The organism is Pseudomonas sp. c313 (assembly GCF_055407145.1).
In genome coordinates this window covers 513,612-571,282 of sequence record NZ_JBUZRD010000003.1, presented here as the reverse complement: position 1 = coordinate 571,282, position 57,671 = coordinate 513,612, and the positions used below count along the sequence as shown (strand labels likewise).

General features: G+C 58.6%; 49 protein-coding genes, 1 tRNA gene and 1 pseudogene (2 of these 51 cut by a window edge). 21 read left to right on the top strand and 30 right to left on the bottom strand.

Annotation, left to right across the window (positions count from 1 at the left end; all coding sequences use genetic code 11):
- On the bottom strand, positions 1-1,108 hold the 5' portion of the coding sequence (gene arcD, locus ACZRKZ_RS12110; protein ID WP_463981694.1) for an arginine-ornithine antiporter. 320 nt of this gene lie to the left of the window's left edge; 1,108 of the gene's 1,428 nt are visible here — the first part of the coding sequence; its start codon is at positions 1,106-1,108; the stop codon falls past the left edge of the window.
- A 450-nt stretch (positions 1,109-1,558) separates the two neighbouring features.
- On the opposite strand from arcD (ACZRKZ_RS12110), the gene arcD (ACZRKZ_RS12105) reads away from it, so the two are divergent.
- The 12 genes from arcD (ACZRKZ_RS12105) (at position 1,559) to ACZRKZ_RS12050 (ending at position 16,445) form a co-directional block, all read left to right on the top strand.
- On the top strand, positions 1,559-2,986 hold the full coding sequence (gene arcD / locus ACZRKZ_RS12105; protein ID WP_463981693.1) for an arginine-ornithine antiporter: 1,428 nt from the start codon (positions 1,559-1,561) through the stop codon (positions 2,984-2,986).
- 34 nt (positions 2,987-3,020) lie between these two features.
- Positions 3,021-4,277, top strand: coding sequence for an arginine deiminase (arcA, locus tag ACZRKZ_RS12100; protein ID WP_463981692.1), 1,257 nt, complete (start codon positions 3,021-3,023; stop codon positions 4,275-4,277).
- Positions 4,278-4,345: 68 nt separating this feature from the next.
- Positions 4,346-5,356, top strand: coding sequence for an ornithine carbamoyltransferase (locus tag ACZRKZ_RS12095; RefSeq protein WP_463981691.1), 1,011 nt, complete (start codon positions 4,346-4,348; stop codon positions 5,354-5,356).
- Positions 5,357-5,549: 193 nt separating this feature from the next.
- On the top strand, positions 5,550-6,479 hold the full coding sequence (gene arcC / locus ACZRKZ_RS12090; RefSeq protein WP_463966900.1) for a carbamate kinase: 930 nt from the start codon (positions 5,550-5,552) through the stop codon (positions 6,477-6,479).
- A 62-nt stretch (positions 6,480-6,541) separates the two neighbouring features.
- Positions 6,542-6,904, top strand: a complete 363-nt coding sequence (locus tag ACZRKZ_RS12085; RefSeq protein WP_133099550.1) for a DUF5064 family protein — start codon at positions 6,542-6,544, stop codon at positions 6,902-6,904.
- Positions 6,905-7,156: 252 nt separating this feature from the next.
- The gene (locus ACZRKZ_RS12080; RefSeq protein WP_133099551.1) at positions 7,157-8,665 is read left to right on the top strand and encodes a sigma-54-dependent transcriptional regulator; all 1,509 of its coding nucleotides are present in this window, start codon (positions 7,157-7,159) and stop codon (positions 8,663-8,665) included.
- A 659-nt stretch (positions 8,666-9,324) separates the two neighbouring features.
- Entirely contained in the window at positions 9,325-9,708 is a 384-nt protein-coding gene (gcvH, locus tag ACZRKZ_RS12075; RefSeq protein WP_463966901.1) for a glycine cleavage system protein GcvH, read from the top strand.
- A gap of 10 nt (positions 9,709-9,718) precedes the next feature.
- Positions 9,719-12,568: an aminomethyl-transferring glycine dehydrogenase gene (gene gcvP / locus ACZRKZ_RS12070; protein ID WP_463981690.1), complete on the top strand. Its 2,850-nt coding sequence runs from the start codon at positions 9,719-9,721 to the stop codon at positions 12,566-12,568.
- A gap of 147 nt (positions 12,569-12,715) precedes the next feature.
- Positions 12,716-14,092, top strand: coding sequence for an L-serine ammonia-lyase (locus ACZRKZ_RS12065; protein ID WP_463966903.1), 1,377 nt, complete (start codon positions 12,716-12,718; stop codon positions 14,090-14,092).
- A gap of 39 nt (positions 14,093-14,131) precedes the next feature.
- Positions 14,132-15,256, top strand: coding sequence for a glycine cleavage system aminomethyltransferase GcvT (gcvT, locus tag ACZRKZ_RS12060; protein WP_463981689.1), 1,125 nt, complete (start codon positions 14,132-14,134; stop codon positions 15,254-15,256).
- Positions 15,257-15,644: 388 nt separating this feature from the next.
- Positions 15,645-15,860, top strand: a complete 216-nt coding sequence (locus ACZRKZ_RS12055; protein ID WP_463981688.1) for a cold-shock protein — start codon at positions 15,645-15,647, stop codon at positions 15,858-15,860.
- A gap of 96 nt (positions 15,861-15,956) precedes the next feature.
- The gene (locus ACZRKZ_RS12050) at positions 15,957-16,445 is read left to right on the top strand and encodes an RDD family protein (RefSeq protein WP_463981687.1); all 489 of its coding nucleotides are present in this window, start codon (positions 15,957-15,959) and stop codon (positions 16,443-16,445) included.
- 7 nt (positions 16,446-16,452) lie between these two features.
- Here ACZRKZ_RS12050 and nadA read toward each other — a convergent pair whose 3' ends face one another.
- The 3 genes from nadA to ACZRKZ_RS12035 all read right to left on the bottom strand — a co-directional run bounded on the left by nadA (position 16,453) and on the right by ACZRKZ_RS12035 (position 18,856).
- Positions 16,453-17,511: a quinolinate synthase NadA gene (nadA, locus tag ACZRKZ_RS12045; RefSeq protein WP_149411987.1), complete on the bottom strand. Its 1,059-nt coding sequence runs from the start codon at positions 17,509-17,511 to the stop codon at positions 16,453-16,455.
- Positions 17,512-17,765: 254 nt separating this feature from the next.
- Positions 17,766-18,458 carry an RES family NAD+ phosphorylase gene (locus ACZRKZ_RS12040; protein WP_463981686.1) on the bottom strand — a complete coding sequence of 231 codons (693 nt, stop codon included), beginning with the start codon at positions 18,456-18,458 and terminating at the stop codon, positions 17,766-17,768.
- Entirely contained in the window at positions 18,452-18,856 is a 405-nt protein-coding gene (locus ACZRKZ_RS12035) for an antitoxin Xre-like helix-turn-helix domain-containing protein (RefSeq protein WP_463981685.1), read from the bottom strand. The genes ACZRKZ_RS12040 and ACZRKZ_RS12035 overlap by 7 nt, the downstream gene beginning before the upstream one ends.
- Positions 18,857-19,506: 650 nt before the next feature.
- Between ACZRKZ_RS12035 and ACZRKZ_RS12030 the strand changes: the two genes are divergently transcribed.
- Complete coding sequence (locus ACZRKZ_RS12030; protein WP_463981684.1) at positions 19,507-21,222, top strand: ShlB/FhaC/HecB family hemolysin secretion/activation protein; 1,716 nt, start codon at positions 19,507-19,509, stop codon at positions 21,220-21,222.
- A 118-nt stretch (positions 21,223-21,340) separates the two neighbouring features.
- Positions 21,341-26,296, top strand: coding sequence for a hemagglutinin repeat-containing protein (locus ACZRKZ_RS12025; protein WP_463981683.1), 4,956 nt, complete (start codon positions 21,341-21,343; stop codon positions 26,294-26,296).
- A 435-nt stretch (positions 26,297-26,731) separates the two neighbouring features.
- On the opposite strand, the gene ACZRKZ_RS12020 is transcribed toward ACZRKZ_RS12025, so the two are convergent.
- The 17 genes from ACZRKZ_RS12020 to ACZRKZ_RS11940 all read right to left on the bottom strand — a co-directional run bounded on the left by ACZRKZ_RS12020 (position 26,732) and on the right by ACZRKZ_RS11940 (position 40,105).
- A tRNA-Lys gene (locus ACZRKZ_RS12020) sits at positions 26,732-26,807 on the bottom strand.
- A gap of 63 nt (positions 26,808-26,870) precedes the next feature.
- A complete protein-coding gene (gene queC, locus ACZRKZ_RS12015) occupies positions 26,871-27,560 on the bottom strand; it encodes a 7-cyano-7-deazaguanine synthase QueC (protein WP_149411984.1) in 690 nt (229 codons plus the stop codon).
- 1 nt (position 27,561) lies between these two features.
- On the bottom strand, positions 27,562-28,209 hold the full coding sequence (gene queE / locus ACZRKZ_RS12010) for a 7-carboxy-7-deazaguanine synthase QueE (RefSeq protein WP_149411983.1): 648 nt from the start codon (positions 28,207-28,209) through the stop codon (positions 27,562-27,564).
- Positions 28,210-28,374: 165 nt separating this feature from the next.
- Positions 28,375-29,208: a tol-pal system protein YbgF gene (gene ybgF, locus ACZRKZ_RS12005; RefSeq protein ID WP_463966912.1), complete on the bottom strand. Its 834-nt coding sequence runs from the start codon at positions 29,206-29,208 to the stop codon at positions 28,375-28,377.
- 6 nt (positions 29,209-29,214) lie between these two features.
- Positions 29,215-29,715 carry a peptidoglycan-associated lipoprotein Pal gene (pal, locus tag ACZRKZ_RS12000; protein ID WP_133099567.1) on the bottom strand — a complete coding sequence of 167 codons (501 nt, stop codon included), beginning with the start codon at positions 29,713-29,715 and terminating at the stop codon, positions 29,215-29,217.
- A gap of 52 nt (positions 29,716-29,767) precedes the next feature.
- Entirely contained in the window at positions 29,768-31,048 is a 1,281-nt protein-coding gene (tolB, locus tag ACZRKZ_RS11995; RefSeq protein ID WP_178114441.1) for a Tol-Pal system beta propeller repeat protein TolB, read from the bottom strand.
- 17 nt (positions 31,049-31,065) lie between these two features.
- Positions 31,066-32,136, bottom strand: coding sequence for a cell envelope integrity protein TolA (gene tolA, locus ACZRKZ_RS11990; RefSeq protein ID WP_463966913.1), 1,071 nt, complete (start codon positions 32,134-32,136; stop codon positions 31,066-31,068).
- The gene (gene tolR / locus ACZRKZ_RS11985) at positions 32,136-32,588 is read right to left on the bottom strand and encodes a protein TolR (RefSeq protein ID WP_178114448.1); all 453 of its coding nucleotides are present in this window, start codon (positions 32,586-32,588) and stop codon (positions 32,136-32,138) included. Before tolR ends, tolA begins: the two co-directional genes overlap by 1 nt.
- A 23-nt stretch (positions 32,589-32,611) precedes the next feature.
- Positions 32,612-33,307 carry a protein TolQ gene (tolQ, locus tag ACZRKZ_RS11980; protein ID WP_133099571.1) on the bottom strand — a complete coding sequence of 232 codons (696 nt, stop codon included), beginning with the start codon at positions 33,305-33,307 and terminating at the stop codon, positions 32,612-32,614.
- On the bottom strand, positions 33,297-33,764 hold the full coding sequence (gene ybgC / locus ACZRKZ_RS11975) for a tol-pal system-associated acyl-CoA thioesterase (protein WP_149411979.1): 468 nt from the start codon (positions 33,762-33,764) through the stop codon (positions 33,297-33,299). Before ybgC ends, tolQ begins: the two co-directional genes overlap by 11 nt.
- 139 nt (positions 33,765-33,903) lie before the next feature.
- Positions 33,904-34,962 carry a Holliday junction branch migration DNA helicase RuvB gene (gene ruvB / locus ACZRKZ_RS11970; protein ID WP_463966914.1) on the bottom strand — a complete coding sequence of 353 codons (1,059 nt, stop codon included), beginning with the start codon at positions 34,960-34,962 and terminating at the stop codon, positions 33,904-33,906.
- A complete protein-coding gene (gene ruvA, locus ACZRKZ_RS11965; protein WP_149411977.1) occupies positions 34,963-35,574 on the bottom strand; it encodes a Holliday junction branch migration protein RuvA in 612 nt (203 codons plus the stop codon).
- A 117-nt stretch (positions 35,575-35,691) separates the two neighbouring features.
- Positions 35,692-36,216 carry a crossover junction endodeoxyribonuclease RuvC gene (gene ruvC / locus ACZRKZ_RS11960; protein ID WP_133099575.1) on the bottom strand — a complete coding sequence of 175 codons (525 nt, stop codon included), beginning with the start codon at positions 36,214-36,216 and terminating at the stop codon, positions 35,692-35,694.
- A 157-nt stretch (positions 36,217-36,373) separates the two neighbouring features.
- Positions 36,374-37,120, bottom strand: a complete 747-nt coding sequence (locus ACZRKZ_RS11955; protein ID WP_463981682.1) for a YebC/PmpR family DNA-binding transcriptional regulator — start codon at positions 37,118-37,120, stop codon at positions 36,374-36,376.
- 149 nt (positions 37,121-37,269) lie between these two features.
- Entirely contained in the window at positions 37,270-39,045 is a 1,776-nt protein-coding gene (gene aspS, locus ACZRKZ_RS11950; protein WP_463966916.1) for an aspartate--tRNA ligase, read from the bottom strand.
- 107 nt (positions 39,046-39,152) lie between these two features.
- Positions 39,153-39,374, bottom strand: a complete 222-nt coding sequence (locus ACZRKZ_RS11945; protein ID WP_010208103.1) for an FmdB family zinc ribbon protein — start codon at positions 39,372-39,374, stop codon at positions 39,153-39,155.
- Between the two features lie 257 nt (positions 39,375-39,631).
- Positions 39,632-40,105, bottom strand: coding sequence for a Dps family protein (locus tag ACZRKZ_RS11940; protein WP_463966917.1), 474 nt, complete (start codon positions 40,103-40,105; stop codon positions 39,632-39,634).
- A 426-nt stretch (positions 40,106-40,531) separates the two neighbouring features.
- Between ACZRKZ_RS11940 and ACZRKZ_RS11935 the strand changes: the two genes are divergently transcribed.
- Positions 40,532-41,134, top strand: coding sequence for a cold-shock protein (locus tag ACZRKZ_RS11935; protein ID WP_463966918.1), 603 nt, complete (start codon positions 40,532-40,534; stop codon positions 41,132-41,134).
- Between the two features lie 81 nt (positions 41,135-41,215).
- Here ACZRKZ_RS11935 and ACZRKZ_RS11930 read toward each other — a convergent pair whose 3' ends face one another.
- Both ACZRKZ_RS11930 and ACZRKZ_RS11925 read right to left on the bottom strand, forming a co-directional pair.
- Positions 41,216-41,422: a SlyX family protein gene (locus ACZRKZ_RS11930; RefSeq protein WP_133099580.1), complete on the bottom strand. Its 207-nt coding sequence runs from the start codon at positions 41,420-41,422 to the stop codon at positions 41,216-41,218.
- A gap of 3 nt (positions 41,423-41,425) precedes the next feature.
- A complete protein-coding gene (locus ACZRKZ_RS11925) occupies positions 41,426-41,851 on the bottom strand; it encodes an HIT domain-containing protein (protein WP_463966919.1) in 426 nt (141 codons plus the stop codon).
- Between the two features lie 729 nt (positions 41,852-42,580).
- Between ACZRKZ_RS11925 and ACZRKZ_RS11920 the strand changes: the two genes are divergently transcribed.
- Positions 42,581-43,861: an OprD family porin gene (locus ACZRKZ_RS11920; RefSeq protein ID WP_350615446.1), complete on the top strand. Its 1,281-nt coding sequence runs from the start codon at positions 42,581-42,583 to the stop codon at positions 43,859-43,861.
- 189 nt (positions 43,862-44,050) lie between these two features.
- Here ACZRKZ_RS11920 and ACZRKZ_RS11915 read toward each other — a convergent pair whose 3' ends face one another.
- Together ACZRKZ_RS11915 and ACZRKZ_RS11910 are read right to left on the bottom strand one after the other, a co-directional pair.
- A complete protein-coding gene (locus ACZRKZ_RS11915; protein WP_463981681.1) occupies positions 44,051-44,893 on the bottom strand; it encodes a mechanosensitive ion channel family protein in 843 nt (280 codons plus the stop codon).
- 132 nt (positions 44,894-45,025) lie between these two features.
- Positions 45,026-45,511 carry a YajQ family cyclic di-GMP-binding protein gene (locus ACZRKZ_RS11910; protein WP_133099584.1) on the bottom strand — a complete coding sequence of 162 codons (486 nt, stop codon included), beginning with the start codon at positions 45,509-45,511 and terminating at the stop codon, positions 45,026-45,028.
- Between the two features lie 131 nt (positions 45,512-45,642).
- Here ACZRKZ_RS11910 and ACZRKZ_RS11905 point away from each other — a divergent pair, with 131 nt between their 5' ends.
- The 3 genes from ACZRKZ_RS11905 to ACZRKZ_RS11895 are packed head-to-tail and all read left to right on the top strand — an operon-like array spanning position 45,643 to position 49,224.
- Entirely contained in the window at positions 45,643-46,560 is a 918-nt protein-coding gene (locus tag ACZRKZ_RS11905; RefSeq protein WP_463981680.1) for a putative 2-dehydropantoate 2-reductase, read from the top strand.
- A 46-nt stretch (positions 46,561-46,606) separates the two neighbouring features.
- Positions 46,607-48,643 carry a sensor histidine kinase gene (locus tag ACZRKZ_RS11900; protein ID WP_463981679.1) on the top strand — a complete coding sequence of 679 codons (2,037 nt, stop codon included), beginning with the start codon at positions 46,607-46,609 and terminating at the stop codon, positions 48,641-48,643.
- 2 nt (positions 48,644-48,645) lie between these two features.
- Positions 48,646-49,224, top strand: a complete 579-nt coding sequence (locus tag ACZRKZ_RS11895; RefSeq protein WP_149411968.1) for a cob(I)yrinic acid a,c-diamide adenosyltransferase — start codon at positions 48,646-48,648, stop codon at positions 49,222-49,224.
- A 129-nt stretch (positions 49,225-49,353) separates the two neighbouring features.
- On the opposite strand, the gene ACZRKZ_RS11890 is transcribed toward ACZRKZ_RS11895, so the two are convergent.
- The 4 genes from ACZRKZ_RS11890 to secA form a co-directional block, all read right to left on the bottom strand.
- The gene (locus ACZRKZ_RS11890) at positions 49,354-50,298 is read right to left on the bottom strand and encodes a Nudix family hydrolase (protein ID WP_463966925.1); all 945 of its coding nucleotides are present in this window, start codon (positions 50,296-50,298) and stop codon (positions 49,354-49,356) included.
- Entirely contained in the window at positions 50,295-50,927 is a 633-nt protein-coding gene (locus ACZRKZ_RS11885; RefSeq protein ID WP_463966926.1) for a glutathione S-transferase family protein, read from the bottom strand. Before ACZRKZ_RS11885 ends, ACZRKZ_RS11890 begins: the two co-directional genes overlap by 4 nt.
- A 67-nt stretch (positions 50,928-50,994) precedes the next feature.
- Positions 50,995-52,212, bottom strand: coding sequence for a bifunctional glutamate N-acetyltransferase/amino-acid acetyltransferase ArgJ (gene argJ / locus ACZRKZ_RS11880; protein WP_149411966.1), 1,218 nt, complete (start codon positions 52,210-52,212; stop codon positions 50,995-50,997).
- A 120-nt stretch (positions 52,213-52,332) separates the two neighbouring features.
- Positions 52,333-55,068, bottom strand: coding sequence for a preprotein translocase subunit SecA (gene secA, locus ACZRKZ_RS11875; protein WP_463981678.1), 2,736 nt, complete (start codon positions 55,066-55,068; stop codon positions 52,333-52,335).
- 305 nt (positions 55,069-55,373) lie between these two features.
- On the opposite strand from secA, the gene ACZRKZ_RS11870 reads away from it, so the two are divergent.
- Complete coding sequence (locus tag ACZRKZ_RS11870; RefSeq protein WP_133099592.1) at positions 55,374-55,829, top strand: DUF721 domain-containing protein; 456 nt, start codon at positions 55,374-55,376, stop codon at positions 55,827-55,829.
- A gap of 63 nt (positions 55,830-55,892) precedes the next feature.
- Here ACZRKZ_RS11870 and ACZRKZ_RS11865 read toward each other — a convergent pair whose 3' ends face one another.
- Entirely contained in the window at positions 55,893-57,371 is a 1,479-nt protein-coding gene (locus ACZRKZ_RS11865) for a helicase HerA-like domain-containing protein (RefSeq protein ID WP_463966928.1), read from the bottom strand.
- Between the two features lie 197 nt (positions 57,372-57,568).
- On the opposite strand from ACZRKZ_RS11865, the pseudogene ACZRKZ_RS11860 reads away from it, so the two are divergent.
- Positions 57,569-57,671: pseudogene (locus ACZRKZ_RS11860) on the top strand (HAMP domain-containing protein); its annotated part runs 929 nt beyond the window's last position; the annotation flags it as partial.

The window sequence follows — 57,671 nt, the reverse complement described above, 5'->3', positions numbered from 1 at the left end:
ACGGTACCAAGATCATCGACGAAGCCAGGTAAATCAGGGTGGTGTAGGTGCTTTCGGAAAACAGGGTGATCACCAGGAAGATCTGGATCATCACATTAGTCAGCCATAGTGCATTGACCGGCACATGGTTGGCGTTTTCCTTTTTCAGGAACGCCGGCATCGTCTTGTCATGGGCGGTGGCATAAAGAATTTCTGCGCAGAGCAAGGCCCAGGAAAGCAACGCTCCAAGCAGGGAAACCGCCAGGCCGATGCTGATCAATAGCGCACCCCACGGGCCGACGATATGCTCCAGCACACCGGCCAGGGACGGGTTCTGCAAACTGGCCAGTTCCGGCTGGTTCATGATCCCCAGGGACAACAGGTTGACCAATACCAGCAGCACCAACACCCCGAAAAAGCCGATCACCGTGGCCCGACCGACGTCCGAACGTTTCTCGGCCCGCGCCGAGTAGACACTGGCACCCTCAATACCGATAAACACAAACACGGTGACCAGCATCATGTTACGCACTTGGTCGACGACGCTGCCTAGACTCGGGTTGCTCAGGCCCCAGATATCGCGGGTGAATATATCGGCCTTGAACCCCACGGCGGCGATGACGATAAACATCAGCAGCGGCACGATCTTCGCCACGGTGGTGATCAGGTTGATGAACGCGGCCTCCTTGATGCCACGCAGTACCAGGAAATGCACGGCCCACAGCAACAGCGAGGCGCAGCCGATGGCCACTGGCGTATTGCCCTGGCCGAACACCGGAAAAAAGTAGCCCAGGGTGCTGAACAGCAGCACGAAGTAACCAACGTTGCCCATCCACGCACTGATCCAGTAACCCCAGGCGGACGAGAAACCTATGTAATCGCCAAAGCCGGCCTTGGCGTAGGCATAGACCCCGGAATCCAGATGGGGCTGACGGTTGGCGAGGGTCTGGAAGACAAAGGCCAGGGTCAGCATGCCCACGGCGGTGATTGCCCAGCCGATCAGTACCGCACCGACTTCCGCCCGTGCCGCCATGTTCTGCGGCAAGGAGAAAATCCCGCCGCCGATCATCGAACCCACCACTAAGGCAATCAACGCGCCTAGTCGTAGTTTTTGTGCCGGTTGCGACATGGATGCTCCTGAGAAAAAAATAATGATCGAGCCAACAACTGTGCATTCAGTAAATTTATTGAGCGAGATCAACGTTTATTAGATATAGCCAATAAAGCCGAACGCTTAATAACTTAAATGCATGTCAATAAATAGTGGTTAGGCAAATTTAGATTTTCAATAAAGGTTGAACTTTTTCGACTGAAGGCTATTTGGCAAACCTCACTGAAATAGTTTGCACATCTTGAAAAAAGGGCTAGTTTCAAACCTCCACGCCCTTGGTAATCCGCCCCTTGCAGCGGAGAAAGGCTCTGAAGAGCACCTCCCCGAGGCATTCTAGCGCCCGTACTATTTTTCATCATAAGTCATTAATCCACAATGGAATGTGTCAATTAAGTGATCTGAGTCAGCTGCTTGCCTAGCGCACGGACTTATTCTGTGGTCTCTCTTCTCCTGCATTGGAGTTATGCAATGTCTGAATCTCCCGGAAAACTACGATTAGGTGCACTGGTTGCTCTTGTTGTGGGTTCAATGATTGGTGGCGGAATCTTTTCACTACCGCAAAATATGGCCGCCAGTGCCGATGTTGGCGCTGTGTTGATTGGCTGGCTTATTACCGCCATCGGAATGCTGACCCTGGCCTTCGTTTTTCAAACGTTGGCCAATCGCAAGCCGGACCTGGACGGCGGCGTCTACGCCTACGCCAAGGCTGGCTTTGGCGACTACTTGGGTTTCTCGTCCGCCTGGGGTTACTGGATCAGCGCTTGGCTGGGTAACGTCGGCTACTTCGTACTGCTGTTCAGCACCCTCGGTTACTTCTTTCCAATCTTCGGTGAAGGCAATACCCCGGCGGCGGTGATCGGCGCTTCGGTGCTGCTGTGGGCCGTGCATTTCCTGGTACTGCGTGGCATCAAGGAAGCGGCGTTCATTAACCTTGTGACCACCGTTGCCAAGATCGTGCCGCTGGTACTGTTCGTACTGATCGCGATATTTGCCTTCAAACTGGACATCTTCACCGCCGACATCTGGGGCATCAAGAACCCGGACCTGGGCAGCGTGATGAACCAGGTGCGTAACATGATGCTGGTCACCGTCTGGGTATTTATCGGTATCGAAGGCGCGAGCATCTTCTCGTCCCGTGCCGAGAAACGCTCCGATGTGGGCAAGGCTACCGTAATCGGCTTTATCACCGTGCTGCTGTTCCTGATGCTGGTGAACGTGCTGTCCCTGGGGATCATGACCCAACCGGAATTGGCCAAGCTGCAAAACCCATCGATGGCCGCTGTGCTGGAGCACGTGGTCGGGCATTGGGGCGCGGTTCTGATCAGCGTCGGCTTGATCATCTCGCTGTTGGGAGCGTTGCTGTCGTGGGTGCTGCTGTGTGCGGAGATCATGTTCGCCGCCGCCAAGGACCACACCATGCCGGAGTTCCTGCGTAAGGAAAACGCCAACCATGTACCGGTCAACGCCCTGTGGCTGACCAACGCCATGGTGCAGATTTTCCTGATAATCACGCTGTTCTCCGCCAGCACTTACCTGTCGCTGATCTACCTCGCCACCTCGATGATCCTGGTGCCTTACCTGTGGTCGGCGGCCTATGCGGTGCTGCTGGCAGTGCGCGGCGAGACCTACGAGAACGCCCTGGCCCAACGCAAGAAGGACCTGTTTATCGGCGCTGTCGCACTGATCTACGCGATCTGGCTGCTGTACGCCGGCGGCACCAAGTACCTGCTGCTGTCCGCCCTGCTCTACGCCCCTGGCGCGATCCTGTTCGCCAAGGCCAAGCGTGAACTGGGCAAACAAGTTTTCACCACTATTGAAAAGTTGATTTTCGTCATAGTCGTCATCGGCGCCCTGGTGGCAGCTTATGGGCTCTACGACGGTTTCCTGACTCTGTAACCCAAGTTAGATTTCTTTTACTGGAGGATCTGTAATGACCACTGAAAAAGTTAAGTTCGGCGTACATTCCGAAGCCGGCAAACTGCGTAAAGTTATGGTGTGTTCCCCAGGTTTGGCCCACCAGCGGCTAACCCCAAATAACTGCGATGATCTGCTGTTCGATGACGTGCTCTGGGTTGCCCAGGCCAAGCGTGACCATTTCGATTTCGTCAACAAGATGCGCGAACGCGATGTACATGTGCTGGAAATGCACAACATGCTGACCGACATCGTCGCCATTCCCGAAGCCCTGGACTGGATTCTGGAACGCAAGGTCACCTCCAACATGGTCGGCGTCGGCCTGGTCAATGAAGTCAGTTCGTGGCTGCGCAGCCTGGAGCCGCGCAAGATCGCCGAGTTCCTCATCGGTGGCGTCTCGGCCGATGATCTGCCCGACAGCTTCGGTGGCAAAACCATCGAGATGTTCCGTGAATTCCTCGGCCACTCGAGCTTCATCCTGCCACCGCTGCCGAACACCCAGTTTACCCGCGACAATACCTGCTGGATCTACGGCGGCGTGACGCTCAACCCAATGTACTGGCCGGCGCGACGCCAAGAAACCTTGCTGACCAGCGCTATCTACAAATTCCACCCTGAGTTCACCAACGCCGACTTCCAAATCTGGTACGGCGACCCGGACCTGGAACACGGCAACGCAACGCTTGAAGGCGGCGACGTGATGCCAATCGGCAACGGTGTGGTGTTGATCGGCATGGGCGAACGTACGTCCCGCCAGGCCATCGGCCAACTGGCGCTGAACCTGTTCAAGAACAAGGTAGTGGAACGCGTGATCGTCGCCGGCCTGCCAAAATCTCGCGCCGCCATGCACCTGGACACCGTGTTCAGCTTCTGCGACCGCGACTTGGTCACCATCTTCCCGGAAGTGGTCAGCCAGATCGTCGCCTTCACCCTGCGCCCTGATGAAAGCAAGCAAGGCGGCATCGACATTCGCCGTGAAGACGCAAGCTTCCTCGACACCGTGGCCGACGCACTGAACCTGAAAGCCCTGCGCATCGTTGAAACCGGCGGCAACAGCTTCGCCGCCGAACGCGAGCAGTGGGATGACGGCAACAACGTGGTAGCCCTGGAGCCAGGCGTGGTGATCGGTTACGACCGCAACACCTACACCAACACCCTGCTGCGCAAGGCTGGCGTGGAAGTCATCACCATCAGCGCCGGTGAACTGGGTCGGGGTCGCGGCGGCGGCCACTGCATGACCTGCCCAATCGTTCGTGACCCAATCGACTATTAATTTTTAAGCCTTGGCCGCCGCTCACAAAGCGTCGGTCAGGGGATAACCTAAACAGAAGGAGATCCACCATGGCTTTCAATATGCGCAATCGCAGCCTGCTCTCGCTGATGCACCACACTACTCGCGAGCTGAACTACCTGCTGGACCTGTCACGCGACCTCAAACGCGCCAAGTACACCGGCACTGAGCGTCCGCACCTGCAAGGCAAAAACATCGCACTGATCTTCGAAAAAACCTCGACTCGCACCCGTTGCGCCTTCGAAGTTGCGGCCCACGACCAGGGTGCTCACGTCACCTACATCGACCCGATGTCGTCGCAGATCGGCCACAAAGAAAGCATGAAAGACACCGCCCGCGTACTCGGCCGCATGTTCGACGCCATCGAGTACCGTGGTTTTGAGCAGGAAATCGTCGAAGAGCTGGCCAAGTTCGCTGGCGTACCGGTGTTCAACGGCCTGACCGCTGAATTCCACCCTACGCAAATGATCGCCGACACCCTGACCATGCGCGAGCACAGCGACAAGCCGCTGCATGAAATCAGCTACGCCTACCTGGGCGACGCACGCTACAACATGGGCAACTCGTTGCTGATGATCGGCGCCAAACTGGGCATGGACGTGCGCATCGGCGCGCCAAAAGCGCTGTGGCCGACCCAAGAGTTTATCGACCAGTGTAAAGCGTTCGCTAAAGACAGCGGCGCCCGCATCACCATCACTGAAGACCCTGTAGAAGCCGTCAAAGGCGTGGACTTCATCCACACCGATATCTGGGTTTCCATGGGCGAACCAGTGGAAGCGTGGGACGAGCGCATCGAGCAACTGCTGCCGTACCAAGTCAACGCCAAGATGATGAAAGCCTCGGGCAACCCACGCGTGAAGTTCATGCACTGCCTGCCAGCCTTCCATAACAACGAAACCAAGGTCGGCAAGGACATCGCCGCCCGTTATCCGAACCTGGCCGGTGGCGTGGAAGTGACCGAAGAAGTGTTTGAGTCGCCCGCCAACATTGCCTTTGAGCAAGCGGAAAACCGCATGCATACCATCAAGGCGATTCTGGTGTCCGCGTTGGCGGATATCTAAACCCCGATACGGCTCTTACTGACTGATCGTTCCCACGCAGAGCGTGGGAATACCGCTCCGGACGCTCCGCGTCCAACTGACCACGCCGGGCTCAAGCCTTGCGCGATGGTGACGCGGAGCGGCACAGGATGCATCCCCACGCAGAGCGTGGGAACGATCAAATACCCCACTGAATTTTAGAAGGACAGCCTCTATGCGCATCGTCGTTGCACTGGGCGGTAACGCTCTCCTGCGTCGTGGTGAACCCATGACCGCAGACAATCAACGTGCCAATATCCGCATCGCCACCGAACAGATCGCCCGCATCGCACCGGGCAACGAACTGGTGGTGGCCCACGGCAATGGCCCACAAGTCGGCCTGTTGTCGCTGCAAGCGGCAGCCTATACCTCCGTCAGCCCTTACCCGCTGGATGTGCTTGGTGCCGAAACTGAAGGCATGATCGGTTACATGATCGAACAGGAACTGGGCAATTTGCTGCACGCCGACGTACCCTTCGCCACCCTGCTCACCCAGGTCGAAGTCGATCCTAAAGACCCTGCGTTCCAGAACCCTACCAAGCCTATCGGCCCGGTCTACTCCAAGGCCGAAGCGGAAAAACTCGCAGCTGAAAAGGGCTGGGCTATTGCTCCAGATGGCGACAAGTTCCGCCGTGTGGTGGCCAGTCCAAAACCAAAGCGTATCTTTGAGATCCGCCCGATCAAGTGGCTGCTGGAAAAAGGCAGCATCGTGATTTGCGCTGGCGGCGGCGGGATTCCGACCATGTACGGCGAAGACGGCAAGCTCAAGGGTGTGGAAGCTGTAATCGACAAGGACCTGTGTTCCTCCTTGCTGGCTGAGCAACTGAACGCCGACTTGCTGGTGATCGCCACCGACGTCAGTGCAACATTTATCGACTTCGGCAAACCGACTCAGAAAGCCATCAGCCACGTCCATCCCGACGAATTGGAAAAACTCGGCTTCGCCTCCGGCTCCATGGGCCCTAAGGTTCAGGCTGCCTGCGAGTTCGCCCGCAACACTGGCAAAACCGCAGTGATCGGCTCACTCTCGGACATCGAATCCATCGTCCAGGGCACCGCCGGCACCCGTATCAGCACGGCAAAACCTGGCATCACTTACCTATAAATGCACCTAGGGCGGGTTTCAGACCCGCCCTTCTCCAATGCCTTGTAAAGGAGAGACGCCTCATGGCCACGTTTGAACCCGGTCACTTGCATATCGAACGCCACGCGCTGAACAAAGACGACTACAGCTACAACCTGTGCATCGACTATGAAGTCAGCCAGGACCCCAAGGAAGGCAAGGGGATGTTGTTCAAGATGCATGGTTCGGTGCAAGGCAAGGACCTCAAGGAGGAATTCTTCCTGCCCAAGGACCAGGCCTTCGACTTTGCCCGGCAGGCGATGAATATTACGCAGAAGTACGGCATGCCGAAGATTGCAGTGTTGAACGGCTCCATGCACAAGCAGTACGACCAGATGTTTGAAGACGTACGCCACCAACTGGATGTGAAGCCGGGAGATCCGGTGAAGCTCGAACACCTCGAATAACTCACCGAACACCTGACCTGGTTGATCGTCCCCACGTTCATTCCACGTGGGAACGCATCCCGTGACGCTCTCCGCGTCGCCAGTGCACAAGACTTGAACCCTGCATTGATCCCAGGACGCAGAGCGTCCGAAGCGGCATTCCCACGCAGAGCGTAGGAACCATCAGCCCCCTCGCCACAGACGGCAAATTTCACCTCGGCCCCGCGCCAAGGCATACTGGCCATCCTCCGCAGTCCAGAACCGTTAGCCCCCATGCGTATCCACGTCAGCTTCATCGACCGCGTCGGCATTACCCAGGAAGTCCTGGCCTTGCTCGGTGGGCGCAATCTCAACCTGGACGCAGTGGAAATGGTTCCGCCCAACGTCTATATCGACGCCCCGACCCTGAGCGCCGAGGTATTGGAAGAGTTGCGTGATGCCTTGTTCAGCGTCCACGGCGTGCAAGCCGTCACCGTGGTGGACATCCTCCCTGGCCAACGCCGGCACCTGCAACTCGACGCCCTGCTGGCGGCCATGACCGATCCGGTGCTGGCCCTGGACAGTGCCGGCAAGGTGTTGCTGGCCAACCCGGCGCTGATCGCCCTCTACGGCCGCGAGCCCGCCGGGGAAAGCATCGCCGAGCTGTTTGACGACACGGCGCTGCTGGACACCCTGCTGGAGCAGGGCTTTCGCCTGCCCTTGCGGGAAATCAGCGTCAACGGCCAGACCCTGTTGCTGGACGCCACGCCAATCACCGACGCCGGTGCCCTGCTGACCCTGTACCAACCCAACCGCATCGGCGAACGCTTGTCGGCGCTGCATCACGATCACGCCGAAGGCTTCGATGCGCTGCTGGGCGAATCCCCGGCGATCCGCACCCTCAAGGCGCGGGCACAGCGGGTAGCGGCTCTGGATGCACCGTTGTTGATCCAGGGCGAAACCGGCACCGGCAAGGAGTTGGTAGCCCGAGCCTGTCACGCGATCAGCGCCCGTCACAGCGCGCCGTTCCTGGCGCTGAACTGCGCGGCGCTGCCGGAAAACCTGGCCGAGAGCGAACTATTCGGCTACGCCCCCGGTGCCTTTACCGGCGCCCAACGCGGCGGCAAGCCGGGGCTGATGGAGTTGGCCAACCAGGGCACGGTATTTCTCGATGAGATCGGCGAGATGTCGCCGTATTTGCAGGCCAAGCTGCTGCGTTTTCTCAATGACGGCAGCTTTCGCCGGGTGGGCGGCGACCGTGAAGTAAAGGTCAATGTGCGCATCCTCAGCGCCACCCACCGCGACCTGGAAAAGATGGTCAGCGAGGGGACTTTCCGTGAGGACTTGTTCTACCGGCTGAATGTGCTCAACGTCGAAGTGCCGCCCCTGCGCGAACGTGGCCAGGATATTTTGCTGCTGGCGCGCTATTTCATGCAGCAGGCTTGTGCGCAGATCCAGCGTCCGGTCTGTCGTCTGGCGCCGGGCACTTATCCGGCGTTGCTGGGGAATCGTTGGCCTGGGAATGTGCGGCAACTGCAGAATGTGATTTTTCGGGCTGCGGCTATTTGTGAAAGCAGCTTGGTGGATATTGGTGATCTGGATATCGCCGGGACTTCGGTGGCGCGTCAGAGTGATGGTGAAGTCGACAGCCTGGAGCAGGCGGTGGAGGACTTTGAGCGTTCGCTGCTGGAGAAGCTGTATGCCAGTTATCCGTCGACGCGGCAGTTGGCGAGTCGGTTGCAGACTTCGCATACGGCCATCGCTCATCGCTTGCGCAAGTACGGGATTCCTACGAAGGTCTGAAAGTTGGGTGTATATCCGTTGCTGCGGTTATGGCGGCTTGGGGTTACGCCCTTACGGCGTGTCACTTTTGGAAAAGAGCCCCAAAAGTAACCAAAAGGGCTCTTGCCCCACCACTTGGTGCCTCGCTTAGGCTCGGCATGCCTTCACTCCGGCATTGCTCCGTGGTTAACGGGGCGCCTAAGATCAAAAGCAAAAGCACGGCGGCCTGGTAGCCGACCTGAGTGGTGAGAAGCAAGAGCGGATCTACTGCCCACTGTAGGAGCGAGCTTGCTCGCGATGGTCGTTAACGATGACGCTGGTTTCCTGAATCACCGCGGCGCTCTCTGGTTCTTCGCGAGTAAGCTCACTCAGACCCGTCAACCACCTCACATCCAGCCAAGTGCCTAAAACCGACCTCAGTCCGTACTGAAAACGCTACAGCGTAACGATATCACTACACACATCCTCAGCCGTCTCCATGCAAGGCTTTGATCCTCATAGCCTTTTTTTCACCCTCTCAACCGTAGCGATATCGCTACACCCACAAATCAACCATTCCCACAGAAATCAAATAACCAATTGATTTATAACAACTAAAAAACATTGGCCGCGATTTTGCTAAGTAACTCGTCATTATTACAATCCCGTCCACCAGACGAATCTGGCCCTGAGGAGTTTCCATGAGCGAGTTGCGCTTTACTGAAGATCACGAATGGCTGCGCGCCGAAGCCGACGGCAGCGTTACCGTAGGTATTACCGCTTTCGCGCAGAACGCGCTGGGTGATGTGGTTTTCGTGCAACTACCTGAATTGCAGGCCTACGACAAAGGTGCAGAAGCCTCCACCGTGGAGTCGGTCAAGGCGGCCAGCGGTGTGTACATGCCCCTGGACGGAGAAGTCCTCGAAGTGAACGACAAGCTGGACGCCAGCCCCGAGTTAGTCAACGAAGACCCGATGGGCGAAGGCTGGTTCTTCCGCTTTAAACCGACCGATGCCGATGCGGTGGCTAAACTGTTGGATCAAGATACATACGACCGCCTGATCAAAGCCAACGCAGAAGCCTGAGGAGCGCGTCATGACCATTCAATTGAGCACCGCCAACGAATTCATCGCGCGCCACATCGGCCCGCGCCAGGAAGACGAGCAACAGATGCTCGCCAGCCTGGGCTTTGATTCCCTGGAAGCCCTGAGCGCCAGTGTGATCCCGCAAAGCATCAAGGGCACCAGCGTGCTGGGCCTGGAAGACGGACTGAGCGAAGCCGATGCCCTGGCTTCGATCAAGGCCATCGCCAGCAAAAACCAACTGTTCAAGACCTACATCGGTCAGGGCTACTACAACTGCCACACGCCGTCGCCGATCCTGCGCAACCTGCTGGAAAACCCGGCCTGGTACACCGCCTACACCCCGTACCAGCCGGAGATTTCCCAGGGCCGCCTGGAAGCGCTGCTGAATTTCCAGACCCTGATCAGCGACCTCACTGGCCTGCCGATCGCCAACGCGTCCCTGCTCGATGAAGCCACCGCCGCTGCCGAAGCCATGACCTTCTGCAAACGCCTGAGCAAGAACAAGGGCAGCCACGCCTTCTTTGCGTCCATCCATAGCCACCCGCAAACCCTCGACGTGTTGCGCACCCGTGCCGAGCCGTTGGGCATTGACGTGGTGGTGGGCGACGAGCGCGAACTGACCGACGTCAGCGCCTTCTTCGGTGCGCTGCTGCAATACCCAGCCAGCAACGGTGACGTGTTCGACTACCGCGAACTGACCGAACGCTTCCACGCCGCCAATGCGCTGGTGGCCGTGGCCGCTGACCTGCTGGCCCTGACCCTGCTGACCCCGCCGGGCGAGTTCGATGCCGACGTGGCCATCGGCAGCGCGCAACGTTTCGGCGTACCGCTGGGCTTTGGTGGCCCGCACGCGGCGTATTTCTCCACCAAGGATGCGTTCAAACGCGACATGCCGGGCCGCCTGGTGGGCGTCTCCGTCGACCGTTTCGGCAAGCCGGCCCTGCGCCTGGCCATGCAGACCCGCGAGCAACATATCCGTCGAGAGAAAGCCACCAGCAACATCTGCACCGCCCAGGTGCTGTTGGCCAACATCGCCAGCATGTACGCGGTGTATCACGGCCCTAAAGGCCTGACCCAAATCGCCAACCGCATTCATCACCTGACCGCGATCCTCGCCAAAGGCTTGACCGCGTTGGGCCTCAAGGTTGAGCAAGCCAACTTCTTCGACACCCTGACCCTGGCCACCGGCGCCAACACCGCCGCCCTGCACGACAAGGCCCGTGCCCAGCGCATCAACCTGCGCGTGGTCGATGCCGAACGCTTGGGCCTGTCGGTGGACGAAACCACCCATCAGGCTGATATCGAAACCCTGTGGAGTGTGTTCGCAAACGGTAAAACACTGCCGGACTTCGCCGCATTGGCCGCCAGCGTTGACAGCACCCTGCCGGCCGCGCTGCTGCGCCAGTCGCCAATCCTCAGCCACCCGGTGTTCAACCGTTATCACTCGGAAACCGAGCTGATGCGCTACCTGCGCAAACTCGCCGACAAGGACCTGGCACTGGATCGCACCATGATCCCGCTGGGCTCCTGCACCATGAAACTCAACGCCGCCAGCGAAATGATCCCGGTGACCTGGGCCGAATTCGGTGCCCTGCACCCGTTCGCTCCGGCCTCGCAAAGCGCCGGCTACCAACAGCTGACTGACGAACTGGAAGCCATGCTTTGCGCGGCCACCGGTTACGACGCCATTTCCCTGCAACCGAACGCCGGCTCCCAGGGCGAGTACGCAGGCCTGCTGGCCATTCGTGCCTATCACCAGAGCCGTGGCGAAGAACGCCGCGATATCTGCCTGATCCCTTCGTCAGCCCACGGCACCAACCCGGCCACCGCCAACATGGCGGGCATGCGTGTTGTGGTCACCGCTTGCGATGCACGCGGTAACGTCGACATCGAAGACCTGCGGGCCAAGGCCATCGAGCACCGCGAACACCTCGCTGCGCTGATGATCACCTACCCGTCGACCCACGGCGTGTTTGAAGAAGGCATCCGCGAAATCTGCGAGATCATTCATGACAACGGCGGCCAGGTGTACATCGATGGCGCCAACATGAACGCCATGGTCGGCCTCTGCGCACCAGGCAAGTTCGGCGGCGACGTGTCCCACCTGAACCTGCACAAGACCTTCTGCATCCCTCACGGCGGTGGCGGCCCAGGCGTTGGCCCGATTGGCGTGAAGTCGCACCTGACACCGTTCCTGCCGGGGCACGGCGCCCTGGAACGCAAGGAAGGCGCGGTCTGCGCGGCACCGTTCGGCAGCGCAAGCATCCTGCCGATCACCTGGATGTACATCAGCATGATGGGCGGCGCCGGCCTCAAGCGCGCGTCGCAGTTGGCGATCCTCAATGCCAACTACATTTCCCGTCGCCTGGAAGAGCACTACCCCGTGCTCTACACCGGCAGCAACGGCCTGGTGGCCCACGAATGCATCCTGGATCTGCGCCCGTTGAAAGACAGCAGCGGCATCAGCGTCGATGACGTGGCCAAGCGTTTGATCGACTTTGGTTTCCACGCCCCGACCATGTCGTTCCCGGTGGCCGGCACCTTGATGATCGAACCGACCGAAAGCGAATCCAAGGAAGAACTGGACCGCTTCTGCGACGCCATGATCCGCATCCGCGAAGAAATCCGCGCAGTGGAAAATGGCTCGCTGGACAAGGACGATAACCCGCTGAAAAACGCCCCGCACACCGCCGCCGAACTGGTGGGCGAATGGACGCACCCCTACAGCCGCGAACAAGCGGTGTACCCGGTAGCGTCGTTGATCGAAGGCAAGTACTGGCCGCCGGTTGGCCGGGTCGACAACGTGTTTGGCGATCGCAACTTGGTGTGTGCGTGCCCGTCAATCGAAAGCTACGCCTGACCGTGAACCTGTAGGAGCGAGCTTGCTCGCGAAAAACCTGAGAGCGCCGCGATCATCCTGAATGAACGCGGTGCCTATCAGTTCTTCGCGAGCAAGCTCGCTCCTACAGAAAAGCGGTACCCAATAACAAGAAACCGGAGAACAACCATGTCTTTAAGCGTGTTCGACCTGTTCAAAATTGGCATCGGCCCCTCCAGTTCCCACACCGTCGGCCCGATGCGTGCTGCAGCGCGCTTCGTCGAGGGCTTGCGACGTGACAACCTGTTGAGTGCGACCACCCGCGTCAAGGTCGAACTCTACGGCTCGCTTGGCGCCACCGGTAAAGGCCACGGCAGCGACAAAGCCGTGTTGCTGGGCCTGGAAGGCGAACACCCGGACACCGTGGACACTGAAACCGTTGCTGCACGCTTGCAGGAAATTCGCAGCAACGGGCGCTTGAACCTGCTCGGCGAACACAGCATTGCGTTCAACGAGAAAGAACACCTGGCGATGATTCGCAAACCCCTGGCCTATCACCCCAACGGCATGATCTTTCGTGCCTTCGATGAGGCGGGCCTGCAAGTTCGCAGCCGCGAGTACTACTCGGTCGGCGGCGGGTTTGTGGTGGATGAAGACGCGGCCGGCGCCGACCGGATTGTCGAGGACGCCACCCCCCTGACCTTTCCCTTCAAAAGTGCCAAGGACTTGCTTGGCCATTGCGCCACCTATGGGCTGTCCATCAGCCAGGTGATGCTGACCAACGAAAGTGCCTGGCGCCCGGAAGCGGAGACCCGCAGCGGCTTGCTGAAGATCTGGCAGGTAATGCAGGACTGTGTGGACGCGGGCTGTCGCAACGAAGGGATTCTGCCCGGTGGCCTCAAGGTCAAGCGGCGGGCGGCGGCGCTGCATCGCCAGTTGTGCAAGCACCCGGAGTCGGCGCTGCGTGATCCGCTGTCGGTGCTGGACTGGGTCAACCTCTACGCCCTGGCGGTCAACGAAGAAAACGCCAACGGCGGGCGCGTAGTAACCGCGCCCACCAACGGTGCGGCCGGGATTGTGCCCGCGGTGTTGCACTACTACATGCGCTTTATCCCCGGTGCCAGCGAAGACGGCGTGGTGCGCTTTCTGCTCACCGCCGCCGCCATTGGCATCCTCTATAAAGAAAACGCCTCGATCTCCGGCGCTGAAGTCGGTTGCCAGGGTGAAGTGGGCGTCGCCTGTTCCATGGCCGCCGGCGCCTTGTGCGAGGTGTTGGGCGGTACGGTTTCCCAGGTGGAAAACGCTGCCGAAATCGGCATGGAACACAACCTCGGCCTGACCTGCGACCCCATCGGCGGGCTGGTGCAGGTGCCCTGTATCGAGCGCAACGCCATGGGTTCGGTCAAGGCCATCAATGCGGTGCGCATGGCCCTGCGCGGCGATGGGCAACACTTCGTCTCGCTGGACAAGGTCATCCGTACCATGCGCCAGACCGGCGCCGACATGAAAAGCAAATACAAGGAAACCGCACGTGGCGGTTTGGCAGTCAACATTATCGAGTGCTGACGTTCTCAAGCACGTCCGTACGTTTTTCAGGAGCTGAATATGTCCACCGAAACCCTGTTGAAAACCCCGCTGCACACCCTGCACATTGAACTGGGCGCGCGCATGGTGCCGTTCGCCGGCTACGACATGCCGGTGCAATACCCGTTGGGCGTGATGAAGGAACACCTGCACACCCGTGAACAGGCCGGGTTGTTCGATGTATCGCACATGGGCCAGATTCGCCTGACCGGCGCCAACGCCGCCAAGGCCCTGGAAACCCTGGTGCCGGTGGACATCATCGACCTGCCGGTGGGCATGCAGCGCTACGCCATGTTCACCAACGAGCAGGGCGGTATCCTCGACGACCTGATGGTCGCCAACCTGGGTAACGACGAACTGTTCCTGGTGGTCAACGCCGCCTGCAAGGATCAGGACCTGGCCCACTTGCGCCAGCATATCGGTGACCAGTGCACCATTGAGCCGCTGTTCGAAGAGCGCGCCCTGCTCGCCCTGCAAGGTCCGGCGGCGGTCAGCGTATTGGCGCGACTGGCGCCTGAGGTCAAGCACATGACCTTTATGCAATTCGCTCCTACGCGCCTGCTGGGCGTGGACTGCTACGTCAGCCGCTCCGGCTACACCGGCGAAGACGGTTTCGAAATCTCCGTGCCGGCCGCCAGTGCCGAAGCCCTGGCCCGCAGCCTGCTGGCAGAAACCGAAGTACAGGCCATTGGCCTTGGCGCCCGCGACTCCCTGCGCCTGGAAGCCGGCCTGTGCCTCTACGGCCATGACATGAACACCGAAACCACACCGATTGAAGCCAGCCTGTTGTGGGCCATCTCCAAGGCCCGCCGCGCCGATGGTGCACGCGCTGGTGGCTTTCCGGGTGCCGACAAGATCTTCACCCAGCAGCAAGCGGGTGTCAGCCGCAAGCGCGTTGGCCTGCTGCCGCAGGAGCGTACCCCGGTCCGTGAAGGCGCAGAAATCGTCGATGAACACGGCACAGTGATCGGTAGCGTGTGCAGCGGCGGTTTTGGTCCGAGCCTTGGCGGCCCGCTAGCCATGGGGTACCTCGACAGTGCATTCGTTGCGCTGGATACCGAGGTCTGGGCGTTGGTGCGTGGGAAAAAGGTGCCACTTCGTGTAAGTAAAATGCCATTCGTGCCACAACGTTACTACCGTGGTTGATTGGCTGTTCCTATAAGTAACGCGAATGCGGTTGTGTGCACTAATCTGTAACGCAACCGCCACAAAAAAGTGCACTGACGATAGTCAGCGTTATGTGCCTTAACCTATAACAAGTGATCAAGCCTATCGAATAAGCCTTATGCCAAACGTTGACCGAAGTGTCATAAAACTGAGGAAAACCGTGGCTTGCAGAGGGCTTGTTTTTTCCATATTAGTTGGCGTAGAGTTTGCCTACTGTGTTTGCATGGGTCGCTTGGAACCTGGACCTGGGCAGTAGCCAAAGTTTGCTACAACCCGTTCGACGTCTCTTACTTTCCTGCAATCCAGCCCAGTACTCTTTCATGTGAAAGGGGCTGTCATTAACTTTTAGCGTCAAGGAAATAAGAAAATGGCTGATCGTCAGAGCGGTACCGTCAAGTGGTTCAACGACGAGAAAGGGTTTGGTTTTATCACTCCAGAAAGCGGTCCGGATCTGTTCGTGCATTTCCGCGCGATTCAGGGCAATGGCTTCAAGAGCCTTAAAGAAGGCCAGAAAGTGACCTTCATTGCCGTGCAAGGCCAGAAAGGCATGCAGGCTGACGAAGTACAAGCAGCAGAAGGCTGATCCTTGCTGCGACAAAAAAGCCTCTGATGGTGACATCAGAGGCTTTTTTATATGTTTTATCCGTAAAATGGCTTTTTTCCTTCCGAGAGCCCTGCCATGTCGAAACACCTGCTAAGCCCTCAAGGCGATTTTCCCGCCGCTGGCCTGGGCCGTCGTCTGGCAGCGATGTTCTATGACTTCCTGTTGTGCACCGCCCTGCTGATCGTCACAGCCCTCATCTACAAGCTGGTGTGGATGGCCTTTGTCGGTGAAACCAAAATGCGTGCGCTCTCTGAGTCCGGTGCCCTGGACGGTGATCCATTGCTGTCGACGATTTTGTTTTTTGTGTTGTTTGGTTTCTTCGCCAAGTTCTGGACCCATTCCGGGCAGACGCTGGGCATGCAGGTATGGGGCGTGCGGGTGCAGAACGCGGATGGCTCGCGGATCAGCCTGTGGCAGGCTTTACTGCGTTTTGTGGTGTCGATTGCGTCGTGGTTGTGCGCTGGGCTGGGGTTTATCTGGTCGCTGGTCGACAAGAAGAAGCGCAGCTGGCATGACATCTATTCCGACAGCCAGCTGGTTCGTATTCCAAAGAAGAAAAAATAAGCGCTTATCAGGCGTTGCCCGCCAGTTTCAGGCGCGCGGCCTGGGTAAAGTCCAGCATGCGCTTGAGCGGGCGCACCGCGTGGGGGATCACCGACGGCTCGACGAAGATCTCGTTACTGCCCTCGCGCAAACACTGCAGAGTCCGCTCCAGCGTATTCATCGCCATCCACGGGCAGTGCGCACAACTGCGGCACGCCGCGCCGTTCCCAGCGGTCGGCGCTTCGACAAACACCTTGTCCGGGCACAACTGCTGCATCTTGTAGAAGATGCCGCGGTCGGTGGCGACGATAAAAGTCTTGTTCGGCAGGCGCTGCGCGGCGGCGATCAACTGACTGGTGGAACCCACGGCATCGGCCAGTTCGATCACCGAAGTCGGTGATTCCGGATGCACCAGAATCGCCGCGTCCGGGTACAGCGCCTTCATGTCTTCCAGTTGCTTGGACTTGAACTCTTCGTGGACGATGCAGGCACCGTCCCACAGCAGCATGTCGGCACCGGTCTGGCGCTGGATATAAGTGCCCAGGTGTTTGTCCGGGCCCCAGATGATGGTCTCGCCGTTGTCCATCAGGCTTTCGACGATCTCCAGGGCGCAACTGGAGGTCACCACCCAATCGGCACGGGCTTTGACCGCCGCCGAAGTATTGGCATAGACCACCACGGTGCGCTCGGGATGCTGGTCGCAGAACGCGGAAAACTCATCCACCGGGCAACCCAGGTCCAGGGAGCAGGTAGCTTCCAGGGTGGGCATCAGGATGCGTTTTTCGGGGGTGAGGATTTTGGCTGTCTCGCCCATGAAGCGCACACCGGCGACCAGTACGGTCTTGGCCGGGTGAGCGGCGCCAAAACGGGCCATCTCCAGAGAGTCGGAGACACAGCCGCCGGTTTCTTCGGCCAGGGCCTGGATTACCGGGTCGCAGTAAAAGTGAGCCACCAGCACCGCGTCCTGAGCCTTCAGCTCGGCGGCGATAGCGGCACGTAAAACCGCTTCCTCGGCAGCACTGAGCACCTTGGGCTGTTTGGCATCAAGGTGGGCTTGAACCAGAAGACGTTCGGAAATTTGCGTCATGTTCGCAAGACCTGCAGGCGCAGTTGCGCGAAAGTCGAGTGTACCACCGGCTCTGGGCCCCTTGCGGGTACCGCCGGACGAAGTGATTGTGTTCATCAGCACGGACAACGGTGAAGCTGCGCAAGGCTACAGAATATCGATTGGATTCAAAAGCCTAATCTGGGGTGCGGGCGCTTTGTCCGTTGTAGCTGGTGGTGCTTACCACCGGCTACAACTACAAATACGCTCGCATCGCCCAGGAAGAAGCCAGGCCGTCAGGCTTCGCTGATTTTGTTGACACTGGTGATCTCACCGTTCCAGATCATCTCGTAATGCGCCGTTTGAACGATGGATGAGACAGGCATGGGCGTCATCAACGCCCAACAGTGGCTCTCTTGTGAACGCACCGACCTGTACCGCAGGCCGGGAAAGCCTGCTTCCTTGATAGCCCTCCCCAAACGATGGGAGTGCGTGTAATCGTCGGGATCGTAAATGGGATCAGTCATAGGAATGGATGTCGCATCCTTCATCGAATTATCCACGAAGGAACAGGACAGCCCCCTGAACATAAAGCGCTCGTAGTTGAGGCCGCGAACGTTCGACCAATACTGACTCTGATGATGACGCACCTCTGCCAGTGCAGTCTCCATCGTGGCGGCCAGGTACAGCACACCGAAGCTGCCATCGCTGAAACGCGACCCGGCTGGATTTACATGAGTGAACGGTGCCGTTGCATATGAACACCCAGGAATGCCGAAGGGGATTTCCTTGCGAGGTATCAACTCAATAAGACCGACCTCGTTATGCAGCCTGGGATTGGTCAGAGCCTGAATCTGATAGAGCGCATCAAATTCGTCTGCGCTCGCCACGTCGTCAAACAGGGCAATGGGCGGAAACTTTGAGTTGACCAGTCGATAGGCCTGCAATTGCTCTGCGGCCATATCTGACAACTGACTCAGCATCACCACTGCGCTCCACGTAGAACATCAATCCGGCGAAACGTCTCGTACAGGGAAATCATATCGCCTTGGGCCATGATTTCGAGGGGCGTACGACCGTTGAAAAAGCTGTTGTCATTCGCCATCGCCGGGAAGCCATATACGTTCTCGGGATTATCAAAGACCAGGCGAAGCGCTGCGTGGATGTTCAGTACAAAGCTGATTCGCTGCATCTGGTCAGAATCCAGGCCCACCGACCAATCAACATCACGCTGCTTGGCACGCGTATAGGTGCTGCGGGAAATACGCAAGATACGGCAAGCCTGGTCACTGGTTGCCTGCCATTTTTCGAGAATGCCTACGGCAGCGCGCAGACCGGTCACGCATTGGTCCTTGGAAAATGCTTGCGCTTGGAGGGGTAGTGTCATGGTCACAACCTCACACTTAATCTACAGACTCAAATATAAGAACTTTGAACCTATAGATCAACCCAAAGCAACTACCCTACCTTTTTACACGCCAAAAAAAACCCGGAAATCCTCACTATCGTGGGCCTTCCGGATTTTCTAAACTGCAATATCAGCTAGTTAGCTGCTAAAGCCTTCGCCAGCAGATCCTGAGAAACGTCGAGAGCCTGAGCCTTGAGACGACGCGGTGAAGTCCAGGCCGCCAGGGCTGCGGCGATTGCGCAGATCAATGAGTCGATTCTGGTTCGAGGGCAAAACTGAGCTGAAACATGACAGCCCCGCTCTCTTGCCGAGGCAGGGGCTGTACTTGCCGACCACTGATAAACAAACCGATTAACAGGCTCCGCTGCAACAATCTAAAAGCACCCTTCGCGACATCTTTCACTATGCCAGCCAGCAAAGCCGATCTATTCCAAGCGTATGCTTGCCCTCCCCGCACCTTCTTTGTGCACTTTTTTACTGAATAACGCGGCACTCCTCACGTTTTATGTAATAAATCCGACACCGATGTAACAATCCGCTTAATGATGGCTCAACTATGGCAAGTCCCTGAGTTCACCATCTGGCTCCAGGGGCATGGATCGTCCGTATTTTCACGTTAAGGATGTCGAGTGCCGAATCAGCCCTCAACCGAGCGTCTCCTTCTTACCCGGAGCCTGATCGTTTCCCTGCTCTGCCTGGGCTCATTACCGGTGGTTGCTGCCGATGGGCCGCAGGCCGGCCAAGAAGCCCTGCGCTTGCAGCAACAACAACAGCGCGACCTGCAACAGCTGCAATTGGAACAACGCCAGCGCCAGATGCAGCGAGGCAGTTTCGGCACCCAACCAGAAGCGCCAGCACTGCCTGCAGACACCGTGAAAGATGAGCGCTGCTGGCCCCTGAGCGGTACGCGCCTGGCCGGGGTCACGCTGTTCAGCAAGACCGAGTTCAACACGCACATCGAACCCTATGTGGCCTCCTGCATGGGCGTCACCCAGATCAACCGACTGCTGGCCGAGATCACCCGCCTGTACGTCGAGGCTGGCTATATCGCCAGCCGTCCTTACCTGATCAGCACCCCGGCCGCTGGGCAGCCCCTGGATATCCACGTCGAAGAAGGCTATATCGAAGCCATCGAGCTGGCCGACCAGAGCCTGCCAGTGTCTTTGCACGGGGCGTTCCCTGGAATGCTCGGCAAACCATTGAACCTGCGAGACCTGGAGCAGGGCCTGGACCAGCTCAATCGCCTGCGTTCGGTGGACCTCACCGCCGACATTGCGCCCGGCAGCGAGCCAGGCGCTTCGCGGCTCATCCTGCGCTCACGCAGCAGTGCCTCGCGCTGGGGCCTGGGCCTTGGAGTGGATAACCTCGGCAGCGCCGGCACCGGGCGTGATCGCAACTCCATCAGCCTGAACCTGGACAGCCCGTTGCAGCTCAACGACTCGCTCAACTTAAGCTTCAGCGACACCCTCAACCACGGCCCGCGCTACAGCCGCAGCAACAGCCTGTTTTATTCCATCCCCTACGGTTACTGGACCTACAGCCTGTTCGCCAGCCATGCCGAATACCGCTCGCCATTCAAGCTCAGCAGTACCACGTTCTATAACAGTGGCCGCACCGATCAGGTCAGCCTGCGTACCGACCGTGTGCTGTGGCGCGATCAGGGCCATCAACTGAGCGCCAACTTGCAATTGGCCTACAAGGACGTCGACAGCTACCTGCAAAAGGTTCGCCTGGGGATCCAGAGCCCGACGCTGACCGTGGCCGAGGCGGGATTGAACCTGTTCTGGCTCAACAGCGCGGTGTGGAACCTGGACGTCAATTACGCCCAGGGCCTGACCTGGTTCGGCGCCGATCGGGATGCCGACCAAGTGCAAAAGAACCTGCCCCAGGCGCAGTTCCACAAGTACCGCGCCAACCTCACCCAATGGCGCAATGGCCAGCTCAACGGCCAACCGTGGCAGTGGCAAAGCCAGTTATCGGCGCAGTACAGCCCCGACGCCTTGCCCGCCATCGAACAACTGCTGGGCACCGACGATTCGGCGGTGCGAGGCTATCGCGAGAACAGCGCTTCCGGTGCCATCGGCGCGGTCTGGCGTAACACCCTGCGCTTACCGCTCAACAGCGACCTGCCGATCAAGATCACCCCACGCCTGGGCCTGGACAACGGCTTGGTCAAGCGTGAGCACGGCTCCCAGAGCCAACGTCTGAGCGGTGCCAGCGCCGGACTCAACCTGAGCTGGAAGAACGTGCAGCTCGACTTCGACTACCAACGCAACCTGAACACCCCTGCAGGTTTTGGCCAGGAGCCGGAAGTTTGGCTGACGCGCCTGAGCTTGCAGATATGAGCTTGCACAGATGAGCCGATGCCCGATTAGCCTGACATAACCGCTGTACCTGACCCCACAGCAGCCTCGCACCGAACGACGCACTGCGCGGATCAGCCAACATAGAGCGAGACTTTTTATGCCCAATGACATACACAGCTTTCACCTCTCCCCCAGCGGCAAACTGCGCTGGGCCATCGCCAGCCTGTTCCTGTTACCTCAACTGGTATTGGCCGGTGGTTTGACGGTAGTCGAGGGCCCTGGCGGCACCCCGCAACTGCAAAATCAGGGGGGGGTGCCAATCGTCAATATCGTCGCGCCCAATGCCGGCGGCCTGTCGCATAACCAGTTCCTGGACTACAACGTCGATCGCCAGGGCGTGGTGCTGAACAACGCCCTGCAGGCCGGGCAATCCCAGCTCGCCGGGCATCTGGCGGCCAACCCGCAATTCCAGGGCCAGGCGGCCAGCGTGATCCTCAACGAAGTGATCAGTCGCAACGCCTCGACCCTCAACGGCGCACAGGAGATTTTCGGGCGGGCGGCCGATTATGTTCTGGCCAACCCTAACGGGATCTCGGTCAACGGTGGCAGCTTCATCAACACCCCCAACGCCAACCTGGTGGTAGGCCGTCCCGAGCTCAATGACGGCAAACTGCAAGCCTTGAGCACCCGCGATGCTCGCGGCCAACTGACGGTGCAAGGCCAAGGCCTGCAAAACCGTGGTGGCTCGATCAACCTGATTGCCCCGCGCATCGACAGCCAGGGCCGTCTCGACGCCCGTGACCAATTGAACCTCACCGTCGGCCGCAACCAGGTCGACTTCGCCAGCGGCGAAGTGCGCAAGGTCGACCCGGCCAGCAAGACCCAGGACCAGCGCATCGACGCCAGCCTGTTCGGCGCGATGCAGGCCGGACGCATCAACATCATCAGCACCGCCGAAGGCGCAGGTGTGCGGGTCGGCGCGGTGCAAGTAAGCGGCCGCGACGGCGTAAACGTCAGCTCTGCCGGCGACCTCGATATCAGTGGCCAAGTGCACGCCAATAGCCTGGAGGCCAATCGCGCCGGGGTGCAGAGCCACCAAGGCGATGTCAACCTGCACAGCGGCAAGGACTTGAACCTGGCCGCTACTGATGTCAGCGGGCGTAACGTCAAGCTCGACGCCAGCCGCAATCTGACCCTGAGCAGCCTGGAAAGCCGCAAGCTTCAGGAAGATCGTCACAAGTGGGAAAACAGCAACTTTCTGTTCACCTACGAAACCTATGACGCCACCACCACCGACAAGGACTCGCGCCAGCACGGCAACAAGGTCGTGGCCCAGCAGAATGCCACGCTGTCTTCCGGCGCCAAGACCGAAATCAAGGCCAGCAGCGTTGAAGCAGGCGACACCCTGAACATCAAGAGCGGCGACGATCTGCGCCTAAGCGCCGCCACGGAGACCCACGAAACCCGCGACCAGGGCAAGCACCGCAAGCACCTGTGGAAAGCCAACTGGGACAAATCCAGCAGCGAGCAACGCAGCGTCACCAGTAGCCTCAAGGCCGGCAAGAACCTTGAGCTGACCAGCCAACAAAAACTACAACTGCAAGGCGCTGAACTGAAGACCCCGGGCGACATTCAACTGGCCGCCCGACAAGTTGAAATCACCAGCGTCAGCCGCACCCAGAGCAACAGCGACAACGCCTACTCTGGCGACTTGGTAGGCGGCAGCTTCTTCGGAAAAAACGGCGACGGCGACAAGGGCAAGACCTTGAACACCGGCAGTAAGGTCAACGCTGACGGCAAACTGATCGTCAAGGCTGACGAAGTGCGCATCAGCGGCAGTCAGGCCCGTGGCGGCAAGCAAGCCAGTGTGATCAGTGAGAAAGGTTCGCTGGTGATCGACGGCGTGCGCGATCTATCCCACGACAACAGCTACAGCAAGGACAGCAAGTTTTTCGGTATCTCCAAGGACGAAAGCCGCAAGAACCTCAAGGACAGCACCGTCGTCGCCAGCAACCTGCGCTCGGACAGTAACCTCAAGCTGCAAAGCGCCAAGGACATCGAAGTCAGTGGTTCCCAGGTCTCGGCGGCAGGCGAGTTGAAGGCTGACGCCAAGGGCGACATCAAGATCGCCTCAGTTGAAAACACCTCCCACGACACCACCAGCACCCACATCCGTGGTTTTGACGGCTACGCTAAGGAAACCGCCGACGGCACCCGCCAGTACCGTGCGGGCGTGCGTTATGAAGACCAGCAGCAAACCAGCAAGACCGACACCACCCGCCAGCAGGCCTCCAGCCTCAGCGGCGGCACCCTGGCCGTCACGGCGAATGGTGATTTAAGCGTCAAGGGTTCCGACCTCAAGGCCACCCAGGGCGATGCAACCTTGAGCGGCAAAAACGTCGACCTGCTGGCGGCTCACGACAGCACCACCAACACCACCGACAAGACCACCGCCGGTGGCGGCGTCTACTACACCGGCGGTCTGGACAAGGCCGGCAGTGGCGCAGAGTTCAGCCATCAGAGCAGCCACGACACCCGCAGCAAAACCACCGCGCAAACCAGCAACGTGGCAGCGACAGGCAAGCTGACCATCAATGCCGGCAACACCCTCACCAGCCAGGGCGCACAGGTCAAGGCCGGTTCCGAGTTGCAGGTCAATGCCGCCCAAGTCGATAACCAGGCGGCCCATAACAGCGAAACCAGCACCCACAAAGAGAACGGCTGGACCGCCGATGTCGGCGCGAATGTCGAATACAAAGGCATCACCCGCCCGATCGAAAAAGCCGTCGAAGGCTTGGCCCAGACCAAGTTCCATCAGCCTGGGCTGCTGGACGCGTTCGAGCAGCCCAATGTCGGGCTCGATGTGGAAGTGGGTCACACCAACAAGACCCGGACCCAGCAGGACAGCACGGCGGTGGTCAGCCAGTTCAGCGGCGCCACGGTGCAGGTCAATGTGGCAGGCCAGTTGAAGGATGAAGGCACCCAATACCGTGCCACTGATGGTGAGTTGAAGATCGATGCCGGCAGCCACGTTGCCACGGCGGCGGCCAATACCCACAGTAGCAGCGAGCAAGGCGTGGACGCCAAGGTGGGCGTGCGGGTCTACACCACCACCGGTGAAGACCTGAACGTACGCGGCAGCGGTACCGGCGGCAGCAGCGACGTGCGGAAAACCTCCAGCACGGCAGTGGTCGGCAGCTACGCCGGGACCCAGGGCGTCAACCTCGACGTCAAGGGCGATGCCCGTTATGAAGGCAGCCAGTTCAATGGCGGCCAGGCGGGGGTCAACCTCAAGGCTGGCGGTGAGCTGGCGCTGAACCAGGCCAACGACACCCAGAGCAAAAACAGCAACACCCTGCGCGGCAATGGTTCGTTGACCGTGGGCACCGCACCGGGCGCCAGCGGCACTAACGTCAACCTCGGGGCCGGCGTGCAACTGGACCACAAACGCCTGGACACCCAGGACAGCCAGGCCCACGTCGCGACGATCCAGGGCAACGGCCCGATCCTGCTCACCAGCGGCGGCGACCTGACCCTGCAAGGCACCCAGATCGGCAGCAGCACCGCCAAGACGGGTGACATCAGCCTCAATGCCGGTGGCAAGCTGAACCTGCAGGCGGCAACCGACACCCACGTCAGCAGTGGCAGCAACCTGGGCGGCGGTCTGACCGTCGGTGCGGGCAAGACCAGCAGCGCCGAAAGCAGCAGCAAGACCGCAAGCCTCAGCGCCAACTTCAACATCGGCAAAGTCGCGGAAAACGACCAGGGCGTCACCGTTGGGCAGTTGCACAGCAACGGCAAGGTCACTCTCGCCAGCGCTGCTGACACAGCCGATGCCATCTACCTGCAAGGCACTCAGGTCAAGGCCGGCAGCGTCAGCCTCGATGCGCAAAAAGGCGGCATCCTGCAAGAGTCGGCGCAATCGACCCAGGCTCACAACAGATGGGGCGTGGGCCTTGGCGCAGGCGGTAGTGGCGGAAAAACCACCCTCGCCGATGCCGGTGAACACGACACGCCAAAGACCCAGCACGGCATCAATGCCCGAGCGAAAGTCGATGTCGATCATCTGCAAGGCACCACCCAGCACGACAGCCTGATCAAGGCCGACAACGTGGTTATCAACAGCGCTGGGGATACTCACCTGGCTGGAGCGCGGATCGAAGCGGATCAGGTCAGTGGCAAGATTGGTGGAGATCTCGTGGTAGAGAGCCGCAAGGACCAGATCAGCAGCACTCAGGTCAATGTCGATGCCAAACTGGATGTCGAGAAAAACCAGCCCGGCGTAGTCGACAAACTGGCCAAGACCACCGGCCCGCTCAAGGACAAGGTACAAGCCAAGGCCGAGGGCGCATTCGACAAACACCGCGAGAAACTGGAGAACGTCGTCGACAAAGGCACCGAGCATTTGGTCTCAGCCAAAGACAGCGTGGTCAACACCGTCGGTAATGCCAAGGAGCGTCTGGGGGAGAAACTCACCCGCAGCGGCAGCTACGACGTCAACCCAGAACCACGCGGCGCCTTCGGCACCAGCGTGGACAAAGCCAAGACCTACCTGGCGGACAAGAAGGATGCCTTGGGCACTCGCCTGTCCGGCGTCAAAGATAAGCTCTGGCCGAAAACCAGTGACAGCTACTCCGTCAGCGACAAGAACACCACTGGCAGCTCAGTGGCCAATACCACAGAAAACGTGCTGTTCGGCGACAAGAGCGGTAACACCGCCTACACCCCGACCTTGAACCTGGACGTCAGTCATATCGTCAAAGACAGCGTCACCCAAGCATCGGGCATCAGTGGCAACCAGAGCGTCAATCTGCAGGTAGGTGGGGACACTCGACTGACCGGCGCACGGATCAGCGCCAGCGACGGTAAGGTCAACCTCGGCGGCTCCAGCGTCACGACCACTACCTTGGCAGGTAGCGACTACCGCGCTGATGTTGGGCTGAACGTCTCGAAGTCGCCGGTTAACCTGACTCTTGGTGCGAAGGATGAACTGACCCAGAAACAGGACGAGGCCACCCGCAAGGATCAAGCCTTCAACCTTGGACCGCTACGGGTTGGCGGGCACAGTGACAGCCAGGAGTTGCAGGCTGGGATTGATCAGAAGATCAACTAAGTAGGAGTGGCCCTCAGTGGGAGCGAGAATACCCGTTCTCACTGGGGCCATCGTTGCGTCAGCCTTTTGCTAACGCGATGCAGCTATCACGCAGAGTGATCGTTGAACCAGGTGACCGCATTACCCACCGTACGATCCACTACATCCGGCTGATCATAGTATTGAAAATGATTGGTACCGTTCTCCCAGATGAGTTTCTTGCCTGAGGTGGGGATCGATTCAAAAATGCCGGCGAGCCGCAGCCGGGTTCAGACAGCTATCAGAATGCACGAATGCATTCGATTTCGCTTCGACAGCGCAGCGATATACCGGTGGGAGTTTGCCAGCCAGCGAAACAACACTTCCCGATCCCGTACATTCACCAAATCGCAGGCAAAAAAAAACCCGGAAATCCTCACTTTCGTGGGCCTTCCGGATTTTCTAAACTGCAATATATGGTGGGTCGTGTGGGATTCGAACCTACGACCAATTGGTTAAAAGCCAACTGCTCTACCAACTGAGCTAACGACCCGCTTCGTGGTGGTGCGTATAATACTGATTTCTAACGGAAATTCAACACCTAATACGAAATAAATCAGAAATAACGTGTTGGGTCACTGATTCCGGCTGCCGAGAAGCCTTCTGCACGCAGGCGGCAGCTGTCGCACTTGCCACAGGCACGGCCCTGATCGTCTGCCTGATAGCAGGAAACGGTGAGTGCGTAATCAACCCCAAGACGCACGCCTGCCTTAACGATATCGGCTTTGCTCAGGTTCTGCAGGGGAGCCTGAATGCGGAAGCCCTGCCCCTCTACACCGGCCTTGGTAGCCAGGTTGGCCATGCGTTCGAAAGACTCGATGAACTCGGGACGGCAGTCTGGGTAGCCTGAGTAATCCACGGCATTGACGCCGATAAAGATGTCTCGTGCATTGAGCACTTCTGCCCAGCCCAGGGCCAGGGACAGGAACACGGTGTTGCGCGCCGGCACGTAGGTCACTGGAATGCCTTCGCTGGGTGCTTCGGGGACGTCAATGGAGCTGTCGGTCAGGGCCGAGCCGCCAATGCCGTTGAGGTTCAGGCTGATTACCTTGTGTTCAACCACACCCAGGTCGCGAGCAACGCGGGCGGCAGCATCCAGTTCGGCGCGGTGACGCTGGCCGTAGTCAAAGCTCATGGTGTAGCAGCTGTAGCCGTCAGCACGAGCCATGGCCACTACGGTGGCGGAATCGAGGCCGCCGGACAGCAGGATCACAGCACGTTTTTGATCTAGCGTTTGTTCAGTCATTTCAGCGCCCCGGCTCGTCATTCCAAAGATATTTATGCAGTTGCAGTTGCAGGCGTACCGGCAAATTGTCCGCGACCACCCAGTCGGCCAGTTCGCGAGCGTTCAAGTCGTGGTGGCTTGGAGAAAACAGCACCTCGCCTGCGCGCCGGTCGAGACCATACTGGATCAGCTTGGAACTGGCCCAGTCGTAGTCGTCACGGGAACAGATGACGAACTTGACCTGATCGTTGGCCGTCAGCAGCTCGATGTTCTCGTAGCGGTTGCGATTCACTTCCTTGGAGCCAGGCGTCTTGAGATCGACCACTCGGCTTACCCGAGGGTCTACCGCGGAAATATCCAAGGCACCACTGGTTTCCAGGGACACCTCGTAACCGGCATCACATAGTTGCTTGAGCAAAGGAATGGCATTGGGCTGGGCCAACGGCTCGCCGCCCGTCACACAGACGTAGCGGGGCCGGTAGCTGGCAACCTGCTGGAGGATGTCTTCGAGGGTACGCACGGTACCGCCACTGAAGGCGTAGGCGCTGTCACAGTATTGGCAGCGTAGCGGGCAGCCGGTGAGGCGCACAAATACTGTGGGCAAGCCGGCGGTGCGCGTTTCACCCTGTAACGAGTAAAAAACTTCGGTAATACGTAATGTATCTTGCATAGTCGCCACGGGCGTAACAGCTAAACAGGCTGTCCGCCTCCGTCAGGCACTTCAAGGAGCTCCGCTAACGCGCAAACCCCAAAAAGCGTGTTTCATAAAAGGGCGTGGATTCTAACGAAAAAACCCGCGACAAGCGCGGGTTTCTTCCAAGCGGAGCAGCACCGCTTACATACGCTGCAGATCACGCTGGGCCAACTGAGCGGCGGATGTACCCGGATATTGGGCCACCACTTGCTGCAGAATGCCTTTGACCTTGTCGGCATGACCCAAGCGGCGCTCTACGTCAGCAAGCTTGTACAGCGAGTCAGGCACCTTGGCGTGCTTTGGGTAGAGCTGGCTGACCTTGGCAAAAGCCTGGCCTGCACCTTGCAGATCACCCTTGGCCAGGTTCACCTCACCCAACCAGTATTGGGCATTGCCCGCATACTGACTGTTCGGGTATTTGCGCAGGAAAGCGGCGAAAGCCAGGCTGGCCTTGTCGAAATCCTTTGCCTTGATCAGGTCGAAGGCTGCGTCGTAGTACAGCTTTTCCTTCGCTGGATCACCCGGTTCACTGCTGGCGGCAGGGGCCTGACTGGCAGCCCCAGCCCCCGCAGCTGCACCACCGGCGGCGCTTGCGGCGCCACCGGCAGAAGAATTATCAGGAGTGGCGGCTGGTGTAACGCCGGTTCCTATGCGCCTATCAAGATCCTGGTATCGCTCCAGGCCTTCTTGTTTCAGGCGATTTACTTCATTTTGCAGAACTTCAATGGTGCCTTGTTGCTGCGCCAATTGATCCTGCATACGTTGCAGCTGGTTGAACAGCTCGCCCTGTGCCGAAGGAGGGGCCGTAACCCCACCTCCGGCATAGGCGCCGTTCGTGCCATAACCTGCTGGCGGATAGCTGCTCCCGCTATTGTTATAGCCAGAGTTGCTATCTTCCACAGGAACCGCAGCCCACACCGCAAGCGGTGCGAGGCTGAGAGCCAATACAGTTACAACACGACGGCACGTTCGCATGACGAATTACTTACGCAGTTCGACGCGACGGTTTTGAGCCCAGGATTGCTCGTCGTTGCCGGTAGCAACTGGACGCTCTTCACCGTAGGAAACCAGTTCCAGCTGAGCTGGGGAAACGCCTTGCAGTACCATGTAGCGCTGAACGGCTTTCGCACGACGCTCGCCCAGAGCCATGTTGTACTCACGAGTACCACGTTCGTCGGTGTTACCTTCCAGAACAACGCGAGCGCCGTTAGCTTTCAGGTCTTTGGCGTGAACGTCCAGAGCGCGCATGGCTTCTGGCTTCAGGTCCGAACTGTCGTATTCGAAGTAGAAAGTGGTGATAGCGCGCAGAGCAGCTTCTTCGCTCAGGGAGCCGTCAACTGCACCAGTGTTAGCGCCGTAACCAGCGTTTGGATCAACAGCTGCGCCTTCACCGGCATTGTCGCCGCCTTTAGACGAGCAACCAACGGCTACGGACAAAGCCAGAGCCAGAGCAGCAAACTTACCAAACTTCAGCATTTCCATCGTGAAACTCCTAATGAACCCCAGTGTGTTAAGCAAATCTTGTAGCGCCGCGTCAGTTCAGGTAAGGGGACCAGGACGGTTCTCTGACTTCGCCTTGTGCGGTAGGAAGCGGGAGCCTTACGCGTCCATTAATGGACACGAGCATCAAGACTCCCCGGCCCTGCTGGCGGGTGGCGTAGATTACCATGGTGCCGTTGGGCGCAACAGTAGGCGACTCATCAAGAGTGCTCTCTGTAAGGATTTTTACGCTTCCGCGCTGCAAATCCTGGGCCGCAACCTTGAAATTAGTGAAGCCTTCCTGACGATGGATCATCACCAGGGTCTTTTCATCGGCCGAAAGCTTCGGATTGGCGTTGTAGTTACCAATAAAAGTCACACGTTCGGCACCACCACCGCTGACGCTGCTTTTATAGATTTGCGGCTTGCCGCCACGATCGGAGGTGAAGTAGATGGTTGAACCATCCTTGCCCCAGAACGGTTCGGTGTTGATGCCAGGACCATTGGTGACACGGCTGATCTGGCGCGAACCAAGGTTCATCACGTAGATATCCGGGTTACCGTCCTTGGACAGTACGAATGCCAGGCGATTGCCATCCGGCGACCACGCAGGCGCGCCGTTCAGGCCTTCAAAATTGGTGATTTGCTCGCGGCGACCGGTGTCGATGTGCTGAACGAAGATGCGCGGACGCTTCTGTTCAAACGACACGTAGGCAATACGCTTGCCATCCGGCGCGAAGCGCGGCGACAGGATTGGCTCACGGGACTGCAACAGGGTCACCGCACGGGCACCGTCGTAGTCCGAACGCTGCAGGGTGTAGCGAGTGTTGTTCACCGAAAAACGCTCGGCTGTCACGTACAGTATGCGAGTGGAGAACGCACCTTTGATACCGACCAGCTTTTCAAACGACTGGTCGGCAATGTAGTGCGCCATGTCCCGCAGTTGATCGACACTTCCCGAAACGCTACCGGTCAGCACTTGTTGCTCGGTGGCAACGTTGAACAGGGCGTATTGCACCTGCAGGCGACCACCGGCCGGAACGATGCTACCCACCATCAGGTACTGGGCACCCAAGGCCTTCCAGTCACGGTAGATGACTTCGCTGGCCTGGGTCGGCTGGCTGATCATGTTCTGTTTTGGAATTGGCGAGTAGTAACCCGAGTTACGCAGGTCATTACCAATGATTTCCGCCATGTCGTCCGGCAGTACGCTACCGCCCTGCCAGCCAAACGGTACAACAGCAATCGGAGTGGCCCGATCGCTACCGCTGGTGACCAGGATGTTCTTTTCATCCGCCGCCGCTATCCCTGCCATGCAGCAAATAACGACAAGCATTCCTCGAAGAAGGTTTCTCACAAGGCTAGATCCTCAGGTGTGAATGTCATCTTGAATGAACGATAGGGAGCGAAGTCGCTTGGTTTCATTCCCTGCATCTCGGTCAACCGGCCAATATTCTTGACCGCTGCAACCGCGGAACTGTCGAACGAACCATCACCACTGGACTTGGCCACACTGACCGAAGTCACCGTACCGTCCGGCAACATGCCGATCTGCAGCACTACTGTCATGCCTTTGCGCGCCGACGGTGGGCGTGCCCAACCTTCCGCTGCCCGTGCTCGAATCAGGTCGTCGAAACTGCCCGCGACTTCATCACCAAGTTCATCGGCCAAGGCCTGCTGACGCTGAGGCGTGTCGGAAAGCAAATCGGCCAAGGCCTGGGCCTTTTTGTCTTCGGTCGATTTACGCGCTGCGTCCTGCGCCTTTTTCTTGGCCGCATCAGCAGAGGCTTTCTTCTTCGCATCGTCGGCGACTTTTTTCTTCGCCTCGTCTGCTTCAGTTTTCTTCTTGGCGTCGTCCGCGGCTTTTTTCTTCGCGTCTTCGACTATCTTTTTCTTAGCCTCTTCAGCGGCCTTTTTCTTGGCCTCTTCTTCGGCAGCTTTCTTGGCTTCTTCTTCAGATTTTTTCTTGGCTACATCAGCCAACTGTTTCTCTTCAGCCTTTTTGGCTTCGGCAGCTTTATCGGCTTTTTTGGCTTCATCAGCCTTTTTAGCCTCGTCGGCTTTCTTCGCTTCGTCAGACTTTTTAGCTTCCTCGGCCTTTTGAGCAGACTCTTCTTTCTTTTGTTCCGCAGCCTTCACCGCTTCCTGCTCGACCTTCTTCTGTTCCATCTGTTCGACTTCAGTCTGGCGCGCAGCCGACTTCTGGGCCTCACCCGCAATCTTCTGATTGGTCTGGGTGGTGGCCTGACTTTTCGATTTCAGTTGATACAGGGTCGCCTGCACGATCGGCTTGGCTGGAGGCAGGTCCGGCGTCATGGCAAAGCTGACGAACAGCATGCCAAACGCCAGGACGTGCAGGGCAATTGCCCAAACGCTAGGCCAAAAGAAGCTTTCCGAAGCGGACGGCTCTCGCTGTTGGTGCATCAGGGCGCCTCGGTAATCAAGCCAACATTACCGACCCCAGCCTTCTGCAGGCCGCCCATGGCACCCATCACGGACCCGTAGTCAACGACCTTGTCGCCACGAATGAACACTTGGGTGTGCTTGCCGCCTTCGTTGCCGGCGCGAATGATCTTGGTCACTGCCTCGGTCATCTGCGGCAAGGTCATGGCCTTGTCTTGCTGTTTCTGGGTATCGACTTCGCTGCCAAGGTTCCAGTAATAGGTCTTGTCAGCCTTGATCGAAATGGTCAGGACCTGGGTGTTGTTGTCTTGCGGCAAGGCTTCACTGGAAACCTTGGGCAGATCAACCTTCACGCCCTGATTGAGCATCGGCGCGGTCACCATGAAGATAACCAGCAGCACCAGCATCACGTCGATGTAAGGCACTACGTTCATCTCGGCGACCGGCTTGCGCTTTTTCCGAGCTCGAGCGATTAAAGCCATTGGGAATTACCTGCTTATTCTTCGCTGGTGTGCACTTTACGGTGCAGGATCGCCTGGAATTCATCGGCGAAGGTGTAGTAACGGCTGATCAAGGTTTCGCCGCGAGCAGCAAAACGGTTGTAGGCGATTACTGCGGGAATGGCAGCGAACAGACCGATGGCCGTGGCGATCAGGGCTTCGGCGATACCGGGGGCCACAGTGGCCAGGGTCGCTTGTTGGGCCGTAGCCAAGCCGCGGAAGGAGTTCATGATCCCCCACACGGTACCAAACAGACCGATGTACGGGCTGACGGAACCGACGGTGGCGAGAAACGGCAGGCTCTGCTCCAGCTTCTCTTCTTCACGGGAAATAGCAACGCGCATGGCACGGGCCACGCCTTCCATGACCGCTTCCGGATCAACACCCGGCTGCTGGCGCAGACGGGAGAATTCCTTGAACCCGGCGCGGAAGATTTGCTCCACGCCCGAATCCGGGTCCGGGTTGCTGCCGGCCTGACGGTACAGTTTGGACAGGTCGATACCCGACCAGAAGCGCTCCTCGAAGCTCTCCAGGGCACGTCGAGCGGCGCGCAGCAGGTTGCTGCGCTGAAAAATCATGACCCATGAGGTAACCGATGCGGCTACCAGGATCAGCATCACCAGTTGAACCACGACACTGGCATTGCTGACCAAGCTCCACATGGAGGAATGGTCGACGACGTTAGCTTCCACGCTTTATCTCCTGCTCTGAATGTTTACCCGCGCCGCTCACGGCGGCAAAGGCCGCACGTAGAGCTTCGGGAATGGCCCGGGGTTTCAAACTATTGGTGCGCACACAGGCCACCAGGAACTGCCCCTCACAGAGCAGCGTTGCATCCGTAGCCCGCCTGACCTGCTGTTTAAAGCGCAGGCTGGCACGGTTCAATTCGGTTATTTGCGCACTGACCAGCAGTTCATCGTCCAGTCGCGCCGGCGCGTAGTAACGGGCCTCGCTGGAATGCACGACGAACAACAGGTCCTCCCCTGCAAGCGTGGATTGGGCAAAGCCCATCTCCCGTAGCCGCTCGGTTCGAGCCCGCTCCATGAACTTGAGATAATTGACGTAATACACGATGCCGCCAGCATCGGTGTCCTCGTAATAAACGCGACAACGATGTGTGAACGACTGATCCCCGTTTTGCGCGCGCATACTCTAGTGCTTACTCCTCAGGTTGCCAATCCGGCCAGGCAACTGTTTTTGCATTCTCTGACACATTTCTAACGAAAGAATGACGACACCAGCCACTAGGACAGCACAAACGTCGAATAAATCGACTCGCCACGCCTTTTTAATCGTCTACCGCATCAAGGAATTCGTCTACCACGGGCATCTCCCCCAATCGTGACGGAATGTTTAACCCGAAGTGCAAGTACGCATGCCGGGTCACTACGCGGCCCCTCGGCGTACGCATGATATAGCCCTGCTGGATCAGGTAAGGCTCCAGCACGTCCTCGATGGTATGTCGCTCTTCACTGATGGCCGCCGCGAGGCTGTCCACACCCACAGGGCCACCGTCGAACTTCTCGATCATGGTCAACAGCAAGCGCCGGTCTTGATGGTCGAAACCATGCTCATCGATATCCAGCAGGTTGAGCGCTCGGTCGGCGACGGCCTTGGTGATATGGCCATTGGCGCGCACTTCAGCAAAGTCCCTTACCCGACGCAACAAACGGTTGGCAATACGCGGCGTCCCACGGGCGCGACGGGCGATTTCGTAGCCGCCATCAGGGTCCAGCGGCAAACCGAGAATCCCCGCGGAACGACCGACAATAGTCGCCAGGTCGGCAGTGCTATAGAACTCTAGACGTTGAACAATGCCGAAACGGTCTCGCAGCGGATTGGTCAGCATCCCGGCACGAGTGGTCGCACCTACCAGGGTAAAGGGAGGCAAGTCGAGCTTGATCGAGCGCGCCGCCGGCCCTTCGCCGATCATGATATCCAGCTGAAAGTCTTCCATGGCCGGGTACAACACTTCTTCGACGATAGGCGAGAGCCGGTGGATCTCGTCGATAAACAGCACATCATGAGGCTCAAGGTTGGTCAGCAGCGCCGCCAGGTCGCCCGGACGTTCCAGTACCGGCCCAGAGGTGCTCTTGATCGACACACCCATTTCCTGGGCAATGATGTTGGCCAGGGTAGTCTTGCCCAGGCCCGGCGGGCCGAAGATCAACGTGTGGTCCAGGGACTCGTTACGCCCGCGCGCCGCCTGGATGAACAGCTCCATCTGCTCGCGCACGGTGGGCTGGCCAATGTATTCGGCAAGGCTCAGGGGGCGAATGGCCCGATCCTGTACTTCTTCACGGTCGCGAGGGCCGGTGGCCGCAATCAGACGATCAGCTTCAATCACTTAAATCATTCCCTTCAGGGCGCGGCGGATCATGTCTTCACTGCTCAGGTTCTTGTCCTTGATCGCCGACACCGCCTTACTGGCCTCCTGAGGCTTGTAGCCCAGGGAAATCAGCGCGCTGACTGCATCACTCTCGGCGCTGGCCACCGGCACACCCGGAGCATCCGGTTGATTGGGTACCAGGGCAAACATGCTCGGCACGACCTCCCAACCCTTGAAGCGGTCCTTGAGTTCCACCAGCAGTCGCTCGGCGGTTTTCTTGCCGACACCCGGCACCTTGGTCAACGCCGACGTGTCCTGGGCCGAGACGCAGCGCACCAGCTCATCGACTTCCAGGCTCGACATCAAGGCCAGGGCCAGTTTTGGCCCGACGCCGTTGAGACGAATCAGCTCGCGGAAAAAATCACGATCGCGCTTGCCAATAAAACCATAGAGCAATTGCGCGTCTTCGCGCACCACCAGGTGCGTGTGCAAGGTCAGCGGCTCGCCGACCGACGGTAGGCGATAGAGAGTGGTCATGGGCACTTCCAACTCATACCCCAGCCCGTTTACATCCAGAATCAGGTGCGGCGGCTGTTTTTCAGCCAAGGTGCCGCGCAAGCGTCCAATCACGTTTCAGATCCTTAAAGCTTCAGTCAGATCAGGGCCTGACCTGGAATAACGTAGCCATGTCGGCCGACAACACAGGCCGTCTCATGCGCTACATGCAAAATGATTGCGCTGATGCTATCAGAGACGCAGCCGCCCGCCACGACTGCGTGCCGCGCCCAATCCATGAGGCAGCAGGCTGGAACGGGTATGGGCGTGACAAATGGCAATGGCCAGGGCATCGGAGGCGTCGATCTGCGGTTTGGCAGTGAGCTTAAGCATGTGCATGACCATCATCTGCACCTGATCTTTATTGGCGGCCCCAGTGCCGACGACCGCTTGCTTGACCTGGGTCGCAGTGTATTCGGCGATCTCCATGCCTTCCTCGGCACCGGCAACAATGGCGGCGCCACGGGCCTGGCCCAGCTTCAAGGCAGAATCGGCGTTTTTAGCCATAAAGACCTTTTCAATGCCCATGGTCACCGGGCCGTAGGTCTGGATCACTTCACGCACGCCGCGATAGACAATCTGCAAACGCTCGGCCAACTCGCCAGAGCCCGTGCGGATGCAACCGGAGGCGACGTAGACACAGCCTCGCGGGGTATCTTGGACCACGCCAAAGCCGGTAATTCGCGAACCGGGGTCGATACCTAGGATAAGAGTCATAACGCCTGCAAATTTATAGAAATGAGGCGCCAGCAACGACACCATTCTCTTGTAGGAGCGAGCTTGCTCGCGAAAGAACCGAGAGCGCCGTTGGCTTTCAGGTTCCCAGCGTTATCGTTAACAATCTTCGCGAGCAAGCTCGCTCCTACAGGGGCATTCAGCCGAGCTGTTCGGCCACGGACTCCGGAATATCGGCGTTGGAGTAGACGTTCTGCACGTCATCCAGGTCTTCCAGCATGTCGAGCAACTTCAGCACCTTCTCGGCGCCTTCCAGATCCAGCTCCGCGCTGGTGGTCGGCAGCATGACGATTTCCGCATCGGTACCCTTGAAGCTGGCTGTTTCCAGGGCATTGCGCACGGAATAGAAGCCGGCGAACGAGGTAAACACGTCGATGGAACCGTCTTCGTTAGTCACCACGTCGTCGGCGTCGGCCTCCATGGCCGCTTCCATCAGCGCATCTTCGTCAACGCCTGGCGCAAAGGAAATCTGCCCCTTGCGCTCGAACAAATAAGCCACCGAACCATCAGTGCCCAGGTTGCCGCCGCACTTGCTGAACGCATGGCGCACTGCCGCCGCAGTACGGTTGCGGTTATCGGTCATGCATTCGACCATCACCGCCACGCCACCGGGGCCATAGCCTTCGTAGCTCAGTTCGACCATATCGTCGGTTTCGGCCGCACCGGCACCACGGGCCACGGCGCGATCAATAATATCGCGGCTCATGTTGGCGCCCAGGGCCTTGTCCAGCGCCAGGCGCAGACGCGGATTGGAGCCCGGATCAGCGCCACCCTGGCGGGCAGCGACGGTCAGCTCGCGAATCCACTTGGTAAAGATCTTGCCCTTCTTGGCATCCTGACGCTCTTTGCGGTGCTTGATGTTCGCCCACTTGGAATGGCCAGCCATAACACAACTCCGAAATTCTCTAGAAACCTTAACGATCCCGCCCCAGGCAGGACTTCTTTCTTTAACGCAAAGACCTTGTAACGCAAAGGCGCATCCGAAGATGCGCCTTTTTGACTGCGTAAACCTTATCGCGCTTTCACGCAGCAGCCTTACTCAGCCTTCGGCGCTTCACGCAGACGGATGTGCAGCTCGCGCAAAGCCTTGGCGTCCACCACACTCGGTGCTTGCGTCATCACGCAGGCAGCACTCTGAGTTTTCGGGAAGGCGATCACTTCACGGATCGACTGCGCACCGGTCATCAGCATCACCAGGCGGTCAAGGCCGAAGGCCAGGCCGCCGTGGGGTGGCGCGCCATATTTCAGGGCGTCGAGCAGGAAGCCGAATTTCTCTTCCTGTTCCGCTTCGCTGATACCCAGCAGGCGGAAGACCGATTGCTGCATATCCTTGCGGTGGATACGGATCGAGCCGCCACCCAGTTCAGTACCGTTCAGCACCATGTCGTAGGCACGGGACAGCGCTGTGGCCGGGCTGGCCTCCAACTCTTGCGGGGTGCACTTGGGCGCAGTGAACGGGTGGTGCAAGGCGCTGAAGCTGCCGTCGTCGTTCTCTTCGAACATCGGGAAGTCGACGACCCACATTGGCGCCCATTCGCAGGTCAGCAGGTTCAGGTCGTTGCCGACCTTGATCCGCAGTGCGCCCAGGGCTTCGCTGACAATCTTCGACTTGTCGGCGCCGAAGAACACGATGTCGCCGTCGACCGCGCCAACGCGGTCAAGGATCACATTGAGGTTGGCTTCAGGGATGTTCTTGACGATTGGCGACTGCAGGCCTTCAACACCCTTGGCGCGCTCGTTGACCTTGATGTACGCCAGGCCCCTCGCACCGTAGATGCCGACGAACTTGGTGTAGTCGTCGATCTGCTTGCGCGCAATGCTCGCCCCACCAGGAACGCGCAAGGCAGCGATGCGGCATTTCGGGTCGTTGGCCGGGCCGCTGAACACCTTGAAGTCGACGTCTTTGAGTTGATCGGCAACGTCCACCAGTTCCAGCGGGTTACGCAGGTCCGGTTTATCGGAACCGTAACGGCGCATGGCCTCGTCCCAGGTCATGTGCGGGAACTCACCGAATTCCAGACCCAGCACTTCCTTGAACAGGTTGCGGATCATGCCTTCGGTCAGGCCCATGATGTCTTTTTCATCGAGGAAGCTGGTCTCGATGTCGATCTGGGTGAATTCCGGCTGGCGGTCGGCCCGCAGGTCTTCGTCACGGAAGCACTTGGCGATCTGGTAGTAACGGTCAAAACCGGCAACCATCAGCAGTTGCTTGAACAGTTGCGGCGATTGCGGCAAGGCGAAGAAGGAACCGGCGTGGGTACGGCTCGGCACCAGGTAGTCACGAGCGCCTTCCGGAGTCGCACGGGTGAGGATCGGCGTCTCGACGTCGAGGAAGCCGTTCTCGTCCAGGTAGCGACGGATGCTGGTGGTCATGCGCGAACGCAGGCGCAGTTTCTCCAGCATTTCCGGACGACGCAGGTCGATGAAGCGATAGCGCAGGCGGGTTTCTTCGCCAACGTCGGAGAACTCGTTGAGCGGGAACGGCGGGGTTTCCGCTTCGTTCAGCACTTCCAGTTCGTAACCCAAAACCTCGATCATGCCCGACGCCATGTTGACGTTGCCGGCACCGGCTGGACGCAGGCGTACCTTGCCGGTGATCTTGACCACGTACTCGCTGCGCACGCGGTCGGCGGCGGCGAAGGTTTCGGCGCGGTCCGGGTCGAACACCACTTGGGCCAGACCGTCACGATCACGGATATCGAGGAAGATCACCCCGCCGTGGTCGCGGCGACGGTGAACCCATCCGCACAGGGTGATTTCCTGACCTTCCAGGGTCTCGTTCAGTTGGCCGCAATAGTGGCTGCGCATCATGATAGTGGTTTCACTTCTCGTAATTCGAAATTCGGTGGAGGTCTTGCTTAACTCAGCACCTTAAGTCAGGCACCGGATAATGCAAGCGCTCGCGCGTAGAGTTCAACTCAGTCTGCTTTGTCGCCGCCGGCCAAATTCTTCTTCGAGCCGGTCTTGAAGTCGGTCTCGTACCAGCCAGAACCGCTCAAGCGAAAGCCCGGCATGGACAACATCTTTTTAAGCTCTGGCGCCTGACAAGCAGGGCAATCGACCAACGGCGCGGCGCTGATCTTTTGAATGGCTTCCAACTGATGACCACAGGAAGCGCATTGATAGTCGTACATGGGCATGGAGATGTCTCGGCGATCAGGTCACTGCTGCGCTGCGCTCTGACCCGTGTCTTGGAAAAAGCCCGGCATGCGCAGCAAAGGGCGGGATTATATCTGGTAAATCGAGGCTGTGCAGCCGTAGTAGTGCCCAGCTCTTTATAGAGAACCTGTCAGCCCGGTTTCTGCCCGATACCCAACCCTGCCGTCAGCAGGAAGCCTGCGTGGCAGGAAAGGTAGACAGGCGAGTGACGACCAAAAACGCCACTCGCCAGCGTGACTTACTGACTATCGAGCAGCGAACGCAACATCCATGCAGTTTTCTCGTGAACCTGCATGCGCTGGGTCAACAAATCCGCAGTGGGCTCGTCACTGACTTTATCGAGCAACGGGAAGATTCCGCGCGCAGTCCGGGTAACAGCTTCCTGACCCTGGACAAGTTGCTTGATCATGTCTTCAGCACTGGGCACACCCTCTTCTTCCTTGATGGATGAAAGACGGGCATAGACAGAGTACGCGCCAGGCGCTGGAAAACCCAAGGCACGAATACGTTCGGCAATTAAATCAACTGCCAGCGCCAGCTCGTTATATTGCTCTTCAAACATCAAGTGCAACGTACGAAACATCGGGCCAGTCACGTTCCAATGGAAGTTATGGGTTTTCAGGTAAAGTACATAGGTATCTGAAAGCAGCCGTGAAAGTCCGTCAACGATGGATTTACGATCTTCTTCACTGATACCAATATCGATTGCCATGTTTATCCCCTTCAATTAATGGAAATTCATTGATCAGGTGCAGGACCACTCTAGCAAGAGTATCGGCCTTGTGCAGCCCGGCACCTATGCGCGAGGTGCGGCAAATCGCCTTTTGCAGCGCGCGCAGCAGCAGCAGGCAAGTCTTCTCCCATGGCAAAAAAACGTACTGTGGGCGAAAAAAGCACTGCACCCGTCTAGGACGCGCGTTTGCAGGAGAAATGCCGTGGCCGTCGTAATGGCCTGAAACGCTTGATTTGAGAAGGCACAGGCTTTGCTGTTAAATAGGCAGCGTGTCGCTGCCGCTATTTTCCCGCGTTCAGCGCATAGGCTGATACCCGCGCACGTGCCCAACGCCTCCCATTGTTCAGAAGCGAACCGTGCCAGTCAGCTCTTCCTTGTGATCCGTCTTAACGTGAGTTAATCAAAATGTTGAAAATCGTCCACCTGCTAACGGGCGCTGCAGCTTTGCTGCTGTCCTTTACCCCTAGTCTGCGAACCGAAACCCTACCCTACCTGCAACAACCCGATGCTCTGTACCTGGCCTTTTTCGGCCTTATTAACCTGACACTGGCTCCAGTCATTCCTTACTGGAACAAAGGCCCGCGTCATCAACTGCAAAATCTGGTCAGCGCCCTGCTGGTGCTGGCTGTCGTCGTGCAAACCCTTACCCTGCTGGCGCCAATGCCTGAAGTCGGTGGTCATCCGGCCGTCCTGCTCAGCCTGGTGATCGCACTGATTGCTATCGTTCTTCATCTGGCCATCAGCTTCTACCGTTCGTCCCCGGCCGCCGCATCGCAAAGCTACGACATGACCAACCGGGATACCGGGACCGTCAAGTGGTTCAACACTTCCAAAGGCTTCGGCTTTATTTCTCGGGATTCGGGCGACGATATCTTCGTCCACTTCCGGGCCATCCGTGGCGAAGGCCATCGCGTCCTGGTCGAAGGCCAACGCGTGGAGTTCTCCGTGATGAACCGTGACAAGGGCCTGCAAGCTGAAGACGTGATCGCCGCCTTGCCGCGTCGCTGATTTCAGCCTGCCAAAAAAGAAACCGCGATGCAGCCAACGCTGGATCGCGGTTTTTTATTGTCTGGGGTTTAACCCGGCCAATCAGTAATGGGGCGGCGGCGCCTCTTCTTCGGACGACTCGAATTGGCCGCCCATCTCTTCCTGGCGCTTAAGCAACGCGGACATCTGCAACTGCAGGCGTTCGACCGCCCGCTGCTGGGTGACCAGAATATCGTTCAAGGTCTCAATGGTGTCGTCCTGAAAAGCCAGTCGGCTCTCAAGCTCCGTCACGCGATCTTGCAGTTCCATGGTTCAGTCCTGCGCAAAAATAAAATCGGGAGGCAGTAGCTCGCGCAAACGCGCACGAATCACCGCCACCTGTTCTTCAGTATAAGGCTGCGCCGGATGCTTGCCCCAGACGGGAGCAGGCCAGGCGGCATCATCACGCTTGCGCACGATCACGTGCACATGCAGTTGGCTGACAACATTGCCCAAGGCACCGATGTTCATTTTGTCGGCAGCAAACCCGTCATTAAGCAATTGCGCCAAAGCAGTGCTTTCCTGCCACACCTGTTGCTGGTCAGCGACATCCAACTCAAACACTTCGCTGATACCGTTGATGCGTGGCACCAGGATGAGCCAAAGGTAATTCGAGTCATTGGACAGCAGTAGGCGGCACAGGGGGAAATCCCCGATGGGCAGCGTGTCATTTTGCAGACGTGGATCTAAGGCGAACACCGCAGTCACTCCGTTCGGCTGGTCAGGTTTCAGGTGCCCAGCATACCTGCGAATGAGCCGTGCTTCACCGCCAATGCTGCGGTAACTATCGAGCCAACCAGGCGGCCGAGCACCTCGCACCAAAATGAGTCGTTTATGCCCCGTATCGTGCAAGGTTCATCCGCCGATTACTCACTGCACGGGGTGGATGGGTAACGTTTTTCGTTGGCGCCTGATTTATGCCCCTGCAAAAAGGAGCAACACCCGACCGTCAAGGCCAAACTAAACGGCGCAAAAAGCCCGTGTTTATGCGGTTTTTACAGTGCCACGGAGCTTTTCACGAAAAAATGACATTCAGTTACCGGTTTGTGCACGCTTGTTGCATTCCCACCCATATCGTCGGCAACGGCACCCAGCAGGAAGCAGGTGCTTCACGGCAGAAAACAACAGTGAGTCAATGCGCAGCAGGGAAGTTTTGTAACTTCGAACACGGTATTTTTTATCGAGGTTCGGGGTATTAAAAACCGCATTGGAGTTGTCAGTTTGGTTACACACAGACTGTAAATTTGCGACATGGACCTAGCATTTTACGACAGCCTCGTAAAGAAGCTGCAAGGATAGATAGGCAAGTATCGCCAATATTGTCAGCGTGCTATAAGTTTGCGCTGATACAAAAAAGAAAGAGCCGCCCAGACAAAAATACAGGTGGGACGGCAGTACTCTTCCTAAAAACCAAAGGAGCAAATCACGATGCGCGTGATGAAGTGGAGCATGATCGCCCTGGCTGTTTCAGCAGGTACCTCACAGTTCGCAATGGCGTCCTCCCAGGACGACTCCAAAGGCTTTGTTGAAGACAGTACGTTCGGTATCAACACCCGCGCGCTGTACTTTAGCCGCGACTTCCGTAACAACCCGTCGGGCCCAGGCTCGCAAAGCCGCGCCGAAGAGTCTGGTCTTGGCTTCAACGCCCTTTACCAGTCGGGCTTTACCCAAGGCACCATCGGTGTCGGTGTTGACGCCATTGGCCTGCTGGGCATCAAGCTCGACAGCGGCAAGGGTCGTGCTGGCACCGGCCTGTTCCCTACCGGCTCCGACGGTCGTTCGCAAGATGACTACTCGAGTGGCGGCGCAGCGATCAAGTTCCGCATCTCCGATACCGTGCTGAAAATCGGTGACCAGTACACCACCGCGCCGGTATTCGCTTCCGATGACAGCCGTCTGCTGCCAGAGGTACCGGAAGGCATCTCTATCACCAGCAACGAAATCAAAGGCCTGAAGCTGGAAGCCGGTCACTTTACCGGTATCAAGGCACAATCACAGACCTTCAGTGACAGCCTGCACCTGACCCAAGCCGACTTCGTCGGTGCGGTGTACTCCTTCACTCCAGAGCTGACCGGTAGCCTGTACTACTCGAAAGTGGAAGACTACTTCCGCAAAATCTATAGCAACGTTAACTACACCCACGCGCTGAGCGACGACCAGTCCTTCGCCATCGACTTCAACATCTACGACACCAAGAGCGACGGCCAAGGCCGGCAACGTGCCTACAAGGACGGTACAACCAAGCTCGACAACCGTGCGTTCAGCTTGCAGGGCGCCTACACCATCGGTGCTCATACCTTCACCCTGGCAGCTCAAAAGGTTAGCGGTGACGGTGACTACGGCTACGGCGTAGACGGCGGCGGCTCAGTGTTCCTGGCCAACTCCATTGCACGTTCCGACTTCAACGCCGAAGGTGAGAAGTCCTATCAAGCTCGTTACGACATCAACATGGCCACCTTTGGTGTACCAGGTCTGAGCTTCATGACTCGTTACGTAACAGGTAGCGGCGCGAACACCGCCACGACCTCGAACGGCAAAGAGTGGGAACGCGACATCGAAGCCAAATACGTGATTCAGGAAGGCCCGGCTAAAGACCTGAGCCTGCGTATCCGTCAAGCGACATATCGTTCGTCTGATGGCGTTTACTACGGTTCGTCGTCCATCGACGAACTGCGTCTGATCGCGCAATACCCGCTGAACATCTTGTAATTAGCCGCTTAATTACAACGATGACTCAGGGCCTCGGCCCTAAATAAAAAGCCGCTCACTTGTTACAAGTGAGCGGCTTTTTTATTGCGGTTATATTTCTACGCACCAATAACTAGCAAGCTAACTATCGAGTTTGCGTGTTCAGATCAAACCTGACCATTCGGCCAAGTTCAATCCACAAACCTGTTATTACTTGGCAGGCGCTTCCTGCATAACGCGAATAACTCGCTGCGGAAATGGAATATCAATCCCAGCCGTTTTCAAACGATCCCGCGCCAGTTCATTAAACATGAACATCACATCCCAGTAATCCGCAGTCTTGGTCCAAACCCGCAGGGAAACGGTAATTGAACTGTCACCCAAGGTCGATACCACCGCTACCGGCTCAGGATCAGCCAGTACTCGTGGGTCCTTGGCCAGCTCCAGCAACACTTCCCGGGCTTTCTGCAGGTCGGCGTCATAGTCGACACCCACGTCAAATACCACTTTGCGGGTAGGCTGGCGGTTAGTGTTAGTGATGATGCCGTTGGACAGAATACCGTTGGGCACGATGACCGTCTTGTTGTCACCCGTACGGATCACGGTATGGAAGATCTGGATGCTGTCGACAGTACCCGCGGTGCCTTGGGCTTCGATCCAGTCGCCGATGCGGAACGGGCGGAACAGCAGAATCAGCACGCCACCGGCGAAGTTCGCCAGGCTGCCTTGCAATGCCAGGCCAATGGCCAGGGTCGCCGCACCGATCGCCGCGACGAACGAAGTGGTTTCCACACCAATCATCGAGGCCACGCTGACGATCAGCATCACCTTGAGGATGATGTTCGCCAGACTGGTGACGAAGCCCTGCAGCGCCATGTCGGCATTGCGCATGGCCAGTAAACGGCCCATTTTGTGGGTCAGCTTATTGATCAACCACCAGCCAACGGCCAGGGTGATGACGGCCAGCAATACCCGACTGCCGTATTCCATGATCATCGGGATCCAGGCCTGGGAAGCCTTGATCAATTGGTCCACTTCAGCGTTTAAATCCATCTACTTTCTCCTGTTAAGCGGGTGTGCTGCTTTTATGGTGCCCACAGCAATCGAGCCCCGAAGGGCTCAATCGTTTCTGCAGGTTCTGGGGCGTGGGACGTCGAAAACACCCGCAGGTTCCCCAATGCGCTATCAGTCGCGGAAATTATTGAACTGCAGCGGCATGTCGAAAGTCTTGGCGCGCAAGGCGGCAATGGCGTCTTGCAGGTCGTCACGCTTCTTGCCGGTGATACGCACCTGTTCGCCCTGGATGGCGGCCTGGACCTTGAGCTTGGCGTCCTTGACGTGGGCGACGATTTTTTTCGCCATCTCCTTGTCGATACCTTCCTTGAGTACGGCTTCCTGCTTCATCAGCTTGCCGGAGGCGTAGGCGTCCTTGACTTCAAGGCACTGCACGTCGATCTTGCGCTTGACCAGTGCCAGCTTGAGGATCTCGATCATCGCTTCCAGCTGGAAATCGGCTTCAGCGGTCAGGTTAACAGTCAGGTCCTTTTCCTTGAACTCAAAGCTGCCCTTGCCTTTCAAGTCATAGCGACGGTCCAGTTCCTTGACGGCGTTCTCGACGGCGTTGGTGACTTCGTGTTTGTCCAGTTCGGATACCACGTCGAACGACGGCATGTAGTTTCTCCAATAAAAAAGGGGCGCGGCTCAGTAGAGATGGAGCAGGCCTGGCTTGCGGGTAAAATGCGCGGCCATTATAACGGTTCTTTACCCTCCTTCACTGTGAGCTTTTGCGGAGCAAAAAACTGATGTCGACCACCTGGCATGTCCTTGGTGCTGGCAGTCTCGGGACTTTGTGGGCCGCGCGCCTGGCGCGTGCGGGCCTTCCTGTCAGGTTGATCCTGCGTGACAAGGCCCGCCTGGCGAGCTATCAGGCAGTTTCGGGGCTGACCCTGATTGAGCAGGGCCAAGCCCGTACCTACCCTGTCACCGGCGAAACCATCGACAGCCCGGAACCCATTCATCGGCTACTGGTAGCGTGCAAAGCCTATGACGCCCCAGGCGCCGTCGCACAGCTTGAACATCGCCTGGCGCCCGACGCCGAGTTGATTCTCCTGCAAAACGGCCTCGGCAGCCAGGATGCGGTCGCCGCTCAACTGCCCCAGGCACGCTGCATTTTCGCCTCCAGCACCGAAGGTGCTTTTCGCGAAAGCGACTGGCGTGTGGTCTTTGCTGGCCATGGCTACACCTGGCTGGGTGACGCCAGCCACCCCACTGCACCGCTTTGGCTGGACGATCTGCGCGGCGCAGGTATTCCCCATGAATGGAACACCGACATCCTTACTCGCCTGTGGCGAAAACTGGCACTCAACTGCGCGATCAATCCGCTGACGGTGCTGCACCAATGCCGCAACGGCGGCCTGCAAGACCATCAGTGTGAAGTGGCGACGTTATGTGCCGAGCTGGCCGAACTGCTGGAATGCTGCGGCCAGCCTGCGGCAGCGCAGGATCTGCAGGCAGAAGTGGAAAGGGTGATCCAGGCCACGGCGGCTAATTATTCCTCGATGTATCAGGACGTCGCCAATGGACGGCGCACCGAAATCAGCTATTTGCTGGGCTATGCTTGCCAGGCGGCCGCGCGCCATCAGTTGAGCCTGCCACACCTGCAACAACTGCAGGTGCGGCTGGTAAACCACCTGAACGCACACGGATTGCCCAGCGACTGAAGCACGCGCTACCCTGCCTCCTTGTTCCTTGCCTGCGAAAACCCTGATGCCACTGCGCCAGCGCCTCGAAAATCTACCGGTTGGGCAGAAACTGCTGGCGGCCCTGCTGGTGCTGCTGACCACCGTGCTACTGGTGGCCAACCTGACCTTTATCAGCGCCGCCTACTGGATCTCCCAGGAAAGCATGGCACCCCAGGCCTTGCAGGCCATCGGCCGGCTGGTCTCCAACCCGGCGCTCGCCACCGAAGCCCTGGACTCACCCGTCAAGGCGCAAACCCTGCTCAACGAGCTGACCAGCTATTCGCCGCTGCGGGCCGCTGCGCTGTACGACGGCGAAGGCAATCGCCTGGCGCAATTGCAACACGGTGATCGCCTGCACCTGCCGGACAACTACCGGAACATCGAAGCCTGGCGTGTCACCGAATTTCGCAACAACCAGGTGATCACCCTACCCAGCCCCGGCAAACCTTCAGGGCATTTGTTGTTGGTGGCCACCAGCGAACTACCGATAGCCTTCTATACCGGCACCTTGACCGCCAGCCTGGGCATCTTGATTTTCAGTGTGCTGTTGTGGATGGTGATTGCCCGGCAGATCAAGCGCCTGATTACCCGACCGATCCATGAACTGGAAGAGCTGTCACGCCAGGTCACCCGGGAAGAGAACTACGCCTTGCGTGCCAGTCGCGGCAACCATGACGAAATCGGCAGCCTGGCCGAAGCCTTCAACACCATGCTTTCGCGCATCGAAGCCCGTGAGCAGCAGCTCAAGCGCGCTCGGGACGACTCCCAGGCCGCCTATGACCAGGCTCAAGCCCTGGCCGAGGAAACCCGCCACACCAACCGCAAGCTGGAGCTGGAAGTCCAGGTACGCAGCAAGATCGAGAAAAAACTTACGGGCTTCCAAAACTACCTGAATAGCATCATCGACTCGATGCCGTCGGCGCTGATCGCCCTGGACGAACAACTCTACGTCACCCAATGGAACCAGGAGGCCAGCGCACTTTCCGGCACCCGCCTGAACGAGGCGTTGAACCAGCCAATCTTCCTCGCCTTCGAACCGCTCAAGCCATACCTGCCGCAACTCAAGGCAACGGTGGAACAACACACCGTGGAGCGAATCGAGCGCGTTACCTGGATCAAGGGCGACGAACCCAAGCATTACGCCCTGACCTTCTACCCACTGATGGGTGGTGCCGGACGCGGGGTGGTGATCCGTATCGATGACATCACCCAGCGCCTGTCCCTGGAAGAAATGATGGTGCAGTCGGAGAAGATGTTGTCCGTCGGTGGCCTCGCCGCTGGCATGGCCCACGAAATCAATAACCCGCTGGGGGCAATCCTGCATAACGTGCAGAACATCCGCCGCCGCTTGTCAGCGGAACTGCCGAAAAACCTTGAACACGCCGAACAGGTGGGCGTCGAACTGGACACGGTCAACCGCTACCTGCAAAGCCGTGAAGTTCCGCAACTGCTCGACGGTATCCAGCAGGCTGGTGCCCGCGCGGCAAAAATCGTCACCCATATGCTCAGTTTCAGCCGTCTCAGCAACCGCCAGATGGCCCCCTGCGACTTGCCGGCGTTGATCGATCAGGCGGTGGATATTGCCGGCAACGACTTCGACCTGACCATAGGCTTCGACTTCAAGGGTCAGGCGATCATTCGCCAGTTCGACCCGCTGCTTGGCCCAGTACCCGGGACCGCCAACGAACTGGAGCAAGTGCTGCTCAACCTGTTGAAAAACGCAGCACAGGCCATCCACTTGCGGGGCGAAGACAGCGAGCCTGGGCGTATCATCCTGCGCACCCGGCTCAACCCGCCATGGGCAGAGATCCAGGTGGAAGACAACGGCATCGGCATGAGCGAAAACGTGCGCAAACGCACCTTCGAACCGTTCTTCACCACCAAGGAAATTGGCCAAGGCACCGGGCTTGGGCTATCGGTCTCGTATTTCATCATCACCAACAATCACAAGGGCCAGATGGAAGTCCATTCGACTCAGGGCCAAGGCACGTGCTTCACCTTGCGCCTGCCCTTGGCGGGCAGCCAGCTCGCCCCTCACGAACTCACTCAACTGGAGCGCTAACCATGGGCTTTCGCCTGTCGAAAATTTACACCCGTACCGGCGACAAGGGCGAAACGGGCCTGGGCGACGGCCGCCGTGTGCCCAAGGATCACCCACGGGTGGAGGCCATTGGCGAAGTCGATGCGCTGAACAGCCAGCTGGGTTTGCTGCTGGCCGGGCTTGAGGAACAGAGTGGTCAGCATCCGGCCTTGAAGGATGTGATCGAAGTGCTGACACCTTGCCAACACCGCTTGTTCGACCTGGGCGGTGAGTTGGCGATGCCGGTGTACAAGGCGCTCAATGCAGCCGAAGTTGACCGGCTAGAGGCCGCAATTGACCGCTGGAACGAAGAGGTTGGCTCGCTGGAAAATTTCATCCTGCCCGGCGGTTCGGCATTGATTGCCCAGGCCCATGTGTGCCGGAGCCTGGCCCGCAGTGCCGAGCGCCGCTGCCAGCATCTAAACGCAGTAGAGCCGCTGGAAGGCGTAGGCCTGGCCTATATCAACCGGCTATCAGACTTGCTGTTTGTGGCGGCGCGGGTGATTGCCAAGCGCCAGGGAGTGGCCGAGATTTTATGGCAGGCGGCGGCGAAGCCTCATTGATGGTCAGTTGATTTCGCCCCCCTTAGCTGTCGAGCTACAGCGAGGCTGCGTTGGGGGCGACTTGTGCTGGGGGCGGTGTGGCCGACGTAGCCTCGCTGGGGCTCGACAACTACGTCCACGCCTGGCGCCTCAAACTTCAGGCCAGAACGCCCGAATGCCTGCCACACCTTGAGCACCGGTTTCCCAGGCGTTTTCCAGCTCGGCGGGCCCAACGCCACCTAATAGAAACACCGGTTTGCTAAACCCGCTGATCAGTTGCGCCGCCTGCTCCCAACCCAACGGCTGTGCATCGGGGTGAGTCTGGGTCGGTTGCACGGGCGACAGCGTGACAAAATCCACATCCATCAACTCGGCCAGCGCCAGCTCTTCGGCATCGTGGCAGGACGCCGCCAGCCAACGATCCTTAGGCAGCGGCCGGCCCTTGCTGGCGTACTTGCGCAGTTGCGCCGAGGTCATGTGCCAGCCAGCCGAGGGGAAATCTCCCAGCCACTCAAACGGCCCCTTGAGCATCAGTTGTGCCTTACCCGCACACAGACCCACAGCGTCCACCGCCAAGTCGCGGTATTTGGGGTCGTAACCATTGGGCGCACGTAACTGAACCAGTTTGATGCCGCCGGCAATGGCTTTCTGGATACCGCGCAGCAGGGTCGGGGTTTCCAGTTCACCGGGAGTGATCAGGTAGTGGGCAGGCAACCGCGCCGCTGCGACGATCGGCGCATTGGCCGCCGGGAACTCATAGTTCACCAGGTCCCGTGGAGCAACCCATTCAAGTGGCTGCCCTTCGGCGCCATGGGGCTCGCCGGTAAAGGCCGAGACTTCCCAGACATCCAGCAACACCTGCTTGTCCGGGTAATCATGTTGCACCTTGATCAACGGCCGGGCCGCGGTGACCAGAATGCCCAGCTCTTCCTGCAGCTCTCGGCTCAGCGCCGTGGCAACCGACTCACCGGCCTCCACCTTACCGCCGGGAAACTCCCAGAGACCGCCCTGATGCTGGATGTCGGCACGACGTGCCAGCAGAATCCTGCCGTCTACGCCCCGGATGACCGCTGCTGCTACATGAACTCGTTTCACCGTACTACTTCCTCTAAACCGGCCTTATGCCAGGCCTTGAAGGCCGGCCATTGGTAAATCGTCTCGACGTAGGCCGCGTCCACTGCCGACAGCTCTACCTGATAGGTACGCAGGCGTACAGCGATTGGGGCGAAATACGCATCCACCAGGCAGGCACCGCCAAACAGGAATGGGCCAGTCTCAGTGGCAACGGCGCGGCACTCGGCCCACAAGGCGGTCATGCGCTGGACTTCCACCTGCACATCAGCCGGCACCGGTGACAGTGGCGCGTTGTGGCTCAGGTCAAACGACATATTGCCGCGAATCGCGAAGAAACCACTGTGCATCTGCGCGCAGGCCGAGCGGGCCTGGGCACGGGCGGCAATGTCTTTTGGCCACAATTGGGCGCCGGGAAATTGTTCATTCAGGTATTCAGCAATTGCCAGGGAGTCGCCAATCACCCCGTGCTCGGTTTTCAACAGCGGTACTTTGCCGGTGGGCGAGTATTTGAGAACGCGCTCGCGGGTGTCCGGTTGATTGAGCTTGATCAGTTCTTCGCTGTAGTCAACGCCAGTCAGCTCAAGGGCCAAGGCTGCACGCAAGGACCAGGAAGAATAGAGTTTGTCGCCGATGATCAGGTGCAGGCTCATGGTGGTCGTCCTTTGCATGAGAGTGAACAGGCCCGCTGCCTTGAGGGACGGGCCTATGACGAAGGTATCAGGTGCGGTATTCCGCGTTGATCTTCACATACTCGTGGGACAGATCGGTGGTCCAGATGGTTTCGCTGCACTCACCACGACCCAGCTCGATGCGGATGGTGATTTCTTCACGCTGCATCACCGCCGAACCCTGAGCTTCGGTGTAGGTCGCAGCACGGGCGCCACGGCTGGCGATGCACACTTCGCCGAGGAACACGTCGATCTTGCTCACGTCCAGATTGGGTACGCCGGCACGGCCGACAGCCGCCAGGATGCGGCCCCAGTTCGGGTCCGAGGCAAACAGCGCGGTCTTGATCAGCGGCGAATGGGCCACGGTATAGCCCACATCCAGGCATTCCTGGTGATTGCCACCACCGTTGACTTCAACGGTGACGAATTTGGTTGCGCCTTCGCCGTCGCGCACGATGGCCTGGGCCACGTCCATGCACACTTCGAACACCGCCTGCTTCAACGCCGCGAACAACGGGCCGGCGGACGAGGTGATTTCCGGCAGGTTGGCCTTGCCAGTGGCGATCAACATGCAGCAATCGTTGGTCGAGGTGTCGCCGTCGATGGTGATGCGGTTGAACGACTTGTTGGCGCCGTCCAGCAGCAGGTTTTGCAACACGTCACGGGAGACTTTGGCGTCGGTGGCGATATAGCCGAGCATGGTCGCCATGTTCGGGCGGATCATCCCGGCGCCTTTGCTGATACCGGTGACGGTGATGGTCACGCCTTCGTGCTCAAACTGGCGGCTCGCGCCTTTGGGCAGGGTATCGGTGGTCATGATCCCGGTGGCAGCAGCCGCCCAGTTGTCCACGGACAGGTCATCGAGTGCAGCTTGCAAGGCACCTTCGATTTTCTCTACAGGCAGCGGCTCACCGATCACGCCGGTGGAGTACGGCAGCACTAGATTGGCATCGACGCCAGTCAGTTCAGCCAGCTTGGCGCAGGTCCTCGCGGCAGCGGCCAGGCCAGGCTCGCCGGTACCCGCGTTGGCATTGCCGGTGTTGGTCAACAGGTAGCGCACCGGGCCTTCGACCCGTTGTTTGGCCAGGATCACCGGAGCTGCGCAAAACGCATTCAGGGTGAATACGCCGGCGACGGTCGAGCCTTCGGCACAGCGCATCACCACTACATCCTTGCGCCCCGGACGTTTGATGCCGGCCGAAGCAATACCGAGTTCAAAACCGGCAACCGGGTGCAACGTAGGCAAAGGACCAAGACCAACAGCCATGAATGCGCTCCTTAAAATGTTTGATGTCTGCGCCGTCGTCATCGACGGTGATTAAATGGCAAAACGCCGCGACGGCTGATGCCGGTCGCGGCGCGGGGTGTTTCTTGTCAGCGGAAAATCTTAGTCGATTTTACCGTGGCAATGTTTGTACTTTTTGCCCGAACCGCAGAAGCACAGTTCGTTGCGGCCCAGCTTCTGCTCGTTGCGCACCGGAGCTTGAGCCAAGGCCACATCGACCTCCTCGCCCAGGGCTTCCGAGTGCTCCAGACCAGGCGCTTCGTCGTGCTGGAACTGCAGACGGGAGGCCAGTGCTTCGGCTTCCTGACGCAGGCGAGCTTCTTCTTCGATCGGGTCTTCGCGACGCACCTGAACGTGGGACAAGACACGAATCGAATCGCGCTTGATCGAATCCAGCAGTTCGGAGAACAGCGTGAACGACTCGCGCTTGTACTCCTGCTTCGGGTTCTTCTGGGCGTAGCCGCGCAAGTGAATACCGTGACGCAAGTGATCCATGGTCCCCAAGTGGTCTTTCCACAGGTCGTCCAGTACGCGCAGAACGATTTGCTTCTCGAACGTGCGCAGTGCTTCTGCACTCGCCTGCTCTTCTTTCTCGTTGTACGCGGCCAGCAATTCGGCCATCAGTTTTTCGCGCAGGGTTTCTTCGTACAGGTGATCGTCTTCGTCAAGCCATTGCTGGACCGGCAAATCCACACCGAAATCGCTCTTCAACGCCGCTTCCAGGCCAGCAACATCCCACTGTTCAGGCAGGGACTGTGGAGGAATGTGGGCGCTGACGGTAGCGCTCAGTACGTCCTGGCGGAAGTCGGCGATGGTTTCGCCAATGTTAGTGGCGGCCAACAAACTGTTACGCATGTGATAGATCACTTTACGTTGTTCGTTGTTGACGTCATCGAATTCGAGCAGTTGCTTACGAATGTCGAAGTTGCGACCTTCCACCTTGCGCTGGGCCTTCTCGATGGCGTTGGTCACCATGCGGTGCTCAATCGCTTCACCGGACTGCATACCCAGGGCTTTCATGAAGTTCTTCACCCGATCCGAGGCAAAGATACGCATCAGGCTGTCTTCCAGAGACAGGTAGAAGCGGCTGGAACCGGCATCACCCTGGCGACCGGCACGACCACGCAACTGGTTGTCGATACGGCGCGATTCGTGACGCTCGGACGCAATCACCTGCAAGCCGCCGGACTCCAGCACTTGCTGGTGACGCTTCTGCCAGTCTGCCTTGATCTGGGCGATCTGCTCAGGGGTCGGGTTGTCCAGGGAAGCCACTTCCACTTCCCAGTTGCCGCCCAACAGGATGTCGGTACCACGACCGGCCATGTTGGTGGCAATGGTCAGTGCGCCTGGGCGACCGGCCTGGGCAATGATCTCGGCTTCCTTTTCGTGGAACTTGGCGTTGAGAACCTTGTGCTCAATGCCTTCCTTTTCGAGCAGGCTGGACATGTGCTCGGATGTTTCGATGGTTGCAGTACCCACCAGCACCGGACGGCCCTGGGCCATGCATTCCTTGATGTCGGCAACGATGGCGGCGTACTTCTCGTCAGCCGTCAGGAACACCAGGTCGTTGAAGTCTTTACGCGCCAGCGGCTTGTTCGGCGGGATGACCATCACCGACAGACCGTAGATCTGGTGGAATTCGAACGCTTCGGTGTCGGCTGTACCGGTCATGCCGGACAGCTTGTTGTACAGACGGAAGTAGTTCTGGAAGGTGGTCGAGGCCAACGTCTGGCTTTCGGCCTGGATGTTGAGCACTTCCTTGGCTTCGATGGCCTGGTGCAGGCCTTCCGACAAACGACGACCGGGCATGGTACGGCCGGTGTGTTCGTCGACCAGTACGACCTGGCCGTCCTGGACGATGTATTCGATGTTGCGATGGAACAGCTTGTGGGCGCGCAGGCCGGCATACACGTGGGTCAACAGGCCCAGGTTATGCGACGAGTACAAGCTTTCGCCTTCAGCCAGCAGGCCGACGCGGGTCAGCATCTCTTCGATGAACTGGTGACCGGCTTCGTTGAGTTCGACCTGGCGGGTCTTCTCGTCGACGGTGTAGTGGCCAGCCTTGGTCACTTCGCCTTCGACTTCTTCAACGTGCAGTTCCAGTTGCGGGATCAACTTGTTGATCTCGGTATAGAGCTTGGAGCTGTCCTCGGCCTGCCCTGAAATGATCAGCGGGGTACGGGCTTCGTCGATGAGGATGGAGTCGACTTCGTCGATCACGGCAAAGTTGAGTTCGCGCTGGAATTTTTCTTCCATGCTGAACGCCATGTTGTCGCGCAGGTAGTCGAAACCGAACTCGTTGTTGGTGCCGTAGGTGATGTCGGCAGCGTAGGCCAGGCGTTTCTCTTCCGGCGGCTGGAACGGCGTTACGACGCCGACGGTCAGGCCGAGGAATTCATACAGCGGGCGCATCCAGTTGGCGTCCCGGCGAGCCAGGTAGTCGTTCACCGTCACAACGTGCACGCCCTTGCCGGACAATGCGTTGAGGTAAACGCCCAGGGTCGCCACCAGGGTCTTGCCTTCACCCGTACGCATTTCAGCAATCATGCCTTCATGCAAGGTCATGCCGCCGATCAACTGGACGTCGAAGTGGCGCATGCCCATGACACGCTTACCGGCTTCACGGGCGACCGAAAAGGCTTCGGGAAGCAGTTTGTCGAGGGTTTCACCTTTGGCTATGCGGGCCTTGAACTCTTCGGTCTTGGCGCGCAATTGCTCGTCCGAAAGGGCAACCATCTGCTCTTCGAAGGCATTGACCAGCTGCACCGTCTTGAGCAGGCGTTTGACTTCGCGCTCATTCTTGCTTCCAAAAAGTTTCTTTAACAAAGGCGCAAACATATCGGCAGGTTCTTCCACACATAGGGATGGAGGGCGCCCCGTGAGTCGCCCGAGCAGCCCTCATGGCCGCATGCGAACGAGCATTCTACCCGGAAACGTGGGTGAGGAAAGTGGCGTTATTCCACGGTGCTGGCACGGCGCTCTAAGAGGGCTTGTTTAAAATAAGGGCTTTTTGCTGAACTTCAACCCATTGGGGTAAGAAGTTACTCATTGATTTAATGGATAAACTGCCTGTAAAGCAATGGCCACAGCGGCGCAGACACTTTCTGCTACCATGGCAGCTCTGTTACTCAAGGTGTCTGATCATGGCATTTCGCCCTCTTACGGCCCGTGCTCCCGCCGTGTTGCTTCGCGAAGCCAAGCCTTTAAAAGCCATCTTCGGCCATGCGCAACGCCTGGGCCATCTGCAACGCCTGGTGGACAGCCAACTGCAACCCGCCGCCCGCGAACACTGTCATGTAGCGTCGTGGCGCGAAGGCAACTTGCTGCTGATCGTCACCGACGGCCATTGGGCGACCCGCTTGCGCTATCAGCAAAAACGCTTGCAGCGCCAGTTGCAGGCCTTTGCAGAGTTCGCCAGCCTCACACGCATCCAGTTCAAGGTACAGCCGCCTACCGTGCAGCAAGGCGCGGTGGGGCATACGATGGATTTGTCGGTGAATGCCGCTGAAACCATTCAGGCTACGGCGGACGGGATTACTGATCCGAACCTGCGCGCGGCGCTGGAGCGGTTGGCCAGTCACGCCAAGCCCAAGGCCTGAGGCTCACACAAGACAATGTGGGAGCTGCTTGCCTCCCACAATTGACCGAGTCGATCCGGCTATTTATTTACGCTTGCTACCGCCGAGCAAAGACCCCAACAAACCCCGCACCAACTGTCGGCCCATCTGATTGGCCGCCTGCTGCATTGCCGACTTCAACGCCTTGCCTGCCGTAGAGCCAAGAAAGGCTCCGGCCTTGTCGGTGAAGCTGGGCTCTTCAGTCGCAGGCTTGGCCTCATCGGTCGGCCCCAGTTCTTTGCGGGCCATTAATATTTCATAAGCCGATTCCCGGTCAATCGGCTTGTCATAGCGCCCCAACAGCGGTGAAGCGGCGACCAATGCGGCGCGCTCAGCTGCGGTCAACGGTCCGATCCGCGATTGCGGTGGCGCTACCAACACCCGCTGGACGACCTCCGGCGTGCCTTTTTCCTGCAGCGTACCCACCAGAGCTTCACCAGTACCCAACTCGGTCAGCACCGCCAGGGCATCGAAGGCCGGGTTCGGCCGAAAGCCGTCAGCCACTGCCCGCAAGGATTTCTGTTCCTTGGTGGTGAACGCCCGAAGGCCATGCTGGACTCGCAAGCCCAGTTGCGCCAGCACAGTGTCCGGCAGATCTCCCGGCGACTGGGTGACGAAATAAACGCCCACGCCTTTGGAACGAATCAGCCGTACTACTTGTTCCAGGCGATCCTGCAGAGCCTTGGGCGTATCGGCAAACAACAGATGCGCCTCGTCGAAGAACAACGCCAATAGAGGCTTGTCGGTATCACCGCGCTCCGGCAACTGCTCGAACAACTCCGCCAACAGCCACAACAAGAACGTGGCATAGACCTTGGGAGACTCATGCACCAGTCGGCTGGCGTCCAGCAGATGAATGCGCCCGCGACCATCGCTGGTCGGCTGCAAGATATCTTCCAACTGCAGGGCCGGCTCACCAAACAAAGCCTCGGCACCCTGCTGCTCAAGCACCGCCAGACGCCGCAACAGGGCCTGGCTGGAGCCGGTGGTCATCAGCGCCGCGTCTTCGCCCAGCAGTTGCGGGTTGTACTTGAGGTGATTGAGCAGTGCCTTGAGGTCCTTCAGGTCCAGCAGCAATAGGCCTTCGCGGTCAGCGACTTTAAAGGCGGCATACAGGGTCGACTGCTGACTGTCGGTCAGCTCCAGCAAGCTGCCGAGCAACAGCGGGCCCATTTCGCTCAAGGTTGTACGAAGTGGATGACCGGACTGACCGTGGATATCCCACAACGTCACCGGATACGCCTTGGGGGTGTAATTAAGGAACGGCATACCGGCGATGCGCTCGGCGACCTTGCCCTGGGGGTTTCCCGCAGCGCCCAGGCCACACAAATCACCCTTGATATCGGCAGCGAACACCGCGACGCCGGCATCACTGAATGCTTCTGCCAGGCGCTGCAAGGTCACGGTCTTGCCGGTCCCCGTGGCGCCGGCGATCAGACCGTGGCGGTTGGCCAGGCGCATGGCCTGGGAAATCGGTTGACCTTTGAGGTCTGCGCCAATAAGGAGTTGCGATGAGTCAGGCATTTTGTCACCCATGATTAATCTTTAGCGCCGCACGGTCGATACACATATAGCGAGAGACCCAACAAGTCTAAAAAAAACAGCTTGGCTAGATCCTGCAGGAGCAGATGGAAATACCACACTTTTTTTGACGCTGCTATTTCGCGCGTTTCCAAAAGGACGCGCCTCGGACATTAAGACCTTAGCGGACCCTACAAGCCATGAATAAAAATCTGCGCTTCAGTCACAAAATCCTGCTTGCAGCCGCCCTTATCGTCATCGCCGCATTTGCGTTGTTTACCCTGTACAACGACTACCTGCAAC

Bases quoted from the DNA above. Each gene is read 5' to 3' on its own strand.
- arcD (WP_463981693.1), top strand. From the start codon at position 1,559: ATGTCTGAATCTCCCGGAAAACTACGATTAGGTGCACTGGTTGCTCTT.
- arcA (WP_463981692.1), top strand. From the start codon at position 3,021: ATGACCACTGAAAAAGTTAAGTTCGGCGTACATTCCGAAGCCGGCAAA.
- ACZRKZ_RS12095 (WP_463981691.1), top strand. From the start codon at position 4,346: ATGGCTTTCAATATGCGCAATCGCAGCCTGCTCTCGCTGATGCACCAC.
- arcC (WP_463966900.1), top strand. From the start codon at position 5,550: ATGCGCATCGTCGTTGCACTGGGCGGTAACGCTCTCCTGCGTCGTGGT.
- ACZRKZ_RS12085 (WP_133099550.1), top strand. From the start codon at position 6,542: ATGGCCACGTTTGAACCCGGTCACTTGCATATCGAACGCCACGCGCTG.
- ACZRKZ_RS12080 (WP_133099551.1), top strand. From the start codon at position 7,157: ATGCGTATCCACGTCAGCTTCATCGACCGCGTCGGCATTACCCAGGAA.
- gcvH (WP_463966901.1), top strand. From the start codon at position 9,325: ATGAGCGAGTTGCGCTTTACTGAAGATCACGAATGGCTGCGCGCCGAA.
- gcvP (WP_463981690.1), top strand. From the start codon at position 9,719: ATGACCATTCAATTGAGCACCGCCAACGAATTCATCGCGCGCCACATC.
- ACZRKZ_RS12065 (WP_463966903.1), top strand. From the start codon at position 12,716: ATGTCTTTAAGCGTGTTCGACCTGTTCAAAATTGGCATCGGCCCCTCC.
- gcvT (WP_463981689.1), top strand. From the start codon at position 14,132: ATGTCCACCGAAACCCTGTTGAAAACCCCGCTGCACACCCTGCACATT.
- ACZRKZ_RS12055 (WP_463981688.1), top strand. From the start codon at position 15,645: ATGGCTGATCGTCAGAGCGGTACCGTCAAGTGGTTCAACGACGAGAAA.
- ACZRKZ_RS12050 (WP_463981687.1), top strand. From the start codon at position 15,957: ATGTCGAAACACCTGCTAAGCCCTCAAGGCGATTTTCCCGCCGCTGGC.
- nadA (WP_149411987.1), bottom strand. From the start codon at position 17,511: ATGACGCAAATTTCCGAACGTCTTCTGGTTCAAGCCCACCTTGATGCC.
- ACZRKZ_RS12035 (WP_463981685.1), bottom strand. From the start codon at position 18,856: ATGACACTACCCCTCCAAGCGCAAGCATTTTCCAAGGACCAATGCGTG.
- ACZRKZ_RS12025 (WP_463981683.1), top strand. From the start codon at position 21,341: ATGCCCAATGACATACACAGCTTTCACCTCTCCCCCAGCGGCAAACTG.
- queC (WP_149411984.1), bottom strand. From the start codon at position 27,560: ATGACTGAACAAACGCTAGATCAAAAACGTGCTGTGATCCTGCTGTCC.
- queE (WP_149411983.1), bottom strand. From the start codon at position 28,209: ATGCAAGATACATTACGTATTACCGAAGTTTTTTACTCGTTACAGGGT.
- ybgF (WP_463966912.1), bottom strand. From the start codon at position 29,208: ATGCGAACGTGCCGTCGTGTTGTAACTGTATTGGCTCTCAGCCTCGCA.
- pal (WP_133099567.1), bottom strand. From the start codon at position 29,715: ATGGAAATGCTGAAGTTTGGTAAGTTTGCTGCTCTGGCTCTGGCTTTG.
- tolB (WP_178114441.1), bottom strand. From the start codon at position 31,048: ATGCTTGTCGTTATTTGCTGCATGGCAGGGATAGCGGCGGCGGATGAA.
- tolA (WP_463966913.1), bottom strand. From the start codon at position 32,136: ATGCACCAACAGCGAGAGCCGTCCGCTTCGGAAAGCTTCTTTTGGCCT.
- ybgC (WP_149411979.1), bottom strand. From the start codon at position 33,764: ATGCGCGCGCAAAACGGGGATCAGTCGTTCACACATCGTTGTCGCGTT.
- ruvC (WP_133099575.1), bottom strand. From the start codon at position 36,216: ATGACTCTTATCCTAGGTATCGACCCCGGTTCGCGAATTACCGGCTTT.
- ACZRKZ_RS11955 (WP_463981682.1), bottom strand. From the start codon at position 37,120: ATGGCTGGCCATTCCAAGTGGGCGAACATCAAGCACCGCAAAGAGCGT.
- aspS (WP_463966916.1), bottom strand. From the start codon at position 39,045: ATGATGCGCAGCCACTATTGCGGCCAACTGAACGAGACCCTGGAAGGT.
- ACZRKZ_RS11945 (WP_010208103.1), bottom strand. From the start codon at position 39,374: ATGCCCATGTACGACTATCAATGCGCTTCCTGTGGTCATCAGTTGGAA.
- ACZRKZ_RS11940 (WP_463966917.1), bottom strand. From the start codon at position 40,105: ATGGCAATCGATATTGGTATCAGTGAAGAAGATCGTAAATCCATCGTT.
- ACZRKZ_RS11935 (WP_463966918.1), top strand. From the start codon at position 40,532: ATGTTGAAAATCGTCCACCTGCTAACGGGCGCTGCAGCTTTGCTGCTG.
- ACZRKZ_RS11930 (WP_133099580.1), bottom strand. From the start codon at position 41,422: ATGGAACTGCAAGATCGCGTGACGGAGCTTGAGAGCCGACTGGCTTTT.
- ACZRKZ_RS11920 (WP_350615446.1), top strand. From the start codon at position 42,581: ATGCGCGTGATGAAGTGGAGCATGATCGCCCTGGCTGTTTCAGCAGGT.
- ACZRKZ_RS11915 (WP_463981681.1), bottom strand. From the start codon at position 44,893: ATGGATTTAAACGCTGAAGTGGACCAATTGATCAAGGCTTCCCAGGCC.
- ACZRKZ_RS11910 (WP_133099584.1), bottom strand. From the start codon at position 45,511: ATGCCGTCGTTCGACGTGGTATCCGAACTGGACAAACACGAAGTCACC.
- ACZRKZ_RS11905 (WP_463981680.1), top strand. From the start codon at position 45,643: ATGTCGACCACCTGGCATGTCCTTGGTGCTGGCAGTCTCGGGACTTTG.
- ACZRKZ_RS11900 (WP_463981679.1), top strand. From the start codon at position 46,607: ATGCCACTGCGCCAGCGCCTCGAAAATCTACCGGTTGGGCAGAAACTG.
- ACZRKZ_RS11895 (WP_149411968.1), top strand. From the start codon at position 48,646: ATGGGCTTTCGCCTGTCGAAAATTTACACCCGTACCGGCGACAAGGGC.
- ACZRKZ_RS11885 (WP_463966926.1), bottom strand. From the start codon at position 50,927: ATGAGCCTGCACCTGATCATCGGCGACAAACTCTATTCTTCCTGGTCC.
- argJ (WP_149411966.1), bottom strand. From the start codon at position 52,212: ATGGCTGTTGGTCTTGGTCCTTTGCCTACGTTGCACCCGGTTGCCGGT.
- secA (WP_463981678.1), bottom strand. From the start codon at position 55,068: ATGTTTGCGCCTTTGTTAAAGAAACTTTTTGGAAGCAAGAATGAGCGC.
- ACZRKZ_RS11870 (WP_133099592.1), top strand. From the start codon at position 55,374: ATGGCATTTCGCCCTCTTACGGCCCGTGCTCCCGCCGTGTTGCTTCGC.
- ACZRKZ_RS11865 (WP_463966928.1), bottom strand. From the start codon at position 57,371: ATGCCTGACTCATCGCAACTCCTTATTGGCGCAGACCTCAAAGGTCAA.